Origin of the sequence: Phormidium sp. CCY1219 (assembly GCF_035615515.1) — a bacterium.
In the GTDB taxonomy this organism is placed as follows: domain Bacteria; phylum Cyanobacteriota; class Cyanobacteriia; order Cyanobacteriales; family Laspinemataceae; genus CCY1219.
On the sequence record NZ_JAJENT010000407.1, the window covers coordinates 1 to 57,671 of the forward strand.

At 48.4% G+C, this 57,671-nt stretch carries 40 protein-coding genes (1 of these 40 running past the window's edge); 20 read left to right on the top strand and 20 right to left on the bottom strand.

Annotation, left to right across the window (positions count from 1 at the left end):
* Positions 1-493: 493 nt before the first annotated feature.
* Positions 494-2,062 (top strand): CHAT domain-containing protein, encoded by a 1,569-nt coding sequence (locus LKK83_RS08745; protein WP_324630691.1) that lies wholly within the window; start codon positions 494-496, stop codon positions 2,060-2,062.
* A 501-nt stretch (positions 2,063-2,563) separates the two neighbouring features.
* Positions 2,564-3,505 (top strand): response regulator, encoded by a 942-nt coding sequence (locus tag LKK83_RS08750; protein ID WP_324630692.1) that lies wholly within the window; start codon positions 2,564-2,566, stop codon positions 3,503-3,505.
* Positions 3,506-3,898: 393 nt separating this feature from the next.
* Here LKK83_RS08750 and LKK83_RS08755 read toward each other — a convergent pair whose 3' ends face one another.
* Complete coding sequence (locus tag LKK83_RS08755; protein ID WP_324630694.1) at positions 3,899-9,676, bottom strand: tetratricopeptide repeat protein; 5,778 nt, start codon at positions 9,674-9,676, stop codon at positions 3,899-3,901.
* An 11-nt stretch (positions 9,677-9,687) separates the two neighbouring features.
* Here LKK83_RS08755 and LKK83_RS08760 point away from each other — a divergent pair, with 11 nt between their 5' ends.
* Both LKK83_RS08760 and LKK83_RS08765 read left to right on the top strand, forming a co-directional pair.
* Positions 9,688-10,182 carry a hypothetical protein gene (locus tag LKK83_RS08760; protein ID WP_324630695.1) on the top strand — a complete coding sequence of 165 codons (495 nt, stop codon included), beginning with the start codon at positions 9,688-9,690 and terminating at the stop codon, positions 10,180-10,182.
* Between the two features lie 202 nt (positions 10,183-10,384).
* Positions 10,385-11,887 (top strand): hypothetical protein, encoded by a 1,503-nt coding sequence (locus tag LKK83_RS08765; protein WP_324630696.1) that lies wholly within the window; start codon positions 10,385-10,387, stop codon positions 11,885-11,887.
* A 224-nt stretch (positions 11,888-12,111) separates the two neighbouring features.
* Here the strand turns inward: LKK83_RS08765 and recA are convergent, their stop codons facing one another.
* The 13 genes from recA to LKK83_RS08830 all read right to left on the bottom strand — a co-directional run bounded on the left by recA (position 12,112) and on the right by LKK83_RS08830 (position 22,176).
* On the bottom strand, positions 12,112-13,170 hold the full coding sequence (gene recA, locus LKK83_RS08770) for a recombinase RecA (protein ID WP_324630697.1): 1,059 nt from the start codon (positions 13,168-13,170) through the stop codon (positions 12,112-12,114).
* A gap of 243 nt (positions 13,171-13,413) precedes the next feature.
* Positions 13,414-13,590 (bottom strand): hypothetical protein, encoded by a 177-nt coding sequence (locus LKK83_RS08775; protein ID WP_324630698.1) that lies wholly within the window; start codon positions 13,588-13,590, stop codon positions 13,414-13,416.
* 275 nt (positions 13,591-13,865) lie between these two features.
* Positions 13,866-14,324, bottom strand: a complete 459-nt coding sequence (locus LKK83_RS08780; RefSeq protein WP_324630699.1) for an SH3 domain-containing protein — start codon at positions 14,322-14,324, stop codon at positions 13,866-13,868.
* Positions 14,325-14,334: 10 nt separating this feature from the next.
* Entirely contained in the window at positions 14,335-15,861 is a 1,527-nt protein-coding gene (locus tag LKK83_RS08785) for an AAA family ATPase (protein ID WP_324630700.1), read from the bottom strand.
* Between the two features lie 75 nt (positions 15,862-15,936).
* Positions 15,937-16,452 (bottom strand): YceD family protein, encoded by a 516-nt coding sequence (locus LKK83_RS08790; RefSeq protein WP_324630742.1) that lies wholly within the window; start codon positions 16,450-16,452, stop codon positions 15,937-15,939.
* 139 nt (positions 16,453-16,591) lie between these two features.
* Positions 16,592-17,074, bottom strand: a complete 483-nt coding sequence (locus tag LKK83_RS08795; protein WP_324630701.1) for a Jag family protein — start codon at positions 17,072-17,074, stop codon at positions 16,592-16,594.
* The gene (yidC, locus tag LKK83_RS08800) at positions 17,074-18,228 is read right to left on the bottom strand and encodes a membrane protein insertase YidC (protein WP_324630702.1); all 1,155 of its coding nucleotides are present in this window, start codon (positions 18,226-18,228) and stop codon (positions 17,074-17,076) included. The genes LKK83_RS08795 and yidC overlap by 1 nt, the downstream gene beginning before the upstream one ends.
* A gap of 162 nt (positions 18,229-18,390) precedes the next feature.
* Positions 18,391-18,786 (bottom strand): PH domain-containing protein, encoded by a 396-nt coding sequence (locus tag LKK83_RS08805; protein WP_324630703.1) that lies wholly within the window; start codon positions 18,784-18,786, stop codon positions 18,391-18,393.
* Positions 18,758-19,186: a ribonuclease P protein component gene (gene rnpA, locus LKK83_RS08810; protein ID WP_324630704.1), complete on the bottom strand. Its 429-nt coding sequence runs from the start codon at positions 19,184-19,186 to the stop codon at positions 18,758-18,760. The genes LKK83_RS08805 and rnpA overlap by 29 nt, the downstream gene beginning before the upstream one ends.
* Positions 19,187-19,340: 154 nt before the next feature.
* On the bottom strand, positions 19,341-19,478 hold the full coding sequence (gene rpmH / locus LKK83_RS08815; protein WP_324630705.1) for a 50S ribosomal protein L34: 138 nt from the start codon (positions 19,476-19,478) through the stop codon (positions 19,341-19,343).
* Between the two features lie 183 nt (positions 19,479-19,661).
* The gene (locus tag LKK83_RS08820; protein WP_324630706.1) at positions 19,662-20,192 is read right to left on the bottom strand and encodes a DUF2808 domain-containing protein; all 531 of its coding nucleotides are present in this window, start codon (positions 20,190-20,192) and stop codon (positions 19,662-19,664) included.
* A 515-nt stretch (positions 20,193-20,707) separates the two neighbouring features.
* On the bottom strand, positions 20,708-21,748 hold the full coding sequence (locus LKK83_RS08825) for an isochorismatase (protein WP_324630707.1): 1,041 nt from the start codon (positions 21,746-21,748) through the stop codon (positions 20,708-20,710).
* Positions 21,749-21,969: 221 nt separating this feature from the next.
* Entirely contained in the window at positions 21,970-22,176 is a 207-nt protein-coding gene (locus LKK83_RS08830; RefSeq protein WP_324630708.1) for a hypothetical protein, read from the bottom strand.
* A 329-nt stretch (positions 22,177-22,505) separates the two neighbouring features.
* Here LKK83_RS08830 and LKK83_RS08835 point away from each other — a divergent pair, with 329 nt between their 5' ends.
* The gene (locus LKK83_RS08835) at positions 22,506-23,030 is read left to right on the top strand and encodes a pentapeptide repeat-containing protein (protein ID WP_324630709.1); all 525 of its coding nucleotides are present in this window, start codon (positions 22,506-22,508) and stop codon (positions 23,028-23,030) included.
* A gap of 239 nt (positions 23,031-23,269) precedes the next feature.
* Entirely contained in the window at positions 23,270-23,716 is a 447-nt protein-coding gene (locus LKK83_RS08840; protein WP_324630710.1) for an IS630 family transposase, read from the top strand.
* A gap of 132 nt (positions 23,717-23,848) precedes the next feature.
* On the opposite strand, the gene LKK83_RS08845 is transcribed toward LKK83_RS08840, so the two are convergent.
* The 3 genes from LKK83_RS08845 to trpS form a co-directional block, all read right to left on the bottom strand.
* The gene (locus tag LKK83_RS08845) at positions 23,849-24,076 is read right to left on the bottom strand and encodes a hypothetical protein (RefSeq protein ID WP_324630711.1); all 228 of its coding nucleotides are present in this window, start codon (positions 24,074-24,076) and stop codon (positions 23,849-23,851) included.
* A 343-nt stretch (positions 24,077-24,419) separates the two neighbouring features.
* Positions 24,420-25,352 (bottom strand): methylenetetrahydrofolate reductase, encoded by a 933-nt coding sequence (locus LKK83_RS08850; RefSeq protein ID WP_324630712.1) that lies wholly within the window; start codon positions 25,350-25,352, stop codon positions 24,420-24,422.
* Between the two features lie 171 nt (positions 25,353-25,523).
* The gene (gene trpS / locus LKK83_RS08855; protein WP_324630713.1) at positions 25,524-26,534 is read right to left on the bottom strand and encodes a tryptophan--tRNA ligase; all 1,011 of its coding nucleotides are present in this window, start codon (positions 26,532-26,534) and stop codon (positions 25,524-25,526) included.
* A 380-nt stretch (positions 26,535-26,914) separates the two neighbouring features.
* Here trpS and LKK83_RS08860 point away from each other — a divergent pair, with 380 nt between their 5' ends.
* Complete coding sequence (locus LKK83_RS08860) at positions 26,915-27,499, top strand: DUF6141 family protein (protein ID WP_324630714.1); 585 nt, start codon at positions 26,915-26,917, stop codon at positions 27,497-27,499.
* Between the two features lie 89 nt (positions 27,500-27,588).
* Positions 27,589-28,392, top strand: coding sequence for a DUF429 domain-containing protein (locus LKK83_RS08865; protein WP_324630715.1), 804 nt, complete (start codon positions 27,589-27,591; stop codon positions 28,390-28,392).
* A gap of 60 nt (positions 28,393-28,452) precedes the next feature.
* On the opposite strand, the gene glgP is transcribed toward LKK83_RS08865, so the two are convergent.
* Positions 28,453-31,059, bottom strand: a complete 2,607-nt coding sequence (gene glgP / locus LKK83_RS08870; protein ID WP_324630716.1) for an alpha-glucan family phosphorylase — start codon at positions 31,057-31,059, stop codon at positions 28,453-28,455.
* Positions 31,060-32,015: 956 nt separating this feature from the next.
* Here glgP and LKK83_RS08875 point away from each other — a divergent pair.
* Positions 32,016-32,825 (top strand): SH3 domain-containing protein, encoded by an 810-nt coding sequence (locus LKK83_RS08875; RefSeq protein ID WP_324630717.1) that lies wholly within the window; start codon positions 32,016-32,018, stop codon positions 32,823-32,825.
* 620 nt (positions 32,826-33,445) lie between these two features.
* Positions 33,446-35,353 carry a hybrid sensor histidine kinase/response regulator gene (locus tag LKK83_RS08880; protein ID WP_324630718.1) on the top strand — a complete coding sequence of 636 codons (1,908 nt, stop codon included), beginning with the start codon at positions 33,446-33,448 and terminating at the stop codon, positions 35,351-35,353.
* Positions 35,354-35,421: 68 nt separating this feature from the next.
* Here LKK83_RS08880 and LKK83_RS08885 read toward each other — a convergent pair whose 3' ends face one another.
* Positions 35,422-35,811 (bottom strand): GFA family protein, encoded by a 390-nt coding sequence (locus LKK83_RS08885; RefSeq protein ID WP_324630719.1) that lies wholly within the window; start codon positions 35,809-35,811, stop codon positions 35,422-35,424.
* A gap of 637 nt (positions 35,812-36,448) precedes the next feature.
* On the opposite strand from LKK83_RS08885, the gene LKK83_RS08890 reads away from it, so the two are divergent.
* From LKK83_RS08890 to LKK83_RS08900, 3 genes are all read left to right on the top strand, one after another.
* Entirely contained in the window at positions 36,449-36,640 is a 192-nt protein-coding gene (locus LKK83_RS08890) for a hypothetical protein (protein WP_324630720.1), read from the top strand.
* A gap of 38 nt (positions 36,641-36,678) precedes the next feature.
* Positions 36,679-41,841: a hypothetical protein gene (locus LKK83_RS08895; RefSeq protein WP_324630721.1), complete on the top strand. Its 5,163-nt coding sequence runs from the start codon at positions 36,679-36,681 to the stop codon at positions 41,839-41,841.
* 615 nt (positions 41,842-42,456) lie between these two features.
* Entirely contained in the window at positions 42,457-49,011 is a 6,555-nt protein-coding gene (locus LKK83_RS08900) for a Calx-beta domain-containing protein (protein ID WP_324630722.1), read from the top strand.
* A 275-nt stretch (positions 49,012-49,286) separates the two neighbouring features.
* Here the strand turns inward: LKK83_RS08900 and gloB are convergent, their stop codons facing one another.
* Positions 49,287-50,060 (bottom strand): hydroxyacylglutathione hydrolase, encoded by a 774-nt coding sequence (gene gloB / locus LKK83_RS08905; RefSeq protein WP_324630723.1) that lies wholly within the window; start codon positions 50,058-50,060, stop codon positions 49,287-49,289.
* Between the two features lie 199 nt (positions 50,061-50,259).
* On the opposite strand from gloB, the gene LKK83_RS08910 reads away from it, so the two are divergent.
* The 7 genes from LKK83_RS08910 to LKK83_RS08940 all read left to right on the top strand — a co-directional run.
* The gene (locus LKK83_RS08910) at positions 50,260-50,463 is read left to right on the top strand and encodes a hypothetical protein (protein ID WP_324630724.1); all 204 of its coding nucleotides are present in this window, start codon (positions 50,260-50,262) and stop codon (positions 50,461-50,463) included.
* A 104-nt stretch (positions 50,464-50,567) separates the two neighbouring features.
* Positions 50,568-51,572 carry a UDP-glucose 4-epimerase GalE gene (gene galE, locus LKK83_RS08915; RefSeq protein ID WP_324630725.1) on the top strand — a complete coding sequence of 335 codons (1,005 nt, stop codon included), beginning with the start codon at positions 50,568-50,570 and terminating at the stop codon, positions 51,570-51,572.
* 245 nt (positions 51,573-51,817) lie between these two features.
* Positions 51,818-52,687, top strand: a complete 870-nt coding sequence (locus tag LKK83_RS08920) for a hypothetical protein (RefSeq protein WP_324630726.1) — start codon at positions 51,818-51,820, stop codon at positions 52,685-52,687.
* A 5-nt stretch (positions 52,688-52,692) separates the two neighbouring features.
* Positions 52,693-53,709 carry a hypothetical protein gene (locus LKK83_RS08925; protein WP_324630727.1) on the top strand — a complete coding sequence of 339 codons (1,017 nt, stop codon included), beginning with the start codon at positions 52,693-52,695 and terminating at the stop codon, positions 53,707-53,709.
* Positions 53,710-53,955: 246 nt separating this feature from the next.
* Positions 53,956-55,143, top strand: a complete 1,188-nt coding sequence (locus tag LKK83_RS08930) for a glycosyltransferase family 4 protein (RefSeq protein WP_324630728.1) — start codon at positions 53,956-53,958, stop codon at positions 55,141-55,143.
* Positions 55,143-56,390 carry a glycosyltransferase family 4 protein gene (locus tag LKK83_RS08935; protein ID WP_324630729.1) on the top strand — a complete coding sequence of 416 codons (1,248 nt, stop codon included), beginning with the start codon at positions 55,143-55,145 and terminating at the stop codon, positions 56,388-56,390. Before LKK83_RS08930 ends, LKK83_RS08935 begins: the two co-directional genes overlap by 1 nt.
* 276 nt (positions 56,391-56,666) lie before the next feature.
* Positions 56,667-57,671, top strand: the beginning of a protein-coding gene (locus LKK83_RS08940; protein ID WP_324630730.1) for an ATP-binding cassette domain-containing protein. Its footprint extends 1,026 nt past the window's final position; only the first 1,005 of its 2,031 coding nucleotides appear in the window; it begins with the start codon at positions 56,667-56,669; its stop codon lies beyond the right edge, outside the window.

A 57,671-nucleotide genomic window follows, 5' to 3' on the forward strand; every position in this document is an offset into this window, starting at 1 on the left:
CTCGTAGGGCTTAGGCTGGTCAGCTACCTAAAGTCAGGGGCTAGAAGCCCCGTCTCTTTAGAGCGGGGTGCTGACTATGCCTTGCATGTCTTTCTTCCATTGTGACAGAAAACATTAAAAAATTGTGATTTTTTTTCAGGAAAATGTGATTTAGAACACATTCATAATGTCACCGACTGATGACATTATGAATTTTTGTTAATGCGAGGGCCTGTATTTGCTCCTATATATTTTCCGAAAGCGATAAATGACCGACTCCTGGAAGAGCCTGGATAGGGTCTTGCCAGATAACAATCCACAATTTGCAATGAATAATTGTCAAGATTGTTTTAAAAAAGTTAGTAATTAATTATAGTCAATCGCCAACTTGCAAAAAGTGACGTGGCGATAAAATAATAACAATAAAGCAATCAATCCGGCGATTGCCTTGAGAACCGCTATAGTGAAAAGGATCGGGGACAACAATTAAATTGCGAAGGGAGAACCAAGCCAAATGAAATTAATATCGAAAGGAACATTATTTTTCTCTAAAAAACTATTCATTTTTCCGTTAGTCTTATTTGGGTTAAGTGCGATCGCCTCCGGATCCTCGATTGCGGCTAAGGAAACCAATGGCAATTTTTCTCAGATGCCAAACACCCCAACAAGACTAGAAAATGGCGTAGAAATAGAAGCAAAAGAGCCTATGGAGCTGAGTAATATTTCTCAGGGGATAACTGCCCCGAATCCCGTTGGGAAAAATTACTTAGTCCCGCCCGGGGGAAAACGCCCTTCACCAGGTATCGCGATCGGGCACAAACAAGACGTCAGAGAACATATAGAGCTGGGAAATTTTTCCGAGGCGATTACTCAACTCGAACGCGATTGGGAAAAAAACTACGAAAATTACTTTGACAGAAATTTGTCTGAAGTCACCACATTAGGAGATGAAATTGGCGATGCGCTAGCGCTGATGGGGCGAAAAACCGGGAAAAACCCGGCGCTAATTTATATGATTCCGCAATCCGATCGCCTGGAAGTGGTATTGGTGACGCCAGATGGGGAATTTATGCACCATAGCGTACCCGATGCCAACCGGGCGGCGCTGGTGGATTTAATCGCAGAATTGCGCGGGGAAATCACCAATCCCATCAAGCGAAATAGCACCTCTTATTTAAGTGCGGCGCAGGGACTCTATAACTGGGCGATCGCACCGTTAGAATCGAAATTAAAAGAACAGAATATTGCCACCTTGATATTTTGCGTGGGGGGTGGATTGCGATCGCTGCCCTTTGCTGCATTGCATGATGGGGACAAGTTTCTCGTGGAAAACTATAGCATTGGATTGATTCCAGCTTTTAATATGATCGATGTGGAAACGAACCCCTTGACTAGTTCTGATGTATTGGCAATGGGGGCGTCAATTTTCCAAGAGTTAAATCCCTTGCCCGCCGTGCCCGTGGAATTAAATACCATTGCCAATCAGTTATTCAACGGAGAAATATTTCTCAATCGCGCTTTTACTTTAGACAACCTGCGATCGCAACTTCAGCAAGGACAATATGCCATCGTCCACCTGGCAACTCATGCGGATTTCTTACCGGGAAAACCGCACAATTCCTACATTCAGTTTTGGGATGAAAAACTGTTTTTAGATGCGATGAACCAGATCCGCTTCGAGGATAGTTCGGTGGGTCTGTTGGTGCTGAGTGCTTGCAATACGGCGTTGGGAAATGTAGAAGCAGAAATGGGGTTTGCGGGTTTGGCGATTCACAGTGGCGTGCCCTCAGCCCTCGCGAGTTTGTGGTATGTTAGCGATGCGGGCACCTTGGCGCTGATGAGTGAATTTTACGCCACCTTAAGAACTTCAGTGGAAAGCGATCGCTCGATAATTAAAGCCGAAGCCCTGCGACAAGCTCAGCTTGCTTTAATTCAGGGCAAAGTCAGGTTAAAAGAAGGCGAACTCCTCACCGAAAGAGGGGAGGAAGTCCCTTTGCCCCCAGAACTGCATGAAGCAGAGAGCGACAATCTTTCTCATCCCTATTATTGGGCGGGATTTACGATGATTGGCGTGCCCTGGTAAGGGCGATTTGGCAACGGCGATCGCCAGCTACTATCGCGGAAAATTTTCTTTCCACTGGTTAGAATAAAATCAGCCATCGAAATTATTATGAAGTTGTTAAAGAGGCTGCTACTGGAAAAAATAGCCAAACAAATTGTCAATTTTGGGGCTTTTTTACGCCTTGCGTAACGTTCAGGATGGCAAAAATCTCACAACAGGTCGTTCGGCGTTTTTTATACCTATAAATAGTCCGGTAAATCAGCAAGAGGTACTGCTGAGGTTGTGACAAGGCGGCGAGGATTTGACAAAGAATGGTTGGAAAGCCGTTGAGGCGGTACCTTCACGGGATGCGGTTCTGATGGCTCTTCTGGAAATACTGCAAATGCAGGGGGTGAGAGTTACCCGCGAATCTCCGCCCGCCCAATTTTTACCCCAATGCAATCCAAAAGGTAGATGGAACTGGGTAGTGGAATATGAGAAAGTAAAACCAGCGTTAGAACTTTAACTGAAAGAGAGTGAAGTATGATGGCTGATGATAAATCGGTTACGCCTTTAATTTTGGTGGTAAATGATGACGATGAACTGCGATCGCTCCTGCGTCTTGCTTTGCAGGAACAAGGCTATCAATTGGTAGAGGCGAAAAATGGCGAAGGGGGGGTGGCTGAATTCCTCCGGATGCGTCCCGATATGGTATTGTTAGATGGGGTGATGCCGGGGATGGATGGCTTCACCTGCTGTAGTCGGTTGCGGAGTCTCCCCCAGGGAAAAGATATCCCGGTGCTGATGATTACCGTCCTCGACGATCGCGAAGCGGTCGATCGCGCCTTTGAAGCCGGTGCTACCGATTATATCACCAAACCGATTCACTGGGCGGTGTTGCGTCAGCGCGTCAGTCGCCTGCTGGAAACCCATCGACAACAGCACAAAGTTACCTACATGGCGCGCGCCTTTCGCCAACAAACCGCCCGAGAGCTGCTGTTGCGCGGCATGTTGCGCCGATTGAGCGGCGAGGAGTTGCTCGAGGATGTGCTTGGTAGCTCGATGCCAGACATCGCCCAGTGTTTGGGGGTAGAGTTTGTGGCATTATACCATAAAAGTGGCAGTTTGACCCTTGTGGGCCGCCAAACTGAGGAAAATTTTTGCGTGCAATTCTGTCTGGATGACTTAGAGCCTTGTTTGGGGTGGTTTGCAGAGTATAAAAGGGAGTTTCAGGCGGGGAAAATTATCGCGATCGCCGATACTGCAGATCCACAGGTGCCCGAGAAGGCGCGCAAATTCAGCGAAAAACACCAGATCAAAGCGGCGATCGTGGCTCCGATTTTCACTCGTCGCCACAAGACCCCGCAGTTGTGGGGGGCGATGGAAGTTCATCACCCCCAGGCGAGAGAGTGGGAACCGACAGAATTGGATTTAATGGCAGATTTGGTGAATTTAATCGCGATCGGGATTCAAGTGAAACAGTAAGGATAAGTGAGTAGGCGGGGCTATAGCCCTACCTACGTCATCAGTTTTTCACCGCCCCCGATTGACGCAGTGAATCCTCTGTGGTGAGCGGTGGTGGGGGATTGAAATCGTGCCTCCGCTTCTGATTGTTTGCCTACTCGAAACTCATTGTTGTTCCTGCTATGGTTTTACGTTGAATATAAAACGGCTGTTTTTACCCCGTAGGAACAACAAGGCAATGCTTTGCCCTGCCCTCAATGGGATTTTTCTCACAAGCGCGATCGCAGTTCTCCAGTCAAAAGCGCGATCGCATTTATTCTCCAGCTAATAATTTTTTTGCAGGTTCCTGGTTTTCTTGTCAGTGGATGTCAATATCCTCTGATTCACTCAAAAAACCCCTTTTCTTCGCGAGCATCAGTCAACTCGTTGACGCTTTACACTCAAACAGCTTTCCAGTTTTTTCATTCGCGATAATACGCGATCGAGTTGTTTTACATCATTAACTTCAATACATAAGGGAATGAGAGCCGTAGCCTTACCCGAGTCCGATCTCCTGTCTAAAGCCCGCAAATTTTGGATATTAATATTGTCTTCCGCTAAAATATTTGCGATCTTGTTAAGTTCTCCCGGTCGATCTATCACTTCAACTTCAATCCAAGTAGTGTATTTCTGGTTGTGTTCTTTATTCCATTCCACAGGCATCACTTGTTCCTTTGACACATTTTTAGCTCGAGCGCATGCTTGAGTGTGGATCGCAATAGCTCTATCCCCACCACGAGTAACAATGCCAATAATGGGTTGACCTGGAACCGGGTTGCAACAACCTGCAAGACGATAGGGCATTCCTTCTATTCCCACAATGGCTGATGAGTCTAAAGTATTTCGCCTCCCGGATGTTCCAGAATGAGGGAATTGAGGGTCAGAAGTTTCTGCCCCGTTTGGTTGAGTTGGTTGAATTTGTGTCGCTTCTCGGATGCGATTAACCACAGAGTTAAGAGATAGATCTCCATATCCTAAGGCAGCAAGTAGATCGTCAACGCTGTGATAATTACATTGCTTCGCTACTGTTTGCATTTCCTCAGACTCGAGCAGGGATGTGAACCCATTTTTACCCAGCTCTTTTTGTAGCTTTTCTCGACCTGTGGCAATATTTTCTTGCCGATGGACTCGCCTATACCATCGCCGAATCCGACTTTTGGCTGTAGGTGTAATCACAAACTTCAGCCAGTCTAAACTCGGATGGCCATTTTTATCAGTGATGATTTCCACAATATCGCCATTCTGAAGCGGCGTGTGGAGTTTAACCATTTTTCCATTAACTTTCGCACCAGTACAGTGGTTGCCCACCTCCTCGTGTATCTTATACGCAAAATCAACTGCTGTTGTTTTTTTCAATTCCTCTGCTGTTGTTTTTTTCAATTCCTCGGCTTTCAATATTTTTTTCACATCTCCTTTTGGTGTGAATACATAAATGTAGTTCTCCTCTTGACTGGATTTTTCCGTAAGGTTTTGGATGATTTTCTGTTTTTCGGCCAACGGTATATTGCTGGTTCGCTTTTGTCCTTGGAAATTCAATATTTTTACTTTAACTTCGCCATTGATTTGAGTTAAGCGATCGACCAGTTTACGGGTCGCTGCTTCTATTTCACCCGGTTGATATGCAGAAGAGTTTTGTCTTTTTCCAACCATTTCCAACAGCAAAATAATTCGCCGATTTTCTGCTCGATCGACGCCGACTACCCGATCTAGTTTTAATTGTCCCTTTTGAAGTAAATTGCCAATTTTTTCAACACAGTCGGCTTCGCATTCTACTGATAGATGTACTCGTTTTCGCTGCGCTTGTTCGTAGTCGTGCTGCGATGACAGTCGGGCATAATGTGCTGGTTCTTTGTAATGACGATGAGCGGAGCTATCTAATCCCAATACACTGATACCATATTCTGCTGCCCAGTGCATTGTTTGCGTTCTGATTTGAAATTCTACAATTTGTGGTTCGGGTTCTCCGTATTGAATGTTAACATGAATCGATTGATATCCAGTAGCTTTTTTGGGGTTTTTAATATAATCGCGTAGGCTTTCCGTCAGAATGCCTTCACCTTGGAAAAACGATCCCATCTTCTGAACTACCGCCAGCGCTTGGTAACATTCACTTTCGGTTTTAGTAATAATCCGCACTCCCACAATGTCCAAAATTTGTTCTAAAGAAACTTGACGAGCCTTCATTTTTTTATAGATGCTGTAATTGCTTTTAATTCTAGCCTGAAGTTCCGCATCTATTGTAGCTTCTTCTAGTTCGTCTTTAAGTTCTTCAGTCAATTTTTCTAGGAAGCAGTCCTGGTTAGAAAATCGGCTTTTTATCCTGCGCTCAATCTCCTCATAATCGTCGGGTTCCAAAAAGGCAAAAGCCAATTCTTCCAACTCTTCTCGCAACTGGTTAAATCCAAATCGCACCGCCAATGGACAAAGAACGTCCCGAGCGTACTCTGCTAGTTTATGGACAATAAAATTAGACCAGGAGGATAGAGGGCAGCTAGAAATCAAATATTTAACATTAAGCAATTCAAGACGAAGAATATCTGGAGCCAATTCTTCTTTTTTTAACAGACCATAAGCATCCTCTGGATGAATGGGTTTTTGACAGAAGTATTTTACAGCTAGCTGCCATAGTATTTTGTCGTTCTTTAATCTAGCAATATCTAAAAATTGCTGTTCCGAACACCTGGCTTTAGCCTCATCAAAATACTGTAAAATTGGATGAATTACCTTTTCGGTTTCTTCGATGCTTTGGTCTAAGGTTGGCAACAGCTTATGTTGTGCTAACAATGCTTGCGTTTCAAGACAAACGGCGAGAAGTGAATTAGAGTTTATTCTGCTAGCAATTTCCCGTGCTTCCCGATCGCAAGCGTCTGCTCGGTCGGAATCTTCCCAAACCTCGCATCTTGCCAAATAGGTAAGGGCAAGTGCCTGATGGTACTCCATCTTGTATGTTTTGAAATTCTCCAGAGATTGTTGAAGATATTCTTTTGCACCTGTCATATTTGCCATAGCCAGATAGGTACGGCCTCTACTCCATACCACCCGGGAATAGCTGTTATGAACTTCTGGATGCGGCGAGGTGAAACAAGTAGCCGCTTCTTCATAAGATTCTAACGAACGCTTATATTGACCTCGACTATATTCAAGATCTCCTTGAATCATTAATCTCGCTCCGTTGAGGCCAATTGCTCCATTGACGCTATACTCTTGGTTATGTTTTTCGATTCGTTTCGCTGATTCTTGAATAAAATGTTCCGCTTTGTCTAGACGACCTTTCGATAAATTCAATCTGGCCAAATTGTTACAAGTTTTAATTTGTCCGTATAAGTCAGGGTCGCTCTTATTATTATCTCCTTCCTTTATCTTCAAGGACTCGATGTAAAGGCTTTCCGCTTCTGAAAAGTTACCTAGTATGGTATATATGTCTGCTAAATAATCCCGATCGCGAGCCAAGCCGTGGCGATCGCGAATCGCTTCCTTAAGCTTGATTGCCCGTTCTAGACTGACAATCGCTTCTTCAAATTTGCCCTGGAATTTTTGGCAAATCCCCAAACGAGACAAGGATTTCGACTGCCTATAGACATCTTTCAACTCCTCGAAGCTCTCCGCACTCTTTCCAAATAATTTCTCGGCTTTTGAGTAATTGCTTTGATGTCGCTCAATACTCCCTTTGCGATATAAGAGCCAAGCTAAACCCAAGCGATCGTCAATCCGATCCGCTAACTTTTCAGCAACGGTTGCAGCCTCTTCAGCTTCACGACGGTTCCCAATATCGTTATAGCAGCCAATCATTTTGCCTAACGTCCTGATTTGCATCGGAATATCGTCTCTCTGGACTGCCATGTCCAAAACAAAGTGCAAAGCTTGCAAAGCCGCTTCCGGATCTTCCCTCAGCGCGCGCATTTTTCCTACATAAAACAAGGCAACAGAAGCGCCGAGTGGATTAGGATTCTCTCCCTTAAATTCATCGGAAGCTTGCTGAAAAAGCTTTTCAGCGTCTTGATGACGAAACTGTTTCTCTAGCTTGCGGCCTTTTTCTAGCAACAGCCAGGGTTTACCCTTAACAACATTATCTGGAAGACTAAGAAGCCATGATGTTAATCCGAGTAATCGTTCTGAAGGAAGCCTTTCTTTTTCGTGGATGCGACTCACTAGCTCGTTGACCACTTGCGCTGCCTTTTCCTCATCTCGACTTTCCCGCCAGTGGTGATAGGATTCGAGATAAATAAAACGATCTAAGCTTTCTAACTGACCTTGAATTGCCAAATTCCAGTAATAAAGAGCAGCTTGTTTGTGCCTCCAGGTCAGCATTTCATCGGAAGACGGTTCTTGACGCCAAAACTCGGCAATTAAGGGATGCATCTGAAACCGATCTCCCTCCATTCGGGCTAGCAAGCGGTTGTGCAATAGGGAGTCTCCCACAGGCTCTGAAATATCCAAATACGACCACGCTGAACGTTGAACCGGAGTCCGAAACACCGATAGACGCATCAAAGCTTGTTGTTCCTCTTCATTCAGATGGACTTTAACATTTTCTAAGAGTCTTTTACTTAGCTCTTTTCCATACCGTTGGTCATACTCTACAAGACGATCCAGCACCGTTTTCATTGGTACCCCCAGTAAACGGCGATACTGGATAATCAGATTGATAGCTAACGGATGCCCTGATGTCTTTTCAAAAATTGCATCGATATCCGATGGCGAGCAGTAGCCTGTTTCTTGGCATTCTCGATCGATATATTCAACTGCTTCTGAGCGTTGAAATCCCTTAACTGGGAATTGTTTCACTTGCCCAGCCAGTAAGGGGCCTAACGATCTTTCTGGAGCATGGTCAATTAATATGATTTTATGGCAAGATTTTGTGGTGGTAAATCTACTAATTAGAGGAAGAAATTCTTGATGCTTAGCTCGCTGAAATCCATCTAGGAAAAAAGCATAGGGGCTTTCCCGTTGGGAGAGAAATTCCACTAATCTGTTGCTCTTGTCGATATTTTTAATTTTATCTTCCGCATAAGTGTTGTCAAAGCCATACTCCCGATTGTTCTTGAAAAAGTCGTTGACCTGTAAGAGTAGTTCATCCAAGGAAAAGCCTTCCTCTTTATCTTCTAGCCAACACACTTTGTACCTTCCATTGAATTGCTTTGCAAGTTGCGCTGCTAAATAAGTTTTTCCCACTCCCGATTCGCCCCACATTACTAGAACGCGGGATGCCTGAACTAAAGTTTCAAGCTGCTCCAATTCGCCCTGCCTTCCATAGAAGTCTTGATAATCTCGTGGATTGTAGGATGATGATATCGGTGGATCGGGGTTTTCCCTTGTTTTCGTGAGAGTAATTAACCCGCCCCAGTTTTTACACACTGGGCACTGACCCTGCTGTGCCGATTGCCGTTGGCTCTCGATATAACTCTCGATGTCATGCGCTAAACTATAATTCGTCACCAAACCATCCGCTTTCTGGGTCGGGTCAAGTGCCTGCAACAGCGCCCCACTCAGCACCCCATGTTCTCCGCTCCATTCTGGATGTGCTGGCTCGTCCGAGCGGGATGCGGTAATAAAAAAGCGATCGCGCGTTTCCCCGTTAATGCCCAGCTCTGCTTCTGCAAAATGGAACAATTCCCCGCCAAAACAGCAATCCAACCACACGATCTGCTGTCTCACCGGACTGTTTTCTAACAATTCCCGCAACCACTGCAGGGAAATCCCCAACCGTCCTTTTTCCTCAACTACATCACTGGTTGCCAAAAAAACCTCACTCCCGGATTCCCGTTTTCGCAACCCATGACCGGCAAAAAACAGCAGCGCCGTTTGCGGTGAATCTTCTTTTGGCGGATGAAACAACTGGGTAATGGCATTTTGTAAATGCTCTACAGTCCAGTTTTGGCGTGGATACCGTAGGCGCGGCTGTGGATCCACTTGCCACGCCCCCTCGCTCCATTTTTTCGGAAACCGTTCCACGTGGAAGTCTCCATGTTTTTCCAGCAGTCGTGCGATCGCTTCCGCATCCCCTGCCGGTGTGGTGAGATGCTTGGTCAGTTTCCTCTGCCTATCCTTCAAAAAAGGATAGCGATTAATCCCGATCGCTAACGCTTCTCGCTGCATGGCTATCATGCCCCCAACGCAGTACAATAAAATATTGATTTTCCCACTATAAACCACCTCTGTGTCCTATGACCACCTCTCTTAACAATAGTTTACTTTCCCTGTTACTGGCGCTGAATCGTCTGGAGGTGCCCCTCACTGAAGACGAAAGTACCGCTTTGGTCGATATCGGCGAACAACTGATGTACTCCCCCGACACTTGGGAGGATATCATCGAACCGGATCTAATGGCAATTCTGGAGGGCAATCCGGACTTGCGGTCATTATATCAAGAATTCCTCACAGACATTCAGGAGCGCAATGGCAACTTTCCGCCCAACCTGCTGCCAACTCAGGCGGAGTTAGGGCGCGAAATACCGAACTCTATCCATGAACCGACAGATTTTAGTCACTTTATCGATTTGGCAACGGAAGATAACCCCGAACTCGAACCGGATGTTAACAGTCAAGAAATTCTCAACGCGGCAATTCAGGTTTTATCTACTCCCAATCCCGTTCAAACTTCTAAAAAAATTAGCGGAATTCAGCGGGTTTGGCAATTTTTACAACAGCGGTTTTTTTGATGATATTACTGGCAATTAAAACCCGGTAATTATCGGGGGAGGGAGAGGCACACTAAGGCCAAAACTCTGGTTGTGCGTTCCCAACTCATGCTGCTAACGATAAACTAATTCCGAGGTCGCGGCACATGGAGGCAGAACCTCTGGTTATAGGTTTACAGGCATCTCCTAAGAACGAGAAACTCAAATTAACACCCAGCATCAAATGAATCAAATCGTTTACCCAACCCTGGATTTGTATTTGTACGACTTGCGCGATGGTTTAGGGCAAAACCAACAGGCGATCGCGCAAAATCAAGCCTATTTTAAAGCCAAACTACCCAACGACTTACACGCCCATCTGTTCAAACAAGACAGGGATTTTGAAGCCGAGTACGTTCCCTTACTCAAAAAAAAAGGTATCGCGCGATTTGTCGATAATTCACAAGAGTTAGAAGGATGTTACTATCCCGTGCGCCTCGGGGATACTTACGGGCTGTTGGTCAACACTTCAGTAAAAAATACCAGCCAACCTCATCCTCTCTTTTGCGTGAAAAAGCTGCAACGCTATCTCGCCGAAAAAATTCATCATCTTCCTCCCTCTCTCGGGCAAACCTGGATGATTTCTGCGGAATTGCCCCCGTCAGCGAAAAAAAGCCCGCAAGAAATTGCCAAAGCCTGTTATAATAACTTAATGCCCGATGGAAATTGGCAGCAGGACTGGTGCGGGGAAGGACGATTTCAGGGCGGCTATATCGTTGAACTGTGGCGTTACCAATTGCGACTGCAAGAGTTGGGGAAAAACTCGGAATCCGAATCACCGCCGAAGATTGAAGAAATTCAAGACAATCATCACGTGATTATCGCCATTTATCCCAATGCTGGAGCGGCAAAAGAAGCGGCGAGATATAATTTCCAAGAGTGGATGCGCTTGTTTAGCTATCGGGCAAAAATCATGTGGGCGTATGGTCAAAGTCGGTATTTAAAAGCCCAACTGCAACAAGATTTTGTCGCGATTCAAGGGCGTTTGGAAGAAATAGAAGCGGCGAGCAAAACAAGACCGAAGCTCTATCAAATTCAGGAGATGCTAGAAAAAGCTCAGGGGGTTCAATCGCGGTATGGCATTCATCTAAGCAATTTTTTGTATCAAATCCAGACACTGGAAGTGAATCTAGAAAATTACCAAAAGCGGCTGATTTCTCTGCGGGAAAAAGCGGAAGGGAACAAAGGCTTAGTTCTGTTACCCACTCGGTTGACTTCCCTGAAGGCGGCGAACGAGTTAGGATTTTTAGAAGGATTTCGGGAGAGGGTGGCACAAAAATACCTGCGACAACTGAAAAAGGATTATGAAAGTTTCGCGCCGGGGATGGAATTACTGGATGGGTTAATGAATGCGATCGCCTCGTTACGGGTGCTCGTAGAAACTGTGCAAGTACAGGGCGATCGCCACTTCCAAAACAAAGTTGCCATTTGGGGCATTGGACTGGCGGCGGGTTCAATTGCTGCCTCGATTTCCAGCCAATTTCCCATCGTAGTGGTGCCCACCGTAGCGGCGAATCAAGAAAACGATCCCAACGAGCATTTTTTAACTCCGTACTTGTTGGAACTCGGGGTAACAGAGCCTTGGTTAACCCCGACAATTGCCACGGGAATGACAATTTTGGCCGCAGTTATATTTGCGGTTCTGACTGCGATTATTATTCGGTTGTGCCAGGGGCGATCGCGCTAAACCAAAACCGGAAGTCCGCACAAAAAAAAGGTGGACAGTACCCACCTTTTTCCGATAATATCCTGGTTGCGGCGAGGGAAAATATAGCACTTTGGGTATGGGCGAGATGAACTGCCCCAATCCGGGGTGCTGCTTATTTTGCCGATTCACTGGAGGGAGGCGGGGCCTCGGGAGCGGCGTTCCCAGGCGGAGCCTAGGAACGAGTTAGTTAGAACGAGTTCGATTTATTTGGATGCCTTCTTCTTGCGCGCGCCTCCTACGGAATTGGCGTCAACGGCGACCCCGAGTTCCAGTTTTTCGCGCACTTCGGCGTCGATTTTTTGGCTCACTTCCGGATTATCGGACAGATATTGTACCACATTATCGCGGCCTTGTCCGATTTTATCGCCACGATAACTATACCAAGAGCCTTTACGCTGGATAACTTCGGTTTGTTCGGCGATATCTAACAAACAGCCCAGTTGAGAAATGCCTTTTCCGAACAAAATATCAAATTCAGCAATTCTAAATGGCGGGGCGACTTTATTCTTTGCCACCTTCCCTTTGACGCGGATGCCATATTGTTCCGTGCCTTTTTTCAGGGTTTGAATGCGGCGGATGTCCAGACGAACCGAAGCGTAGAACTTGAGGGCTTGTCCGCCGGAGGTGGTTTCCGGGGAACCGTAGACGACGCCAATTTTTTGCCGCAGTTGGTTGAGGAAAATGACGCTGCAGTTGGATTTGCCGATATTGCCGGTAATCTTGCGCAAGGCGTGGCTCATTAACCGCGCTTGCAAGCCGATGGTGGGGTTTCCCATCTGTCCTTCGATTTCCGCGCGAGGCACCAGTGCGGCTACGGAGTCGATGACGACTAAATCCACGGCGGAGGAACGAACCAGGCGATCGCAAATTTCTAGGGCAATTTCTCCCATATCCGGTTGAGAAACGAGCAAATTCTCGATATCCACCCCCAATTTCGCGGCATAGGTGGGGTCGAGGGCATGTTCGGCATCGATAAATGCGGCAATTCCGCCGGCTTTTTGCACTTCAGCGATCGCGTGGAGGGCGACAGTGGTTTTCCCGGAACTCTCAGGGCCGTAAATTTCCATCACCCGCCCCTTCGGGAAACCGCCACCGAGGGCTAAGTCTAACGTCAGTGCCCCGGTGGGTATGGTTTCAACTGTGGTGTTCGGGGAATCTCCGAGGCGCACGATCGCCCCTTTACCAAAATTTCGCTCGATTTGGTTTAGCGCTACGTTCAGCGCTTTTTGCTTTTGCTCGTTTTGCGCGATCGCGATAGCCATTTTTACCTCAAAGAGCTACGTCAGGGTCAGCAAGGATAGCTTATTCTAGTCTAACCCTTCCCCTCGATTCAACCTCCCTGTCGGTCTGCTAGCTCCTGCTGCGTAGCAACATTATCGAGCCAACGCGGGTTTCTCAGTTCCCGGGCAACCCCCCGGAATGGGGAACCACAGACCCAGAGAGGCGGTGGGCTTAACCGAAGGCGATCGCTTTTGCCCACCCACCCAAGTGCCAGAAATTGTGGATTAAATTAAACCCGCGCGATCGATTAATAACGCCACCACTACGGCAAAACCGGTAATGCCCAAGGCAACCAACGGATGCTGACCTTGACTGACGGCAAAAGAGGTGACAACACCGGCACCCAAAGCGGCAGTAACGGCGGCTGTTGCTAAATCGGTATTTGAATTTTTGTCGTACATATTTGCAATTGGGAATGAATTTTTTGAGTTGATATGTTACGGTAGCATGTTTATTTTTCTAGTCAAACCCAATTGCCCGATTTTGCAATTTTTATTTGAATTTTGTTAAATTTCTTAACATAAAATGCCTAAAAAGGCCCCAAGAGAAAAAAGCCCGCAGGTTGCAAGACTGGGGCTATGCGGTGTGTGGTGGGTTCCGCCCTACAGGCTACTTGTGGTGGATTCCACCCTACTGCGCTTGCGCGGGGGCGCTTCCCGAGGGAGTGGCCAAGGATTTAATTGATGCGCTCGGTATTACCGCCTTTGACCCAACCTTGTTGATTGCTGCCTTCCACGCGCACCTTTTCCCATTCCTTATCGGAGCTTTCTTCCAGGACGACCACTTCGCCCCGGAATTCGATCCCGCCGATAGAATTGGCATCATAGCTGGGGCGATCGCGCAGGATCAAGCCATCGGGCCAGGTGACGCGCGCGCGATAGGCTCCCGGTTCGAGCTTGTTTTCGCTAGACTGATTCCCTCCCGGGTTGCTCGCATTAGAGCCTTGGGATTGGCTGTCCTTATCCGCCGAAGTGGTTGCCGTTACCGGGGGTTTATCGTTAGAAAACGTGGGTCTGGCTGGCAGTGCCGTTAACTTGGTAACAAAATACAAGGTAGCGGCGACCCCGCCCCCTGCCAGGATCGCCAGTGCCAAGATAAAACCGAGCAGGAACTTAAATATACCCGCAATACTCATAGCTACTTGTTTAAGATTCAGGCTGTTGCAGTTGACGTTGCATCCGACTACTTAATGTACTGTATCGCGAAGCCAGACGAGCTTTCCCGGCGGCTGCCCAATCTTTCAACAACTGAATTTGTTCTTGGGCGGTACGAGCCAGGGGAACGATTTGACTGGCTGCCTCTAAAATATCATCAGTGGTGAAATCGCGATTTTGACTAAACCCAATATGCATCGCTTCGATCAGCGCTTGTTCGATTTCCGCCCCTGAGAAATCGGGGGTTTCATAAGCGAGGCGATCGATATCATAGTTTTTCAAATTGTGAGGACGCAATCGGGAGAGATGGACGGTAAAGATGGCCGAGCGTTCTTTTTGGTTGGGCAATCCGACGAAGAAGATTTCATCAAATCGACCTTTGCGTAACATTTCCGGGGGCAAAGCTTGGATGTTGTTAGCGGTGGCGACGACAAACACGGGGGAGGTTTTTTCTGCCAACCAAGTGATAAAGGTGCCGAAGACGCGGCTGGTGGTACCTCCGTCGCCTTTGCTATCGAAGCCGGAAAATGCCTTATCGATTTCGTCGATCCAGAGGACGCAGGGGGCTAAAGCTTCTGCCACCTGAATCATCTGACGAGTGCGAGATTCCGATTCTCCCACCAAGCCCCCAAACAGGCGTCCCACATCGAGACGCAGGAGGGGGAGGTGCCAGTGGTGGGAAATGGCTTTAGCGGTTAAGGATTTGCCGGTGCCTTGGATGCCGACTAACAGCAGTCCGCGCGGATGGGGCAAGCCGTATTGGCGGGCGCGTTCGGAGAAAGACCCGCCTCGGCGCAGGAGCCAATCTTTGAGGTTGTCTAAGCCGCCGATATCGGAAATTTTTTCGTGAGTGGGGTAGAAGTCGAGGATTTGGGTTTGGCGGATGATGGTGCGTTTTTCTTCCAGGATGAGTTCCACATCATCGGGTTCGAGTTGTCCGTGAGTGGCGATCGCTTTGGCGAGGACTTTGCGAATCCGTTCCAGGGAAAGTCCTTGGCAAGAGCGGACGATTTCATCGAGGAATTTGTTGTCTGGGGTTTGCCCGATTGCCGAGAGGAGGCGTTCGACTTCGGCTTTAATTTCTGCCCCATTGGGTAAGGGAAATTCCAATACGCTCAGCACTTCGGTGAGGTCCTCTGGAATCGCCAGTTGAGGGGAAATGATGACTAGATTTTTGGGTTGGGATTTGAGCGTACGCGCCAGATTGCGAAGTTTGCGCGATACGGAAATATCCTCGAGGAAGCGATGAAAGTCGCGCAGGATGAAGATAGCGGGGGCGCTGGCGGGTAATTTTTCCACCAGTTCCAAGGCTTGTAGGGGATTGCGACGGGCGAACCCGGCGTCATTGGGGTTGCCTTGGTAGCCATCGACAAAATCCCAGATATAGACCCCTCGGTTGCCCAAATCCCTGGCAAGATGCGCGATCGCAGTTTCGAGGCGCTCTTCTTCTCGGGTGGAAACGTAGATGATGGGATAGCGCGCTCGCACGAGCAGTTCGAAATCTTCTCGGAAAGTCATAGGGCTTTAGGTGTGGTCCGATATTTTGATGATTTTGGATTAATTTAACCGCTCAATTCCCCCATCCAAAATCTGCTAGCTAGACAGTTGGTTTTTCAGTTGTTCGAGTGCAGCCCAACGGCGGTCGATGGCAGGTTGAGACCCCCCGGCATTGTCAGGGGTTGGCTCGATCCCCGAACAGGCGCGATCGCACAACTGCCGAGACGGAATTTCCAGACATAGCTGTTGGTAAAGCCATTCTTGCGGGTCGAAATAGCCGTAAGGGGAAAGGCTTTCCACTAACTCTTCCAAGGGGGTTTCTCGTTCCAACGGGCCGTCATCGGGGCGATCGGCTTCCTCGTCAAGCCAAATAATTTCCGACGCTTTGATTTTGAGCCGGTGATTGTACTGTTGCAGGCACCGATAGCAGGTCAAGGTGATGATGGTTTCCGCTTCGGCTGAGACTTCCAGATAGTTACCGCGATGGGCGACGCTCAGACGACCTCGAACCGGAGTCAGGGTGTCTAGCTCCGGGATCGTCTGTTGAAAGGCGATCGTTTCGGTTCGTTCCGGTGCCTTGGTTAATTGAGGGATGTAAATTTCCTCGAGCATAGTTCTAAAGCCTCCTGGTTTCAAGCACTCAGCACACAGCACCCCAGCCTTGCGATCGGCGGGTTCGAGCGCTACCCCCTGCTGCGGGTTGTCTGGATCCGGTGGTTCCCTAGCCTGCATCCGATGCCCCGGGCTGGATTCACCGACGACGCACGACGAGACGTCGATTTGGTTCTTGTCCCCGACTGTAGGTTTCTAAATCCTCATATTCCTTCAAGAAGGTATGAACCTGACGGCGCTCTGCAGAGGAGAGCGATTTCATTTCAAACTCTTCCCCGCTTTCGCGCACCGATCGCACCGCTTCTTCTGCCATTGCTTTCAATTGGGCTTCTCGGCGCACCCGGTACCCATCTAATTCGATGGTGTACGCCGCTTGAGAATCGCTCGGCTGGCGGAGGTTGAGTATGGCGTTGGCTAGATACTGAATCGCATCGAGCGCTGAACCGGAAGGTCCGATGAGGATTTCGAGTTGTTCGGGTCTCAGGTTGTCCGGCTCAATGGTCAACCAATAGCAGTCCGTTTGTTTTTCGGCGCTGACCGATCCGGAAATGCGAGCTAAATGCAGCAGTTCTTCGACCCACTGCTGCCCTCGCTCCATTAAATTCTCATGTGGCAATCCCATTAGACTTTTTTCTTACTCCGTCCGGGTTCAAAGGGAAGTGCATCCCGTCCTTTCCCACTGCTTTTTGCGGCTTCTTTTTCCTGCGCTTCTACCACTTTCTGGAGATTTTCCGGTAAGGGTTCGCGGGAGAGAATGAAGGTCTGCAAGGTCTGAAACACGTTGGCAATCACCATGTACATCAGTACCCCTGCCGGCAGTGGAAAGAACAAAAACATCCCTGAAAATAGCACTGGGGTCAGTTTGTTGATGGTGGACTGCTGCGGGTTATCGCTGGCACTCGGCCCACTTTGACCGGAGAGCAGTTGGTTGACGTACAAGCTGATGCCAAAGAACAGTACCATGCCTACAATATCCCAATGGATATTTCCTTCGGGATCTACGGCACCCACTCGTCCCAGGGCTTCAATAAACAAAAATCCTTTATTGGCTGCCAGTCCCGGAATTTTCCCTTCAATGGTCACTTGACCGGGTTGCAGGGCTTCTAGGGTTCCGTCTTCATTCACCCTCACCCGATCTTCCCCTTTGGTGACTTCCCACTGGGGCACTACCTCGGTATTGTCATAGTCGGAGATCAGTTGGGATAAGGGTTTGCCTTCCACGGTCTGAAATTCTACTTTGGTTTTTTCGCCGACGCTCAGTTTATTCCCGCCGGGAAGCAGGGCAACTAAGGGAACGTGAACTCCATCGGTGATGTAAATATTCTTCGGTTCGGTGGCAAAGGCTTGCGGGACGATCCGTTCCATCTGTTCTTGCGGAAAGATGTCCAGGTTAATGCTGTAGCTGATGTCGGCAAACGGCGATCCCCGCAAGGTGGCGAATAAGGCAAACAGTACCGGCATCTGTACCAATATGGGCAAGCACCCGGATAGGGGATTGCCAAATTCTTTGTAAACCTTGCTCATTTCTTCCTGCTGTTTGGCAGGATCGTCTTTATAGCGTTCTTGTACTTCTTTGACCCGCTTTTGCATCACGGGTTGGGCGACTTTCATTCGTCGCATACTGCGAATTGAGCCTGCACTCAGGGGATAGAGGGCAAAGCGAATTACTAACGTCAGCGCTACGATCGCTAAACCGTAACTCGGCACGATCCCGTAGAAAAAATCCAGGATCGGCAGCATAACGTTGTTGGAAAGAAATCCGACTCCAAAGTCCATTCGTTTTATGTCAACCTGTGCGTGCTGAGATGTTGTGTTTACGTAGTTAAATACTAACTATCTTTCCCAATGTTGTGTCCGCCTCCCAACTGTGGGGGCACCATCGGGTTGGGTTTGCATGTTGTGGTCTGGCGCTTCGCGCGGCAACGCGCTTGTCACCCCCTAACGAGTGCCGATTGTCCCGCTGGCTTGTTTGGCTCTCGATGACAATTTGTCCTCGATATAGGCATAAAGGTCGCGAAATTTCGGCAAGGCTCGCATTTCTAGTCGCGACCCGTTTTTTAGGGTGACGACCATATCTCCCCACAGTCCCAAACCTCGCGGTACGCTGGTTATTTTGCTGATTTCGGAGTACACGATGTCGGTGCGATCGCGCCCCATCCATCCGCCAATTACTGTAATTCGCCGATTGGTGATCCGGTAGCGCAACCACAGCGCCCGCACGATCGCTCCCACGGTTAGGGGAATGCAAATCACCGTGAATCCTAACAAAATATTTACGATTAAGTCCCCGATGTGGGGTCCGCCTTCATAATAAATCTCTTCTCGAATCGCCATTGAGAACCTCTGCTTTTGCCAACAACTGCTCTAATTCTTGCAGAAGTTGGCGATAATTGCACTCCACTGCGGCGGGACGCACGATAAATACTAAGTCCCACCCGGCTTCGATTCGGGGCAGCAGCTCTCTCAATCCGGCCCGGATCCGCCGCTTGATTCGATTGCGGATTACCGCTCTCTTGCTGACTTTCTGAGCGATCGCGATCCCAATGCGAGTGGGTTGATAAAATTCCTTCCCTTCTGCCTCCGCTTGCGATCGCTCCCCCGATTTCGCTACTTGCGAATTTTCTTCGCGCCGTCTCCCTCTCAAAATTAAATGACTGGTTTTTCTGGTGATTCCAGTCCGGTAGACGACTTTAAACTCTTTCGGGTGCTTTAAGCGATTTTTTTGGGGCAACACGGTGCTTTTTTCGGCAACTCTATCAACCCAGTCCCACTGGTTTGGCTCGCAATTTCTCGTCTCATCGCTGCATCAGAACTCCCCGCTGCGATCGCTTTGGCTTCCCGCTGGCGGTTCGTTCTTTTTGGGCCACTGACGGGCGATCGCCGCGCTACTAGACGGCTAACCGATGGCGTCCCTTGCTGCGGCGCGCTTTAATCACTCTCCGGCCATTTTTCGTTCTCATGCGTTTCCTAAAACCGGATACTCTCTTTCTTTTGCGGCTGGTGCCATGCAGGGTGCGCTGTGTCATAGCAATTACTCCTGACTTGCTACTCTAATGTCTAAAAAAAAGTCACAAATTCTGATTGTATCATTCAATGTTAAAAAATTCCAGTTCGGATGCAACCATCCAAACTGGAACCTCTGCTCCCCTTTGACTCCTCCCCCGGGGCCACGCTCATCCGGGGCGCTGGGTTTCACCCCTCACTGACCTCTAGTCGATATTGAGAACCCAGGTCCCTAGGTAAAGGGGTAGGGGCGGACCTCCACGGGTGACGACTTTGCAGTTAAAGTAAAACATTCCCCCTCGCCGAGGATTCTCTACGTCGTCTAAGACGATTTCAATCTCGTTATCCGCCGCAATCGGTTCGACGGGATAAATCGATATGAAGCGATTTTCTCGATCCCAGAAGACTTCTTGCACGGCGATCGTCTCGTCGTTGACTTTCACTTCGATCTGCTCTTCATCAAATTCCCCTCGATAGTTCTCCGGATACTCGATTTTCAGTTCGAGAATCGCTACATCCACTTTATCTTTGGGGATTTTCAACCAATAGGTATCTCTTCTATTTTCTCGCCCATTGTCCAAACAGTATTTCAGCTCATTGTCGCGCCCGGGTCCTCCAAAAATCGTTAACCCGGAACACTGTAGCGCCTCGCTTGGTTGGGGCATCCCCGTCAGGAGCAACCCCGTAACCGCTAAAGCAGAAAACATCCGTCGCAAAGCACAACCCGCAGACATCATAAAACTCAATCCCTCATTTACCAGCTAATTTTGGCCGAGCGGTAGATTTTTTGGCCGCCGCCGCTATTATTGGCCGCCGCCTCCCCTGTGTGAACGCCTGAGACCAGCGAAAACAGGATATTAGGTTAATATACCCGATTTCTCGCTCGTCTGCATGCCAATTCTGCTAGACCCTTTCTGCTTTTCTCCGGTTCCATCCGGGGCACTCCTGGTCCCCCATCTGTGGCAATTGCTTTCTCCCCCGCGATCGCTCCCCACCCGCTCGGGGTTATTTTTTCTCAATCCTAAATTGACAACTAGAGATATTTGTGGGATGGCAAAGGCTCCATCCCCTTTCACCCGCGCCTGGGCAAGCAAGCCGAGGGCAATTGGGAGATTGCATTATGTATAGCGCTCTATATGCAGTAGCGACAATGTGCGAGCTATCATTCAGTGCGCGAGAGAATTTATACATAAACCCTTGTAGCGACGCGATAAATCGCGTCGCTACAAGGAACTTGTGCCAAATAGTGAGGCTACAAAGAAATTCCCGGCCAAGCGGCGATCGCCTCGGTGGATTGCACGATATTCATTCCCGCATCAGCAAAACGCTGAAACGCCGCATCCGCTGCCTCGGTGAAGTCTACCACATCGGGAACCACCACGGGAGAGGTACAATCGGACAACAAATAGATTTTCCGGGCTAAACTTGGGTCTCGTTCCTGAATATCCGTCAGCAAATCCTCGATTGTCCAAGCGACGCAGTGACTCTTCGCTTGACCGGCAATAATCACCGCATCAAACGCCAACAACTGGTCAATTAAGGGGGTATTTTTTTGCGCGATCGCCCGACCTTCATGGTCTTCCAACACTTCCGGACGCAACACCGAATAATTTTCCGTCAGGGGATTACCGCCTTTGACTTCAAACTGGGTTTGACTGTGACGAACGTGGTTGTGGAAAAACATCGCCTCTTCCAGTGCAGAAACCAGGGCGTGACTAATACCCCCGAGAATTGCATGATAGGGCCACACCGTGAGCGGATACTTACTATCGAGATTCAAAGTTTTAACGTAGTGGTGGGCGTATTTTTGCAGCCAGACCTCGTTCCCGCCCGCAATGCTGTGCGCCACCGCTGGATTGACTTTCCACTTACCTTGTTCCACATCTTCGATAGAAATTTGCGTCAGGGGCGGCGGATTGTTTCCTTCCTTATCGATCCAAAAAAACGGATGAAAGATTTGCATGGCGGTGTGGGTATCCATCGTAGGCGCGATCGCGGTAATCCTCCCTAAATTCCGATAAATAAACTCGCACAACCGCAGGTTATCATCCACTGCACCGGTGCCACTGCGTCCCGCGACAAATAATTCAAAATCCGGAATGCAGAAGGTATTCTGCACGTCAATTGCCAATAAGCAAATGCGGGTTTTGTCCGTAGCTGCGGGGGCAATATCGTGCTGTTTTGCCCACTTTTTCGCCCCTGCAGCACGCTCTAAATAGGGTACGCGCCAAACTTCTCCCACCTTTTTGGCATCGAAGTGTTCGGGAATTGGCAGTTGGGTTGCTTGGGTCATTCTTGTTCTCCTTTAATGAATTTGGTCATCGAGAATTGACGGGGGATTGATATTCGCCCACTCATCGGTAATGTTGATTTGAAGCCCGAGAATTTCTGGGGGTTAGCCAATCCACCCACTTGGCAAATCATGGACAGTGGGCATCCCTTACCGATTCGGTGTCGGGAAAGTCTGTGATGTTTTCTATTTTGCCATTTTGTTGCTGAATTGACAGGATGCCTTTATTCCCAGGTTGCGGGATGTGAGAGATACCCAGAGTGGGGAAAGCGCCAGAAGCGGCGATCGCGGTCTTGGTTGGCGAAAGCTAATCTGGGGGAATGGTTTGGGGGGTGAGGGGATAAAATTGCAGAAGCGATTGGCAAACTGGTGGGGGAAAATGCCGCCCTTGGCGATCGCAGGTTAACGTTTGCGGCGCGCAACCGTGGCACTGGGACTCTCGGAGGGACTAGGGGGAAATTATACTTTCTCGATAGAAAAGAATCAATGGGAGGCTTTCGAGACGAGGGTCTATTTTCCCATGAGTTTATGCTGAGTCGCGATCGCCGATGGTGTATGACATATTGTCAATTCTTTTTTTGAGAAAAGAAGCGATCGCGAACCAGAAGCCTGCTTCTGGTTCCCGCTCGATCGATTTTTCTCAACTTTTGCTATTTTAGCAATAAGGGGTTACACCCCCTTTGACAAACGTGCATCTGTATGTATTGGAAGCCGGAGCGGAGAAATCCGGTGACTTGCTGGCACGAAAAGGAAAACGAATGTGAACGTAAAAATCCTCGCGATCTCGGCACTGCTGCTCACCTTCTGTTCTGGTTGTTGGGCAAATCAAGGACACGTTAGACGGTTGCTGGAAACGAAACAATGTCAGGGGTGCAATTTAGTGGGTGCGAATCTGAGGGAGCAAGTTTTAGGGGGTGCCAACCTCAGAGGATCCAATCTCGATCGAGTGGATCTAACCCTGTCTAATCTGTTTTATGCGGATCTCAACGCCGCCTCCTTGGTGAAAGCTCGTATCAGAGGAGCGGATTTGAGAGCGGCGAATTTAAAAGGTGCAAAGCTCAACAATGCGGATCTCAGCAGTGCCGATCTCAGTAGTGCAGATTTAAGGAATGCCGATCTCAGAGGTGCTTCTCTGGAAAATGCGGATTTATCCAATGCAAATTTATTGAATGCCCAGTTAGATGGTGCGTTTCTCAAGGGTGCGAATCTGGCAAACGCTCAAATCGAAGGTGCAGTGGGATTGGTGGTGGAAAACTTGCCCCCCGATCGCCAACCGCAGCAGTGAGCAGTCTCGAATCCATCGGCATTGTAAATCAGTAGGGGTAGGGTGGGCGGTGCCCACCCTATCTCCTGTAGAGAGGCAGATTTATCGCCTCTGGGACTTTTGGGGAGGCGATCGCTGGCTTATCCCTTGCCAGAGCGTCAACAACCCCTGGGCAAGGAGCGATAGTGGCGCTAACCGCCCAGTCAGTTTACATCTAAATATCATAATATGAAAAAGATATAGTTCTCATCCCCCTGCTCATGCCTGCCAAAAATTTTCTGACCCCTACTCAAAAAAAACGGCTGCAAAAAGCCATTCGACAGAGCGAGTGCCCGCGATTTCGCGAACATGCCTTAATTTTGTTATTACAGAACGACGGCAAGACCTACGAAGAAATCGCCGATTTTCTCGGATGTTCCTACAGAACCGTTGCCTATTGGTGCGTACATGGCGACCCCGACAATCTAGACAGCCTCAAAGATCGAAGAGAACGGGGGAACTATCGCAAAGCCTCAGATGCCTATATTAAATTATTGCTCGAAGTGGTCAAACAACCGCCGAGGCAACTGGGATATGACTTTGACCTGTGGACCAGTCAGCGATTAGCCGAACATATGACGCAAGAAACCGGGATTCACCTGAGTGGGACGCAACTGATTCGGATTTTGAGAAAGCACAAAGTCCGCTTACCGATGAGCCGGGTATAAGTTAGCGCTGAAATAATCCTGGATGGAAAGAAAAAAGCGATAACCGCTCAAACGCTCAGGCGGATTCTCCCATGACGGGAAATCGAGCTTCGCGAATCTGCCCCCAATTCCGTCTCAGGTACAACCTGCAAGTTAGATGTATTTATAACCTGGAAAAACAATTTGCCGCTTCGGGAAATCTTCACCGATCGCATCGGTGAGACGATCGCGCCCGGTTGTTATCTGTGACGCCACTGCCTCGCGGCGTTCGGATGTCACTGCACTGCCGGAACACCCTGCGACAAATGGCTTAGGGAAAATTAAGCCATTTGGCTGATGCCGAGAAGCGATCGCGCCACTGATAATGAAAGTAACGATCACCCTGAATTTGTTCGACACCCTGAGTGTTGCACCGCCCCCCCAGCCCTAGGGGGGTTTTTCATTTCTGGGTTCTCCCGCCCGCTCTAACCCTTCAAAAAAAGAGCCTCCAGCCTTCGGCTGGAGGATCTTTTTTCTTGCATCTACTCGTGCTAATGTCAAATTTTGACCGTTCTGTGAGTAGAAAATACACCCTGATGGCAGGGATGAAGGGTGACAGAGGTTTTCCCCTTGCATCCATCCACTTTTATTAGAGATACATCATCTGGCGAAATTTGACAAGATGAACCTTCCCCCCTAGGGGTCTCACCCCCATATCGGCGGGGGTGATGGAGGCGATCGCAAATTACACCGATAGGGCAGGTGCAGAATTGACTGGGGCAACATCGGCCAAATCCAAGATTTCCGGAATCAGGTCTTCCCGACGAACTGCCATCATGTGGACGCCATCACAGAGCGATCGCGCCATTTTTACCTGTTCTGCGGCGATCGCCACCCCTTCGCGCAAGGGATCTTTTGCCTTGGCCAAACGCTCGATAATATACTCCGGAATATCCACTCCCGGCACGCAGCGATTGATAAATTGAGCATTTTTTGCAGATTTGAGCAGAAAAATCCCCGCTAAAACTGGCTTATTACACCCTACAGCCACTTGACTCATAAACTTGTCGAGTTTATCAAAATCGCAAATAAGCTGACTTTGGAAAAATTGAGCGCCTGCTTCGAGTTTTTTCTCAAACCGACGCTGTAAGCCGGACCAACTCTTAAGCTGGGGATCCACAGCAGCGCCTACAAACAAATTCGTGGCGCGATCGGGTAGGGGTTTATCGTTGGCATCAATCCCCCGATTGAGCTTGTCAATCAGCTTGAGCAAACGAACCGATTCTAATTCAAAAACGGATTTGCAATGAGGGTGATCGCCGGCTTTCACCGGGTCGCCGGTTAAGGCGAGGATATTCTGAATTCCCAGGGCATGTGCGCCCATCAAGTCCGCTTGCAGACCGATGCCGTTGCGATCGCGACAAGCCACTTGGCAAATCGGTTCGATGCCGCGTTGCAGCAATATCGTGGACGCGGCGAGGGAAGACATCCGCACCACCGCCCGGGATCCATCGGTGACGTTCACCGCATGAACGCGATTTTTTAGACCCTCGGCCATCTTTATCATGTGGGTCGGATCGCTTCCCTTGGGAGGCATCACCTCGGCGGTAATCAAAAATTCACCCGCTTTGGCAGCACTTCGGAAGCGAGAGTATGTCTGGGGCTGTTGTGCAATCATAAAATCCGATTTGTTGTTAACGCTTTACTGGGGACTGGGAAAGGGAAAGACGATAAACTACGAACGGTTTCGCAAAAATTAAGCGAAAATTTTCCTTAATTCACTGACTGAATCGTTCGGCGATCGCCCTGGGTTTTCCATTGTCCCGGGTTTGCTTTTTCCGGTCGTCGGTTAAACGGGCATGGAATAACCCAGGGCAGTTTTCACCCGATGCAAGGTTTGATTGGCAATTTCTTCTGCCTTTTCTCTGCCCGATCGCAAAACCGATTCTAAATAAGCTCTATCCTCCATTACCGATTTGTATTTTTCCTGAATCGGTTTGAGGGCTTCGATGGTGGTTTCAGTCAGTAAGGGTTTAAATTGACCCCAACCCATATTTTCACATTCATTGGCCACCTCTTGTTTGGTTTTACCCGAGAGCAACATGTAAAGGGTTAGTAAATTATGGCACTCGGGTCGTTCTGGATCGTCAAAGGTCAATCCGCGAATCGGATCGGTTTTCGATCGCTTGATTTTTTTGGCGATCGTATCTGGCGGATCGAGCAAATTAATCCGACTCAGTTCTGATGGATCCGATTTGGACATTTTCTTGGTGCCATCGCTCAAACTCATCACCCGCGCTCCTTCTTTGCGAATCATGGGTTCGGGCAATTTCAGCACCGGATTCTCTTCTTTGCCAAATTGGTGATTGATCCGAACCGCAATATCGCGGGTTAATTCTAAATGCTGCTTTTGGTCCTCGCCCACCGGCACCTTATCGGCATCGTAAAGTAAAATATCCGCCGCCATCAACACCGGATAATCGAGCAACCCCACGTTGACGTTTTCCCCTTGGCGCACCGCTTTTTCTTTAAACTGGATCATGTCTTCAAGCCAGTTGAGCGGCGTGATGCAGTTGAGCAACCAGGTGAGTTCCGAATGCGCCGAAATGTGGGACTGCACGAAAATCGTCGCATGTTGCAGGTCGATTCCACAGGCTAAATAAAGGGCCGCAATGGTGTAGGTGTCTTGCGCCAGAGTTGCTGGGTTATGCGGGACGGTAATCGCATGTAAGTCTACCACACAGAAGAAATTTTCATACTGACTCTGCGCTTCTACCCAGTTGCGAATCGCACCCAGATAGTTTCCCAAGTGCAGATTCCCCGTGGGTTGAACGCCGGATAAAATTCGCTGCTTGCTCATCGCTTGCTCTACTAATCCCCCTGCTAAAACAATGGAAGGCGCGGTTTGAGGTAGTCCTTCCTTTATGAATATTGTTGAATTTTTTTGACAAAATTTCAAATTATCTTAACAAATCTGGGGACGGTTGTTAATTATTCTGGGATGATTATTCCGGTTCGCCTACACCCGAACCGCCCGTCGCCCCTGCATGTCAGCACCCCTGTACCCCGTCACCCCTGCACCCGGTCACCCCCTTTTTTTTTCCGGGGCTGTCGGAATAAATTACCCGGGTGGGAATACTTTAGTGTATCAGGTAGGGGGTCTGAATTGGCGGGCATTTCCTGGCGCTGACCCAGGAGCGATGCGATCGCCCCTCCCCAGTAGACCCCCCCCTTAACCCAATGTCTCCCCAGGGGAGCATACTGGAGGTGGTTGTGGAAAAACTCTCGCGGGTGCCGAATACGGCAGAAGTTGACATGCACGATGTCATTGACACCACGCTTTTATTTCGCGAGGTGCAGCAATTTCGTCAGCTTTGGATTTGGGGGGTGCTTGCCTGTAGTTCCCTCAGTGCCCTCTATGCAGCGCTGATGCCCTTTTTTTTAAAAGACTCTTGGTCAGAAAATGTGGTTGTTAATATCATTTTAATCGGATTTGGCCTGATTTTTGGCATCTTTTTTCCGATTCTGTTCTATACGACAAAATTAGTCACCGAAGTGCGGAGCGATGGCTTGTATTTGAGCTTTTATCCCCTGTTGTTTCATCGGATAAAAATTCCCTTTGAAACTGTGGTCAACTGTGAAGTGACCACCTATCACCCCCTGCGCGATTACGGCGGTTGGGGCATTCGCTATGGTTCCAATGCAAAAGCTTTCAATGTTAGCGGCGATCGCGGCGTGCTTTTAGAACTGACCAATGGCGATCGCATTTTAATCGGTTCCCATCAACCCGAACAACTCGCCAGTCTCCTCAAATTAGCCCGATAATGGGGGTTGTCATTGACCAATGACCAATGACCAATGACCAATGACTATTGACCAATGACCAATGACCAATGACCAATGACTATTGACCAATGACCAATGACCAACAAATGAAATTTATCGGCATTGATTTGGGGTGGAGTTCGGGGGCGAGTGGGTTGTGTTGTTTGGAATGGGAAAGGGAGGGATTGAGACTCTTAGATTTAGGTAGAGAAACGGAGATGGAGGAGATATTAAAATGGGTGGATAGAATGGTGCCCGAAGGGGAAGCGGGGATGGTGGCGGTAGATGCGCCGACGATTATTCCGAATGCCACGGGAATGAGAGTAGCGGATAAGCTAACCCATAAATACTTTGGGCGATATCATGCGGGGTGTTATCCGGCATCTTTGCAGAGTAAATTTGCCCAGAGGACGGTAGGGTTAGGGAAGAGTTTAGAGGCGAGGGGGTTTGCCCATGGGGCAGAAATGGTGCCGAAAAAGCGCGATCGCTATCAAATCGAAGTATTTCCTCACCCGGCGACGATTAACTTATTCAAGTTAGAGCGAATTTTAAAATATAAAAAAGGAAAGTTAGCCCAGCGGCGCTTAGAGTTGATGAAACTGCGGCAATATATGGTAGAGATATTGCCCGGGTTGTCACCGAGTTTGGGTTTAAGTGAAGGGTTTTGGATTTGCGGTGACTCGTCAGAGGTATTTAACGGCAAAGTGAAGGGGTATTCGGGGAAAGAGTTAAAAGCGGTAGAAGACCAGTTAGATGCGCTGCTGTGTGCCTATATTGGGGCGTACTGGTGGTATTGGGGGAGCGATCGCAACCAAGTATTGGGCGATCGCTCCATCGGTTATATCGTCATTCCCATCGCGCAGATGGAGACAGGGCAGAATGGTAACGGTTAAGGATGACAGTGGGAACCCAACCGAGTCCCACTAGATTCCCCACCATTGCCCAAGCGGTTTCTATTCATTCGCCCAGAGGATCTGGAGACCCGGTTGGAAAGGACTGCTCAGATAGGGGTGTTTTGGCAATACCCGCAGAGACAGACCTTGCAAACCGGAAGAAGTATAGGTGATGTTGGCGGTGTAGATGCTGTCGTTATTGGCATCCATCCCTTGGAGATCCATCACCACCGGGACGCCATTGATAATATTGCCATCGGCATCCATCGGTCCTTGATAGAGTTGGACTTCGAGATCTGAGGGTTGCAAGCCGGCGAGGTGAATGCGAGCTTTTACCGCAATATTTTCATTCACCTTGACATCATCTGCCTTAGAGATATCCACATCGAGAATCTTGATATCGTACCAATGTTCGTACAAGTATTCTTTCCAGTGGGCTAATTCCTTGGCCGGTTTGTAGTTATCGGCATGCATGGCATAGAAGCGATCGCTCGCCGGGAAATAGGCGCGCGTGGCATATTCGCTGACCATCCGCGCCGTATTAAAGCGGGGACAATTTAGGCGGATCGCGTCTTTTGTTTTCGCCACCCACTTGTGCGGAATCCCTTCCTCGTCGCGATCGTAGAACAGCGGGATCACTTCTTTTTCCAGCAAATCGTACAAGGCATTGGCTTCCACATCATCTTGATAGTTCGGGTCGTCGTAGAATTCGCCATGCCCGATGGGCCAACCGGTGCGAACGTAATCCGCTTCATCCCACCATCCATCGAGAATGCTCAAATTCAGCAATCCGTTCATTGCCGCTTTCATGCCACTGGTACCGGAGGCTTCCCGGGGACGACGGGGAGTATTCAGCCACACATCGCAACCGGAGACCATCATCCGCGCCACATTAATATCGTAGTCGGGAATGAACACCACATGTTTTTCGCACCCTTGTTCGCGAATGAAATGGGTGATGTGACGGATCATTTCTTTTCCGGGAATGTCGTGGGGGTGGGCTTTGCCGGCGATGACAAACTGCACCATCGGTTTAGTGCCCCCCAATTTAGCACCGGGAATGCGACTGTTATCGAGACCCTGTAAAATCCGCTTGATGCGTTCGATGTCGCGCAGGAACAAGGTTGCCCGTTTGTAGGTTGCAAAGCGACGGGCAAAGCCGATGGTCAGCACGGTGGGATCGAGGACTTCCTGAGCAGCGGCGAGTTCGCTCAAAGAGGCGGCCCGTTCGCGCAGGTATTTTTGCAGGCGTTCTCGCACGAAAACCACTAATTCGGAACGGCAAATTTCCTGATTGCGCCAGAGTTCGTGATCGGGAATCGCATAAACCCGCTCCCACAAGGGATTGTCCTCGGGACTGGTGGACCATTTCGGGCCGAGATAGCGATCGTAGAGTTCTTGGGTAAATTTTGCCACGCAACTGCGAGCGTGGACGCCGTTGGTAATCGAGGTAATCGGCACTTCCGAGGGGGGTAAGGCGGGCCAGAGGTTTTTGAACAGGACCCGGGAGACTTCCCCATGCAGCTTGGCGACGCCATTGACGAAACTGGCCATTTTGATGGCTAGGGTGGCCATGCTAAAGGGGGATTCGAGATCCCCGGTGTTTTCCCGACCCAGGGCGAGAAATTCTTCTCGACTCAAGCCGAAAATTTCGGCATAGTGCCCGAGATAGTACATCACCTTGTCGTAGGGGAATAAGTCGAAGCCGGCGGCAACCGGGGTGTGGGTGGTGAAAACGTTGCTGGCGGCGACCACTTCTTTGGCTTCTAGGAAGCTCAGACCCCGGTCTTGAATTAATTCCCGCATGCGTTCTAGGGCGAGGAAGGCGGAGTGCCCTTCGTTCATGTGGTAAGCGGTGGGTTCGTAGCCGAGGGCTTTGAGCATCCGCATCCCGCCAACCCCGAGCATGATTTCTTGGTGAATCCGCATGTCGATGTCGCCGCCATAGAGTTTGTCGGTGATATCGTGGTCGTAGGGATTGTTGGGTTCGATGTTGGTGTCGAGCATGTACAGGGGGATGGTGCCCACCTGGACGCGCCAGACGCGAGCGTACACTTGACGACCGGGATAGTCTACGGCGATTCGCAGTTCGTTGCCGTTTTCGTCGCGCTCTAGATGCAGGGGCATGTTGTAGAAGTCGTTAATCGGATAACGCTCCTGTTGCCATCCATCGGCGTTGAGATATTGGCTGAAGTAGCCTTCTTGGTAAAGTAAGCCGACCCCGACAAGGGGCAAGCCGCGATCGCTGGCGGATTTTAGGTGATCCCCGGCGAGGACTCCCAAACCTCCGGAGTAAATCGGCAAACAATCGGTTAAGCCAAATTCTGCGGAAAAGTAGGCGTAGCAGTCTTTCTGGGCGTTCTTTTCCCGATGTTTGCGGTACCAGGTTCGTTCGTTTAGGTAGTCTTCGAGTTCGCGCGCCGCACGATCGATTTGGGCGAGAAATCCTTCGTCTTCGGCTACTTCTTGGAGCCTTTCTTGGGAAATGGTTCCCAACATCAATACTGGATTGTGGCGACTGGATTCCCACAAGTCGCGATCGAGTCGCCGAAATAGGTCTTTGGTCTCTAGGTTCCAATCCCAATGAAGGTTATAGGCAAGTTTGCGTAAGGGTTCGAGTTGGGAAGGTAAGGACGGAGAGACGTTAAAGGTGCGAATTGGTTGCATAGGCTACAGTCAATTTTGGGATTGTACGCTCGATAGTAGACAGTGACAAATAAAATTTTTGCCTTCTGCTTTTTTCTATAGCTTATTTTCGAGCCGATCGACCGGGACGTTAAGTTCTCTTAATACTTTTCCCCGATTGAGGTCGAAATTGACTTCGGTTATGGGATCGGTTTTGGGGTTGATTCACCGACCCGCTGGCCGGGAATGAATCCACTGGCTTTGGCTCGGGCATCTTTATTTTGGCAAGATACCACGGCTAGGGATTAATTCTCGGCTGATTGTCTCGGTTTTTTAATGTTTGATGACTTGCGTCTTTCCAAAGTGGGTGGTTTTATGCTAAAGCGGGTTATGGGTTTGTGAATCTCGGCATGGGTTTTCTCTATCATACTCAATTGTCAAAGTCAATCTACCTGCGGATAGAGTCGCATCTCGGGTTAAATTTCGCTCGGCGTCCCACCCGGGCGATCGCACTTTGACTCGGGACTTACCCTCTGCCTGTTTCTCAACCCTTTGCTGCTTTCGCACAGCCTCATGCATCTGCCTACAAATTCGCCCTCGTCACTCCCCTGACTATACATCAAACCCGGAGTTGAAATGCAACCCGCTTTGGCCGGTTGTATCCCTTTTCTCTCAAAACCGATGCTTTTCTTTCCCCTTGTCTGGGGTCGCAAGCTGTTATCGCTCGCTTCTATTCCCTGTCTACCACCCTCTGAGTCTATTCTCTCTATTTAACTGGGAAAAATTGGCGAGTTTTTAGCTAAAAAATATCCAATTTGCCAACAAGGAAAAGGTTAACTGAAACTCGTTATATTTGCAGGGTTTGTCTACCCTAAATGATGGGAAATCCACCGAGGTAAATTAGCGGTTATAAAAGAAAGCCAAATGAAAAGAAGGTGAAGGTAAATTGGTAGGATAAAATATGACGATCGACAACGATTCAAGATAGGGGGAATAAAATGATGAAGCAAAGACTACCCTGGCTGATTCTCGGCGCGGTGGCGATTGGATTGGCGATCGGTGCGTCTGTGGCGGCGACGATCCGCAGTGTTTCCCAAAATAAAGTGCAAAGATTGCCCGGGAAAGCTACGATTCCCCGGGAGATTACTCTCACGGATCTCAATAGAGAACTGGATCTAGAAGATGAAGCAGAACCGGGAAGCGAGTTTTACGAGTTTCGGGAACAATTGCGGCAGGCAGTTGAGGAACGGAATGCGGGATTTGTGGCTTCGGTTTTGCCAGACGAGGGACTGAGAATTGGGTTTTCTGTGCCCCGATCGCCCGAGGCACTACAGGTGGAGGATCCGGAGGCGCGAATTTGGTCTTTGTTGGAAAAAGCGATCGCTACGGGTTGCGCGATCGCCGAAAATCCGCCCCCTTACAATACAGACCCCGCAACGGCAATTTGGGTCTGTCCGAATGTGACGCAAGCTCTCAAGCGTCAAATGCCCCCATCTGATGCGGAATCGGGTCTTTCTTGGGAAGTTAATTCGGTGGTGATTGTGGGGGAAAATGTTAACGTGCGATCGCAGCCCAACTTGTCCGGGGCGGCGATCGCTTCCCTTTCCAATCAAGTGGTGAAGCGCGATCCCGCCCGCGAGTCCGAGTCAAATCTCAATCCGATCGCTGGCTGGACGCCTATACTCTTGTCGGATGACAGGCAAGGTTACGTTTATAATCGTTATGTGTATTCCCCATTAGATTACCGCCTATTTATCGGTCAGGTGGAGTCCAACTGGCAATTACTGGGTATGCCAGGGGGGGACTAACGCTCAGGGGTTTGGGCGATGGAAGGAGGCACACCTGGAGGGAGGGAACTTTTCGCATCTCTCCTTCGTCTTCAGGTTTTTATCGCTTCTCAGGACAAGTCCTTGACCCGCAAGCCTCTCAACTCCTTCTCCCGCTTGGGTTGGCGCGGGCGATCGCCGCGCTATTCCCCGGGGGACGAGTGTGTGGCGAGAGAAGGGCAAAATGTAATCTAAGTCACTGACACGGGTTGTCCATTTCATGTATTCTAGAAATATCAAACTCAACGGTTTCAATGATTAATTTATGAAACATTCTCTGGATAAGACTTTCACGAAATCTTTATATTAGAGATGGCCCGAATCGAGAGGATCGATAGAGTTTTCCCTATCTTTACTGTGATTGACACTCAATAAGAAACCGTTCCCTCCGCCTTGAAGGTGAAGCGTCACCGATGGGAGTTGTTCCTGTGGTGCTGCGCGCCAGACAAGGAGGAAGGGGAAAAACTAGCGAGGAGCCTAGCTAGGCAGACTGAAACCCACTGGCAATCGTCATCTTAACTGAAATGTTGGCCAACCCGGTGGGTAGGACAATACAACTGGCTCTGTGAAACCCATCTCCGCGTCGGACAAGGAGAACACAAGTGAATATACCACTTCGCGTATTAATTGTCGAGGATTCAGAAGATGACACCCTGTTGCTACTGCGTGCCTTGCGGCATGGGGGCTATAACCCGCAGTATGAAAGGGTGGAGACCGAAAAAGCGATGAAAGCCGCTCTCGACAGACAGGGGTGGGATGTGGTGATTGCAGATTATTCCTTACCGAGTTTTAGCGGAATTAAGGCGCTGGAGGTGATGAAACGGCGCGAACCGGATGTACCGTTTATTATCGTGTCGGGGGCGATCGGGGAAGATTTGGCAGTGGGGGCGATGAAAGCAGGTGCCCAAGATTATTTGATGAAAGATAACCTGACGCGACTGGCCCCGGCGATCGGGCGGGAATTGGCGGAGGCAGAAATGCGGCGATCGCGAGAGAAAGCACAAGAGCAAATTCGCCAACAAGCTGCTTTGCTCGATATCGCACAAGATGCGATAATCGTGCAAGACTTGGAGGGGCGGATTTGCTTTTGGAACAAAAGTGCGGAACGCTTGTATGGCTGGAGTGCAGAAGAAGCTATCGAGCGCTTAGCCGAAGAACTGCTGTTTGGCAAAACTGCGCCACAGATGGATGGTGCAAGGCAGATGCTAGCCACGCAAGGGGAATGGTGCGGCGAGTTACAACAAATCGCGAAGTCGGGCCATGAAGTGACGGTAGAAAGTCGCTGGAAGTTAATTCGCGATGAGAAAGGTCATCCGCGATCGATTTTTGTGGTGAATACAGATATTACCGAGAAGAAAAAATTAGAAGCACAATTTCTGCGATCGCAACGCCTGGAAAGTATCGGCACTCTCGCCAGTGGCATCGCTCACGATCTAAATAATGTTCTCACCCCCGTGTTGTTAGCCTTGCCAATCCTGGAACAAAAGTTATCCGACGACTCGGGCAAGCGGATTTTAGACATGGTAGAAACCAGCGTCAGGCGCGGCGCAGATATCGTCAAACAAGTGCTGGCGTTTGGACGGGGACTCGAAGGCAAGCACGTCCAACTTCAACCGCGATATCTGATTAAAGAAATCAAAAAAATGATTCAGGAAACGTTTCCCAAATCAATCGAGATTGTTACCGAATTTCATAAGAATCTGTGGACGATTTCTGGGGATGCCACTCAACTCGAACAGGTGTTGCTCAATCTGTGCGTCAACGCCCGCGATGCCATGCCCAATGGCGGGTTGTTAAAAATTTCCGCAGAAAATGTGGTACTCGATGAAAATTACGTTCGCATGAATATCGATGCGAAAGTGGGGTCTTATGTGATGATTACGGTGTCGGATACCGGCACTGGTATTCCGGAAGGGATTCTCAATAAAATTTTCGACCCGTTTTTTACTACAAAAGAAGTGGGAAAAGGAACCGGGTTGGGTCTTTCTACGGCGATTGCGATCGTGAAAAGCTACGGCGGTTTTGTGAATGTGTATAGCGAGGTGGGAGAGGGAACTTGCTTTAAAATCTATTTCCCGGCGATCGTGAAACCCGAACCGAAGAAAAAAGCCACGAAACTCCCTAAATTGCCCACTGGAAATGGCGAATTAATTCTCGTGGTCGATGATGAAGTGTCTATCCGCGAGATTACTCAGGAAACCCTGGAAAGCTTCGGCTACCGCGTTTTGGGGGCGCAGGATGGCACGGAAGCAGTGGCACTTTACGCGCAAAATATCCAGGAGGTGCAAGTGGTTTTGACGGATATGAGAATGCCCTATATGGATGGGGTGGCCACAATTCGCGCTCTGCGAAAAATTAATCCGAAACTGAAGATTATTACTACTAGCGGATTGACCGCCAGCCGCAAAATTGCCAAAGCTAGTGGGGTAAACGTACAAGCGTTTTTACCCAAACCTTACACCGCCGAAAGATTACTCCGACTGTTGCACAAGGTTTTGAAATTGAAGTAACAAAGTGTATGGGTGAGAGAAGAAAGGGCAACTCCTAGGGAAAATTTATGGCGGGTGATTCGCCACTCTTAGCGAATTTTTTGCACGTTGTCCTCCCAATGTTGTCCATCAAAAGGAATAACCCGAAATCGAGACAAGATATCGCCATCGAGACAGCGCAGGTTGATGTCGAAGCAGTCGGGATGCGATCGCGGTCGGTAAAAGGAATGAATCCCACAGCGTTTGCAAAACAGATGCTTGGCAATTTCGGTATTGAAGGTGTACAGTTGCAGCATCTCTTCTCCCTGCAATAGGGTAAATTGATGTTCGGGCACGATTAGATGTAGAAATCCTTTTTTGCTGCAAATCGAGCAATTACAATCCACAGCTTCGTGCTTGTCCACCGTCACGCGAAATCGCACCGCGCCACAATGACAGCCGCCTTCGTAAGTGATGGGTTGTTCTGGGTTGTGGGTCATGTAGAGGGAGGGGTAAAGGTGGAAGATGAACGCTGATTTAAAACCTATTTTATGACGATTGGGTTAAATTTGACAAGTGGCTGCGATCGCCCTTGGTGGACGCTTCAGCAGCAGCCCGAGGATTGCCTGTCTGGAACAAGATACCCATGTCCAGGATGCTTTTCCCTACTCCAGTAGATTAGATAACACTACCCCACGATGTGGATGCCGTTTTTATATTGAAAATAGCTTTTTTCCCTGTGGGATAAAAAGGGTACTTGGGGGCAGATTTTCTGTCCCTTTTTTCAATTTTTTTTGGCAGGGCGATCGCAGTCATGCGAACGCTTTTTTATGGGAAAAGTGGTAGTCAATGTGGCTTGTCAAAAAACCAATCCAAAGAGCGCGCAAAATAGTCGGCAGTATCGTTTTCCCAAAAATGAACCATCCGCCCTAACGGCGGAACAAGGCACTGTCACGTGCTTACCGCCGATGTATGGCGCGAGACATGAGGGTGAAAATCGGTAACGGGAAATGCGATCGCACCTTCCGATAGGTAGAGAGAGCCTCCAGTGATTTCTAACTGACGAGAGAAAAATAACCACTTGGTTTAGGCTAAAGTGGAATCGTCACAAAAAAACCAGCTCCATTTGCCAGCGCAATGGAAGTAATAGCACATCCCAGTGGTTTGGGAGAGTTGCCCCAGGGGACTACCCCCGCCAGCATCACCGCCATTTTCTGCCAGAGCAATGCTTCCAGCAAGTGTACCAACGGAGAAGATGTAGGGATGGCAGCTTCACCGGGTAGTGACTGTCTTTTTGACAGCATTGCCTTCCATGACTTTCAGCGCTGAAGAGAAGCGAAATCACAGTAGACAATTGAGGAATAGTGATGACAGATAATCCAGTTAAAACAACAAACGGCATTTTCCTAGAGGAACTGCCGGCAGATCCGGCGTTGCGACCAGCGCTGCAAGTCGTTCGGGAGAGATTGCAAGCCTTCGCCGGCGACCCCAATTTCGGGGGATGGATGCAACTTGCCTTTGGGCAAGGTATTGAGATTGCGGATTTGCAAGATACTTGGGCGAGTGGCAAATTGGACAGTTTGCCTGAGATAGAAGTGCGTCCCGCTGCTGAAATTAATGGCGCACATGGCGCGTTTGCTGCGGCGACGAATACGATTTATCTGACGCAGGAGTTGCTAAATGAGAGTGTTGCGCAGGTGGCGCAGGTATTTCTGGAGGAATACGGTCACTATCTGGACTCGGTGCTGACTCCTGGGGATGCGCCTGGAGATGAGGGAAAGTTATTTTCAAAACTTGCTTTAGGTCAGGAAGTTAGCAAAAGTGAGCTAACGAGGCTCAAAGAAGTTGATGATACAATAATTAGTAAGGTTAATGGAAAAACTCTAGCGTTAGAGACTTTCTTGCATGACACGGTTGATGACGCAGTTGATGATGCCGTGGATACCGGCACTGACATAGTTGATGATGCCGTGGATACCGGTACTGACATAGTTGATGATGCCGTCGATACTGGCACTGACGCGGTTGATGATGCCGTGGATATCGGCGGTGACATAGTTGATGATGCCGTGGATACCGGAGGCGATATAGTTGACGATACCATAGATACCGGCAGCGACATAGTTAACGATACTATCAACACCGGAAGTAGCATAGTTGATGATGCGATCGATACCGGCGGTGACATAGTTGATGATGCGATCGATACCGGCAGTGACATAATTGGTGGTGGTGTCGATATCGGCAGTGACATAATTGGTGGTGCTTTCGATCTGCTGGAAAGCTTAAGCGATCCAGTTAAGGATGCTTTAAATGGACTTGCCACAGCAATTAGCGACGCAGAGACACTAATTTCAAATCTAGATATTCCAGACTTCTTCTTTGGTAATGAAGTTGGTGTTGGCGGAACCGCAGCTTTCTTCTCAGTCGGCGGGAATATTAAAACAATCAATGATACAGATATAAGGGGAGTATTGGATATATTCCCAGACATTTTAGCAGAAGGTTCGCTGAGTATAGGTGTAAGTGTGCCGCTTGACTTTAGCGCATCCATTGAAGGCAAGAAAGTAGCAGGCAATGGAACTGTAGAAGAAGCTCTTCTTGCTGACGATGGTGACGGTGGTTTCATGCGCGATGGTTTGAGTATCCCCAGCGGAGTCAGTCTTTCAGGCTCTGTAAAGGCTCTTGGTGAGGTTTCACTTAATGCTAGTGGGACAACAACACCTTCAGTAGGCGCGGGTGCTGGTATAGGAACAGGAGCAACATTTCCAACAGGGATAGGTCCTGAAGGTAGCATCTTTTCTAAAGCACTGAGTAAAACTGTGGATACAGGATTCAAGGCTATTACTATTCCAGTTAGTTCCACTTTACCTATTTCTGCTCCTTATATTCCTGTACCCGAATCATTGCTCGACGATGCCCTTGATTTCGCAGAAGGCAGTTATACCGCCATCACGAGTTCGCTTTCCGATCTAGAAGACACTTTAACAGAATTAGGCTCTGAGGGTATCCAAGCAATTACTGGTGCAATTGAATTCGGCACGGATGTTTTTTCCAACCTGGATAATATTGCAGACGATGTTTTTGCAAATCCCAATCAAGTTATCGCACAAATAGCTGAAGAAGTTCCTGACATCGATGATTTTTCTTTCAATCCTGAAGATTTTCTTTCATCAGCTCAAGAAGCAACCAAAGATTTAGGAGAAGCTCTACTGCCGGATGTTGACTTTTCTCTTAGCGATATTGAAGATTTCACACTCCCAGATGAGCTGAATAATGGACTTTCAGGTGAGCTTATCGAGGAAGTAGCGAGTCTGGCGGATTCTGAGACAAGTGAAAATGCTATTGAGACAATTGAAGATTCTATTTCATTGTTACAAAACGGCGTAGACAATATAGCAGATTCTTTGAACTTAAGCGCAGCAGATATTAATAATCTTAATCTTGGCACCCTGGTTCCAGAGCCGATCCAAGAGTTAGTCGATGGGTTTATTCAAGAATTGCCAGATGGTATTTTAGCCGATGGGGATTTTTCATTCTCTGACCTGCTTAACAATCCTGAAGAATTTACGGATTTGATTCCCGAAGAGCTTCCGGATAGTTTTCAGGATTTTGCAGAGGAATTAGCCCCAGACCCACTTTTAACCTCCTTTAATGAGGCGTTTGAAGAATTTTTCAACCCTACTGTATCAGTTAGTGCCATTAACGCAGTCAAAGAAGAAGGAGATAGCGGGACAACTCCCTTCACCTTTGAAGTTACCCGCACTGGGAATACCACCGAAGAACTGACGGTAGATTATACAGTTTCCGGTGCCATATTGACCGCAGTTGTTGATGGGAGACTCTCGGCTAATGCGGATGACTTTGGTGGAATGTTCCCCAGTGGAACAGTAACCTTTGCACCAGGAGAAAGCAGCAAAAACGTTACCGTCAATGTAACCGGAGATCGAACGCCGGAAATTGAACAGCACGGACCAACTCAAAACCGGGATATTTTTCAATTTAGACTCTCAAATCCCTCCGATAATGCAACAATTGAACAGCGCTTTGCCACTGGAGAAATCCTCAACGACGATAATCAATCTTCCTCAACTAGCGTAGTAGAGGCAGTTGCTCAGCTAGATAACAGTACGGATGAAAATACAATCCAGCTTGGGGAGCTTCAACAGGCCATTGATTTGTGGTCTAATGGCGAACCTGTTCCTGGTACTAATAAGACCATTGGACTGGATAAACTACAAGAAATGGTCCGATTATGGAAGAACGCTCAACCGGTTACGGATGCAGATGGCTTCATCGCCAATGGCACAGTCTTTTTAGATGCAAATCAAGACCGCACCCTGAATCAGAATGAAATCTCCACCACCACTGGTTCTGATGGCAGCTTTTCCTTTCCCAGCAGCGAAATTCAATCCTTTGATAGCAACGGAAATGGCGAACTTGATCCCAGTGAGGGAACCCTAGTGTTAGACAGTGGCGCAGAAACTACCGCCCTTGCCACCGGGCTACCTTTTCAACTCTCACTGACTGCCCCTGCTAGCGCCACAGTTATTACCCCCCTCACCACATTAGTCAGCTCCCTCATGGAGCGAGGGCAGAACTTGAGTGAGGCAGAAAACACGGTCAAAACCACCTTTGGACTTGATGAAGAAATCGACCTCCTCAACTTCGCTCCCATCCGAGAAGCCAATCAGGGAAATTCCCTTGCTTCTGCTGTGTTTGCTAGTGGGGAAAGTGTCCAAAATGCCGTCACACAAATTGCTGACTTCTTACAAAGTGCGTCCTCCGCATCACTAGCCGAATTAGGAAATGCCGTCTTTGACGCAATGTCGCAGCAGTTGAACAATTCTGACTTTGACCTTTCCGCACAATCAAGCCTAGAAACGCTGATTAACCAGGCGGCTGCTTCTGCGGGTATCTCCCTGAGTAGCGAGCAAAGTAATGTAGTTGATGACGTCGCCTCCATTATTGCTGCTCTACAAGAACAAATCGACGATTTAGAACCCAGCAACCCCCAAACCTTCCTCACACAAGTCACAAAAATTCAAAAGGTTTCTCAAAGTAACGTTGCCGATAGGTTGCAAAGCTTGGGTGAGAATCCCGGCACAGCAGAGACAGTGGTCAACAATAACACAGATGAAAACCTGGCTACTCAAATCGCTAACGCCGAACTGGAAAATCTATTCCCGCCCAACGTGGAAAGTATTTCCTTGAGTGCCGATCGCAATCTGGCTGAAGGTGATGCGATCGCAACGGTTCCTGCCAGCGATGCCGATGGCGATTCTCTCACTTTCTCCATTTTCTCTGGCAACCCCGACGTAGATGGTGATGGAACCCCAGGAATTGCCATCGATAACACCGGAGAACTGACAGTTGCCGACAGGGACGACATTAACGGCGCGAATGTCCGACTGGGTGTTCTCGCCACAGATTCGGTACTCGAAGACATTGCGCCGGTCAGCATTAACTTTGGTGAGGAAGCGATCGCGTCCCCCAGCCAGCTTTTCATCCCTCCACTCGATGCAGCTACAGACACTACCGATACCGAATCCACCGACAGCGAATCCACCCTCCCCACACTTACTGACCCTGACATTCCCGAACTCACTGTCCCCGTCACGAGGGCGGCATCAGAGGAACTTCCGCCAGAAAATCTCCCCTTCCCCAACCCGCATTCCGTCGCTCGCACGATGAATGGCACACAGGAGAGCGATCGCCTTTTGGGAACCCCTGTAGCCGAAGCCATCAACGGTTTTGCCGGCAGCGATATGCTGTTAGGCAGCGGTGAGAATGACCACCTCATCGGCAATGTAGGCAATGACGTCTTACATGGCAACTCCGGTCACGACTTCCTCGATGGCGGCATTGGAGACGATACCCTCCATGCCGGTCAGGATAATGATGCCGTAGTTGGAGCCGAAGGGCGCGATCGCATTTTCGGGAACAAAGCGCGCGACATCGCCTTCGGTGGACCTGGTAACGACTTCCTCAACGGCAATCAAGGCGACGATACCGTGGAAGGCGGCGACGGCGATGATGTCATACATGGCGGCAAAGACCGCGACCTGCTCAACGGCAACCTCGGCGCGGATGAGGTCAGCGGCGACGATGGGGATGATAATATCTTTGGCGAGCAAGGCAACGATTTCGTTAACGGCAATCGCGGCAGCGACATCCTCAATGGCGGCGAAGGAGATGATGTGATTCGCGGTGGCAAAGCCGATGACTTCTTGTTCGGCACCGCTGGCGAAGACTGGCTATTTGGCGAAATGGGTGACGATTTGCTTGCCGGTGGCGCAGATCGCGATCGCTTTGTCTTACAAGAAGATATGGGCACCGATGTGATTACCGACTTTGCAGATGGTGTGGATTTAATTGGTTTGGCCGAGGGTCTGACCTTTGACCAACTGGCCATCCATCGCACAAGCGGATCGACCACGGTCATCAGCATGGGAGATGAAGTGCTAGCCACCCTCAACGGTGTGGATGCCAGTCTTATCGCACAGGATGATTTCTTCACTGTGGGATAGGAACGGTACTTTGGGGGCAGATTTTCTGTCCCTATTTTTTGGCAGGGCGATCGCAGTCATGCGATCGCTTTTTCATGGCAAAAGTGGTAGTCACCGTGGCTTGTCAAAAAAGCAATTCAAAGAGCGCGCAAAATAGTCGGCTGTATCGTTTTCCCAAAAATGAACCATCCGCCCTAACGGCGGAAAAAGGCACTGTCAGGTACTTACCGCCGATGTAGGGCGCGAGACATGAGGGTGAAAATCGGTAACGGGAAATGCGATCGCACCTTCCGATAGATAGAGAAAGAGGTGGGGTGTTTCTAACCAGCGATAGAGCGAGAACAGAGCGAAGCGAGAGTAAGGTGGAATCATAAAAGAAGAACAAGCGTCATGTGTAGGTGCAATGCAAGCAATGGCGCATCCCAGTAGTTAGGGAGAGTTCCCCAGGCGCATATCCCCGCCAGCATCACCGCCATCTTCCTTCTGGCAGAGCAATGCTTCCAGCAAGTGTGCCCACGCAGAAGATGCACGGATGGCAGAGTCATCGGGTAGTGACAGTGAAAAACACAGCATTGCTTCCCATGATTTCCAGCGCCAGCGATCGGCGAAATCACAGTAGACAACCGAGGAATAGTGATGACGGATAACCGAATTGAAGCAACCAACGGCCTTTTCTTCAAGGAACTGTCGGCAGATCCGGCGCTGCAACCGGCGTTGCAAGTGGTTCGGGAGAGATTGCAAACCTTCGCAGGCGACCCGAATTTCACGGGATGGATGCAACTTGCGTTTGGCGAAGGGATTGAGATTGCGGATTTACAGGATGTTTGGGCAGGAGGCAGTTTGGGGGCTTTGCCGGAGATAGAGGTGCGCCCTGCTGCTGAGATTAATGGCGCGAGAGGCGCGTTTGCTACTGCAACGAATACGATTTATCTGGCGCAGGAGTTGCTGAGTGAGTCTGTTGAACAGGTGGCGCGGGTATTTCTCGAAGAATATGGTCATTATGTGGATTCGTTGCTGACTCCTGGGGATGCGCCTGGGGATGAAGGGGCGATTTTTGCTGAAGTTGTGCGAGGGAATGAGTTGGGTTCGTCAGATGTGGCGCAGTTGAAGGCTGAGGATGATACGGCGACGGTTTTGTTGGATGGGAAAGAAGTTGCGATCGAGCAGGTTGAGACTATAGATCAAGTTCTAGGCTTTACTGCATCTGATATTGTTCCATTATTTGATGCCAAAGAATATAGACCAGATTTCGCCATAGCCGATTTTAACGAATCTGGCAACTTTGTAGGTAAAGTTCCTGTTACAGGTACGCAATATGCAGAATTTGATTGGGTGTTTGATGGTTCGTTTGGGCTAGTGCCTTTTATAAATTTAGGAGGTCTTGGAAGGGTAGAAGAGTTACTTTACCCAACTGATATTTCTGTAGAACTACCGACCGAAATTACTCCTAGTAGTAACTTTTCGATTAATACATTATCTAATTTTAGAGTTAATCCATCAGCTAATATTAAAGGAACGGGATTGGATCTGCCAGAAATAGGCATCGATTTAGTTGTTGAATTGAGAGAGTATGGTATCAAAAATGCTTCATTCGATAATCCTGCTCCTTTCAGTGGTGGACCAGTTGAGATTGGCGACGTAGTTTTTAATTCAAATAAACTTACAATACCTTTGGGTAGTGCCAGCCCTAGCAGAGGAATTAGTTTTACAATTCAAGACATACTTAATAATAGCGGTGGCTCTGGTAGTGGCTCTAATAGTGGCTCTGGTAGTGGCTCTGGTAGTGGCTCTAATAGTGGCTCTGGTAGTGGCTCTGGTAGTGGTAATAATCAAGGAAATCTTACAGATAGACTCGATCTCAGTTTCCTCGAAATGGGTGTTGCCTTACCGCAAAGTGTAGGTGAAGGAAATAATTCTTTAAATGGGTTTGGGAATGTTGGTATATTCCCATCATTAAGTGCTAGTGCAGAAAGTTCTCCAATTCTTGATATATTCGCAGACTTGGCAACATTAGCATCAACAGCGATCCCTCAGCTACCACCTGTGAGTGGTGAATTGCCCTTGCCTTCACCTGTTAGTAATTTCTTGACTGCTGAATGGACGGCTTTAAGTGCTGGCCCCCGCTTTACTCTTCCTATTAAGCAAGAGTTTGAGTTTAATCCTGAAGATATAGAAGTTACAATGTCCTTAAATGATGGGCCATCAATAACTCAATCTTTAGGAGAATCGTTTAACTTTACCGCTCCTTCAGAACAATCGGATGTTCTTGAAATTGATGCGGAGTATAAACTCGAGGGTGAAATCAATATAGTTTCTGGACTTTCCCCTAATCTCCAATTTGATGTTAATGCTCTTGGATTTACCTTCAGTATCCCCGAAATAGTATCACAAGATGTTGGCCCTTTCATTTCTAAAACATTTCCTGAAGGTGGGGCAGAACTAGCCTTCATAGAGTTATTCGATCGACCCATTGATCTGGCAGATACAGACAATGGTAATCCCACGATAGAATTAAATTATCAAATTCCTTATGGTGATGGACCAGAAACAATCAAAGAAACTGACCTAACCCAAAATGGAAACCAAATCGGTGTCGCTTCACTAGAGCTTCCCACCTACACTACCGATGGCGAAGTTGACTACACCGTTACTCTTTCCTCGGCGGGGCAAGATGTGCTGGGTCAATTTAACTTTGCCTACATCATTGATACATCAGGAAGTGTATCCGGTACCGCCTTAGATAATGCTCAAGATGCCTTTACCAATTTAACCAACTTCCTCATTAATGAAGGTATTGCTGCTAATAGTACCTTTACAGTCATTCCTTTCTCAGATGATGCAACCCTCACAGATCCATTAAGTCCAAATGATGCCATTAATGAAATTCAAAGCCTGAGTGCTTTTGGTTCAACTAACTACAATGCTGCTCTGAATAAAGCCAATGAATTCTTTTCTGGCTTATCCACTGGCGCAGAGAACATTGCTTATTTCCTCTCCGATGGAGCACCTAATGTCGGTGGGAACTTCCGACCCGAAGCAGATGCACTGCAAGATGTAGCAGAAGTTCGTGCCTTTGGAATTGGCGGAGCAGACTTAAATCTTCTCAATGAAATTGACTCAGGAGATGACCCAGTTGAAAGAACAACATCAGCAGACCTAGCAGACGAATTTGCCCAATCTGGCTTTTCTGTAAGTAACATTTCCGAGGTAAATATTCTCTTAGATGGCACAGTTGTTGAAACCATTCTCCCCAGTGACTTTCAAGATGCTGCCCTCGGACAGACTTTTAGTGGCACTTTGAGTGGTTTAGATACCTCTGATAGTACAGAAAATCAAGTAACTGCCGAAGTCATCTTATCTAGTGGTCAAACAAGCACCATTGACTTCACAGTTACCAGTGGTCAAGGCACAGGAACAGCCACCAGTGGCGACGATCGTATTACTTTAGGTGCATTAGATACGGATGTCGATGCTGGAGATGGTAACGATACTATCATTGGGAACTATCTAAACAACACTATTCGTGGTGGGTTAGGCAATGACCGAATCTCAGCCAGTGGTGGAAATGATACCATTCATCCCGATGACAGTCCAGGTGACGATCGCGTTGATGGAGGGGAAGGAACAGATACAGTCGTTTATCCTTTCGCTCGATCTGAGGCTTCCATTCAAAAGCCTGGGGATGTTATCCTCGTTAACAGCAGCACGGGGAAAGATACTCTAACTAACGTTGAATATATTCAGTTCAGTGACCAACGGATTAGCACTCAGACTCTAGACTCTGTACCTTTCCTCAGTGTTTCAGATATTACGGTGACTGAAGGGGATGCAGGAACAAGTCTGGCTCAGTTTTCCCTCAATTTATCCAGTGCAGCAAATAGCGATGTGGTTGTCTCTTATGCCACAGAAGATGACAGAGCCACTGCTGGCTCTGACTATAATTCCGCTTCAGGGCAGATTACCATTCCAAGCGGTGAGACTAGCGCAACTATCGAAGTTGAAATTATTGGAGATACAACCTTTGAACCGAATCAAGAATTTTCTTTAGAACTCTCTAATCTATCTGGGGCAACCTTTAACGATAATGAAGAAACAAAAACTGTTTCCGCACTGATTGAAGACAATGACAATCCCGCTTTCTTGTCCATTGAAGCAACCGATAGTTTCTTACAAGAAGGTGATAGCGGTACAACACCTTTCACATTTACTGTCACTCGTAGTGACAATACAACTGGTGAAGTTGAAGTTAGCTATGAAGTAGTTGGAAATGGCAACAATCCTGCTGACGCAAATGATTTTGGGGGAACGCTACCCAGTGGAACGGTTACTTTTGCAGATGGAGAAACTGAAAAGCAAATTACCATCAATGTCAGTGGTGATAATGAAATAGAGGGAAATGAACGGTTTGGAGTTAATCTTAGTAATCCTTCTGCTGGCGCAGTTGTAACCGGATTCGTTCCCACTGCAACGATTGGCGGGGATGATAACACGATACCGACTCTAGAAAATCCCATTCCCAATCAAGTTGCTCCTAAAGGGGAATCCTTTAACTTCCCGTTTCCTGCCAATACCTTTGTCGATCCCGATCCAGGCGATCGCCTGACTTATACCGCAAGTTTGGCAAATGGCGATCCTCTACCTGATTGGTTAAACTTCGACCCCGCTACCCGCACCTTTAGCGGGACTCCCACTGAGGATAATCGAGGCACAATCGCCATTGAAATTACTGCAACCGATTCTTTTAACATTGGGACTGTCGAGAGTTTCGAGCTAACCGTTCCACCGACTACGGTTCGCATCGAATCTCTCGATAACCCCAGTGAAAGCGGCCCCACTGCAGGACAATTCCAACTCAATCTCACAGAACCAGCCCCCACTGGCGGAGTTACGGTCAACTACAGCGTCGCCGGAACTGCCACCGAAGGGGAAGATTACGAGGCACTCTCTGGTAGCATCTTTGTAGAAGGCGGTGAAACCTCCGCCACCATCGACGTGGTTCCCTTTGACGATGCGATCGCCGAGGGGGATGAAACGGTAGAACTCACCCTACAGACAGGAGAAAATTACCAACTCGGTGACTCCACCACTACCACCCTCACCATCATCGACAACGATACCGCCGGAGTCACCGTCTCCCCCACCAGTGGCGACACCAACGAAAACGGCACCACTGCTACCTTCGATTTCGTTCTCGACACTCAACCCACTGCCGATGTCACCGTCGAACTCACCAACACCGAACCCAGCGAAGGTACCCTCTCTACCAATTCCCTCACCTTCACCCCAGACAACTGGAACCAACCCCAAACCGTCACCGTAACTGGCATTGACGATGCCGTTGCTGACGGCAATACCGAATATCAAATCGAAACCCTTGTCAGCAGCGCCGACTCCAACTACGATGGACTCGACCCTAGCGATGTCACGATTGTCAATGTGGACAAAGACAGTCCCAACGTCCTCATCGACCAAAGTGAGGGCAACACCTTCGTCACCGAAGGCGGCGAACCGGATACCTACGAAGTGGAACTCACCACTCGTCCCACCGCCGATGTCACCATTGACATCGAAACTGATGAGCAAATTCAAGCCACTGACTCCCTCACATTCACCCCAGACAACTGGGATACTCCCCAAACCGTCACCGTTAACGCCGTTGACGATGAGGCAGTCGAAGACAAGCTCACTAGCACCATCAGTCACACCGTAACCAGCGACGACACCGACTACAACGAAATCGGCGTAGGCGATATCCGCGCCACCGTTGCAGACAATGACTTAACCGCCGTCAGCATCGAGTCGGTGACAGATGCTACCGAGAAAAATTCCACCACGGGAACGTTTGAACTCACGTTAAGCAACCCGGCACCTGTGGGAGGTCTGACGGTGAATTACAGTGTGGGTGGCAGTGCCACTGAAGGGGAAGATTACAATCCCCTAAAAAGTGAGATTTTTATTGCCGCCGGACAAACCAGCGTCAATCTGAATGTGGTGCCGATTGACGATCGCATTGTCGATGCGGACGAAACAGTAGAAGTTACTCTGGAAAGCGGATCTGGCTACGAACTGGGAACCTCTACCACTGCGTCTCTCACTATTGTGGATAACGACACCGAACCCGCCATACCTGCAACAGAACCAGAGGGCATTTCCTCCCTGCCCCCACTTCCGGACACCGATGAAGTGGAGACGGAAGCTGAGGTAACTGACACCACCGATACCGAATCTACGGCGTTCGACTTCACCACCACCGCAGAGGTCGAACCCACTGAACCTCCCGCGAGTCCCCTGCTGCCAGAGGAAGTCAGCGAGAGCGATATTCCCTTCCCGAACCCAAACGCAGTAACTCGCACTTTTACTGGGACTCTCGAGAGCGATCGCCTCATCGGAACCTTTGTTGCCGAAGCGCTGCACGGCTTTGCAGGCAATGACTTTATTAAAGGTATGAGTGCCGAGGATAACTTATTCGGCGGCACAGGGTTCGATATCTTACATGGCAACCAAGGCAATGACTTCCTCGATGGCGGGACCGGAGACGATACCCTTCATGCGGGCAAACAAAACGACGCCCTACTCGGACGCAAAGGCAATGACCTTCTGTTCGGCAACCGCGCCCGGGATATTGTGCTTGGTGGCACTGGCAACGACTTCCTCAACGGCAATCAAGGCGACGATACCGTAAAGGGTGGTGCTGGCGATGATACTATACATGGCGGCCAAGATGACGATCTGCTTAACGGCAATCTGGGCGCGGATTTAGTTCGCGGCGACAATGGCGATGACAATATCTTTGGTGAGCAAGGGAATGATTTCCTCAACGGCAACCAAGGCAATGATACCCTCAATGGCGGTGAAGGGGATGATGTGATTCGCGGTGGCAAAGACGATGACTTCTTGTTCGGTACTGCTGGCGAGGATTGGCTATTTGGCGACTTCGGGGCCGATATCCTCTCCGGTGGCGCAGATCGCGATCGCTTTGTCTTACAAGCAGATATGGGCACCGATGTCATTACTGACTTTGCAGATGGCGTGGATTTAATTGGTTTAGGCGAGGGTATGACCTTTGACCAACTGGCAATCGCACAAAGCGATAACGCCACGGTTCTCAGCATGGGAGACAAAGTGCTAGCCGCTCTCAATGGTGTAGATGCCACTCTCATCACTCAAGATGATTTCTTCACTGTGGGATAGCGATCGCACCACTTTTCCCCCCACTCCGGGGGGATAACTCTTTCGCGCTCGGCAATCGAGAATTTATCCGCTCTGATTTCATGCAGTTAGCAATTTGCCACCACAAGTTAATTTTTTTACCACAAAAACTGTAAATTGTCAAGGTTAGCGAAATAATCGCAGATTGCCAACTGGATGCGAAGGAAAAAAAGCGATCGCTGCGATTTCTCCTTGGCGAGAAAACCGCAGCGATGCCTGGGTGATTGCCCCTAGGGAGGGGGTTCGGTGAGGGAGGCTTAAAAATTATCCTTGCGACTTCGCACCCGGGCGAACGTTTCCACCGGATCCTGACTCTTCACCGCCTTCTGGAGGGCCGGAACCTCCCAGCGCAAAAACGGATTGGTGCGTTTTTCCACACCGAGTGTAGAAGGCACCGTTGCCTCGTTTCGTTCCCGCGCCGCCAACACCTGCTCAAAGCGTTGTTGCAAATCGAGGTTTTCCCCATCCACCGTCAAGGCAAACTTGAGATTTTTCAGGGTGTACTCGTGGGCGCACCAGATGCGGGTATTATCCGGTAACTTGCGAAACTTCGTTAGAGAGGATACCATTTGAGCCGGCGTGCCTTCAAACAACCGACCGCACCCCCCGGCGAATAAAGTGTCGCCACAGAACAAATCGCCCATCTCTTCACCTTCGGCGGGGGGGAAATAATACGCGATATGGGCGCGGGTATGCCCGGGAACGAAGAACACCTCTCCGGCGCGATCGGCGAACTCCACGCGATCGCCCTCCCGCAAAAAAATCTGCTGACCCGGGATCCGCCCGCGATCGTCCTCGCCGCCGTAGACGATCGCATCCGGGAAGCGCTCTATCAGCTTGCGGTTGCCCCCCACATGGTCCATATGATGGTGGGTGTTGAAAATCACCGTCAACTGAGCGCCGAGGGCGTCCAATTGCCGCAGCACCGGATCCGCCTCAGCCGGATCCACCACTGCCGCCACATTTTGCTCTGGGTCGTGCAGTAAAAAGATATAGTTGTCAGAAAGGGCGGGTAAACGATAAACCTGCATTAAAAACCTCCTGTAGTAGTAAAATACCTGCGATGGCTGAGTGGGACTTGGCTTTGCCAGCCGAACACCCTGGCCAAAAATTTATTAACTCTTTATAATATTTTTAGCAAAAATTTACTTAATTGCCATTGAACTAAGGATAGAATTAAAGCCAAGCCCATCTGGATAGAATTGAAAAGGAGACCAAACATGAAACTTTATGGCTCGCGCAACCTCAAATAAACCCACCTTTACCATTCATCAACTCATCGAGCGGATATTGGAAAACCGCGAAATTAGCCGGAAGGAGCATATCCAGCTTGCCACTGCCATGCTCTCCGGGAAGCAGATTACCGATGAAGACCGACGTCACATGAACCGAATTTTTGACTCGATCCAAGCAGGGCGGGTTAAGATAGTCTAGAATAAAACCTTCGAGGTGGGAAAAGAGCCATTTAAAGGCGAACTCCCCAGGGCAGCGAACAGTTAGAACCAAAGAAAAAAGTTAAGAAACGGAAGGATAAAACGGTGAGCGAGGGAAAACCAACGATTTTAGTGACGGGGGGAGCAGGATATATTGGCTCCCATGCAGTGCTGGCACTGAAACGCGCCGGGTACCAGGTGGTTATTTTAGATAATTTAGTGTATGGCCATCGAGATATTGTAGAAGAGGTTTTAAAGGTAGAGCTGATAGAAGGAGATATTAGCGATCGCGAACTCTTGAAAAACCTTTTTGCCACCCACGACATTGCCGCCGTCATGCACTTTTCGGCTTATGCTTATGTGGGAGAATCCGTCACCAATCCGGCGAAATACTATCGCAACAACGTCAGCGGCACCCTGAGTTTATTAGAAGCAATGGTAGAGGCTTCGGTGAACAAATTGGTCTTTTCTTCCACCTGCGCCACCTATGGAATGCCGGAAAAAATTCCCTTAACTGAAGAACATCCGCAAAATCCGATTAATCCCTATGGCGCGACCAAATTAATGGTGGAACGGATGCTGGCAGACTTCGATACCGCCTATGGGTTAAAATCCGTGAGCTTCCGCTATTTTAACGCAGCCGGTGCCGACCCCAGTGGAATGCTCGGAGAAGACCACGATCCAGAGACCCATTTGATTCCCCTAGTGCTGCATACGGCATTAGGAAAACGGGATACGATTTACATATTCGGCACCGATTATCCCACCCCAGACGGTTCTTGCGTTCGCGACTACATCCACGTGAACGATTTAGCCTCAGCGCATATTTTGGGTCTAGAATATTTGTTGGAGGGTGGGAAAACGGAGTTTTTGAATTTAGGTAACGGCAGCGGATTTTCCGTGAAAGAGGTGATAGCAACTGCCGAAAAGGTGGTGGGGCAGGAGATTAACAAAGAAGTGAGCGATCGGCGTCCTGGAGACCCACCAATGTTAGTGGGAAGTAGCGAAAAAGCCCGCAAAATATTGGGGTGGAATCCAGAATATTCTGAGTTAAAAGATATCATCTCTCATGCTTGGCAGTGGCACCAAAAGCGTCATGGAAAAAACTGAGCCAAATCGATCTTAACCCCTGCAGTGCCAACCCAAACCGAAGGAGTCAGTGATGTTAGCTCAGAACCAAGCAGAATCCGCAAATATCCGGTGATTGGCAGGAACCTAGAGCAGTGTAAAATGATAGAAGAGAAGGGGCAAAAGAGGGAAGAACGCTGCAATGAAACGGAGGGATAAAAGCTCTTGAGGAGCCGACCAGATTCCAGAAGGGAATTGCGTTGAGGAGCATAGAAATGATAGATTGATTGAAGAAAAACTCGTTTTTACCATCAAAAATTGGCAGGGAAAAACTGAAAAAGGAGGCTCGCAGAATGCCAGGAGTTGCCGGGTTTACAAAAAATGAATATTTATCTGAAGCAGGGCAGATACTTAAAAGGATGCAAGAACTACTCACTCATCAAAATTTTTGGAAACAAGAGGAATTGTTTGTTGATGAGAATGTCGCCGGAACGAGGGTTCATATTAATGTTTTACAAAAAGATTTACAACCTCATCGGAAAGATGGGATATACATTTGGCTAGAAGGGGAATTTTACAATCAAACAGAAATCAGAAAAAAAGCCGAGAATAAACCGAGCAGCGATCTAGAAATTTTGCGAGCGCTCTATAGTGAAAGTGACAACTTTTCATTCCTCAAAAAGATAGAGGGGATTTATGCAGCAGTGATTTACGACTCCAAAGGCCAAAAAATGCACTTGATCTCGGATAGATACGGATGGAGGCACCTGTACTGGACGATTTACAAAGGCTGCCTAGTATGGAGTTCTGAGCTAAAGGTGATGTTAGCTCTACCCGACTTTACCCCAAAGATCGATCGGTTGGCTCTAGAGGAGTTTCTTGCTATTCGCTATTTCATCGGCGATCGTACCTGGTTTGAAGGAGTAGAACTGCTGCCTGCTGCCACAGTCTTGACGTGGGATATTCGGGAAAAATCAATCTCCAAGCAGCGATACTGGTGGTGGGATGAAATAGAACCCGTGACCGGCAAAATTGATGAACGAGAAATAGCAGCAGAATTAGGGCGCTTGTTTATAGACTCTGTGGAGCGTCGCAGTGCTGAAGCTGAGTCAGTGGGATTAACCTTGAGTGGGGGTCTAGCTCCCGAGCGATTTTAGCAGCAATGCCAGCGGGATTCAACCCCATTCATGCGGTAAGTTTTGGCAAAAAAGGTTGCGATGACCTTAGAATTGCTCAGCGAGTTGCAAAAGTTAAAGGTGCGAAATTTCATCCCATTGAAATTAATGCACAGAATTGGTTGACTGACTGCACCAAGGGGATATGGTGGACCGATGGAGAGTGTAGTGTCAGACAGCTACAATTTATCAGCGTTTTTCAAACGATTCAAGAAAATCAATGGTTTGATTTTAACTTGCATGGCATGGGAGCAGGGGGTGTAATTGGCGGAGACCTGTTATTTAAACCAGAGGATTTTGTCAAAAAATATCTAGAAAAAAGACTGGGAATAAACTACTTTATTATTGGCGAGAGTAACAAGGCGCTTATCGAACGCTACTGTGAATATTTTAATAGTATCGATAAAAATCCGCATATTTTATGCTTAGATAATCGCAATCGAAGTTTTGGAATAAGAGCAGCTAAGCTGAATCAATTTCTAGGAATAGAAAATCGGTTTCCATTTGTAGCAAATTCTATTCAAGAATTGATTTATGCCGTTCCCAATGAGACGAAACAGAACAATCGACTGTATGAAATAATGCTGCTGGAATTTTTCCCAGGGTTTTACAAAAAAATACCTTGGCAAACCACCGGCGTTCCCATCGGTCCACCTGACCTCGGAAGAAAAATAGCAGAGGCTTCAAAACGGTTTCAGAATAAATTGAATAACAAACTAAAGCGGTTGGGAATGAACATCGAATCAAAATCTTTGTCAAAAGGGGGCTATACCGCAAACGATTATGCAGATCATCAAAACTGGCTCCGCCAAGAGCCTTCCCTATCTTTATTTGAGGAAGTGCTGAACAATCCATCAGCTCTATACGCGGAATATGTATCGAAACCAGAGATTGTAAAGCTTTGGAAGCACCATTTACAAGGAGAGGATATGTCGGACAAACTGTGCCGAATATTCACCGTGGAAATTTGGTTGCAACAAGTGCTTGAAGGAAATTATAGATGAGGAGCGTTGGAGAAAAAGAATGGTATGGTAAAATATCGGAATCAACTCATCAGGCTATTAAAAGTAGGAAAAATGCGAACAAAACCCCCTCAGATAGCTAGTCTAACTCCTGCCCGGAAAAAGAGCATCTGATTCCCGCTTTAGGGTAAAGAGGATCTGGTTGGCATGACCGGAGAGAGTGGCTACCATGAGTTACATCCAAAGAGTTCACTATAGTAAATAAGGAAATTGTAGGTATATTGAACTATGAAAATATCGGTGGTAATTCCCGATCTATCCTGCGCTTATGGCAACTGCATGAGCCGAGGCTATTTATTTGCCAAAATCTTGCAAAGAAGATATGAAGTAGAAATGGTGGGGCCGCTACTAGGGGAAGGAATTTGGACGCCAGTAGCGAGCGATTCACATATGAACTATAAAGGGGTGGATTGTAGAGGGATAACGCTCAAAGAAGGGGTTAAACTTTCGCAAAAATTAAAACAAGTAGCCGAAAAAATAGAAGGGGATGTGGTGTATGCAAGCAAACCCCTGTTAACCAGTTTTGGTATTGGTTTATGGGTGAGAGCAGTTGAGAAAAAACCAGTGATTTTGGATATCGATGATTGGCAAATGGGGTTTCGGAAAGAAGCCTATCGAAAAAAGACATTGGGGCAAAAAATTGACGATTTAAAAAAATCAGCGCGTCAGCCGCATACCACCACTTCTTATTGGAATAACTGGATAGGCGAACAGCTAACGGGATGGGCGAATGACATCACCTTGTCCAATCGGTTTTTACAACAAAAGTTTGGCGGGGAAGTGGTGCGCCATGCGGAAGATACGGATTTATTCGATCCGGAGAAAATAGATAAAAAGCAAGCTAGGGAAAATTTGGGAATTGAAGAAGGTAAAAAAATCGTCATGTTTTGTGGGAGTCCGAGAAAGCATAAAGGAGTAGAAGATTTAGTTGAAGCAATCAGTTTGGTGAAGAATACCGATGTGGTATTGGCGATAGTGGGAAACGACGCGGAATGGTACTCTATCAATTTTGTCAAGAGAGCGAAAGAAAAACTTGGCGATCGCTTTCAGGCATTTGGCTTACAACCGTTCGATCGCGTGCCTGAATTTTTAGCCACCGCCGACCTCACGGTAATTCCGCAACAGAAAAATTTCGCTACAATGGGACAAATGCCGATTAAGGTCTTTGATGCGATGGCAATGGCCAAACCGATTATTGCCTCAAACGTCTCGGATTTGCCCGAAGTTTTGGAAGGATGTGGCTGGATCGTAGAACCCGATAATCCGCAAGCGATCGCCACCGCCATTGAATATGTCTTAGACCATCCACAAGAAGCCGAAGAAGCCGGACATAAAGCCCGCCTCAAGTGCGTCGAAAACTATAGCTGGAACGCCATTGAAAAGGTGTTAGGCAGCCTATTTCAAAAGTATGAATAATGCAGGGCGATCGCGAAAACACAGTGGAAAAAATTGTGAACGATAAACGGTTAACTTCTCCCACAAAAATTTCAATCATTGTCAGCGATCTATCCACAGGAGGAGTCGGGCGATGGGGCGGCGGTGCCGTGCGGCCCTTCTTGTTGAGTCAGGTTCTCAAACGGCTAAACTGTGACGTAGAAATCCTTGGATTTAACGTTCAAAAAGACACTGCCGAGCTATCCTATTTTGACGATATTCCCATTCAGACGATACCAGGAAGCAACTATCCCGGATTTATCAAAGCTGCCAATCAACTCCGCGATCGCATCAACGGAGATATTATTTATGCCTACAAACTGAGACCCAGCAGTTTTGGGCTGGGACTTCTCGAAAAGTTTAGAACCCAGCGCCCTTTGCTGCTCGATATCGATGATTGGGAATTGAGCTGGCATGGCGGCGATCGCTGGCGATATCGTCCGCCAAACCCGAAACAATTCGCACGGGATATTTTGAAAAAAAACGGGCAATTGAGATATCCCGATCATCCCCTTTATTTGAAGTGGATTGAAAAATGGGTATCGAAAGCCGATGTGGTGACGCTTCATAATAAATTTTTGCAAAATCGATTTGGCGGCGTTTATTTGCCCAATGGAAAAGATACGTCCCTGTTCGATCCGAGTGCCTACGATCCCGACGCAAGTCGAAAGCGCTACGGACTGTCCGACTATCGAGTTTTAATGTTTCCTGGTGCCCCGAGACCCTACAAAGGAGTAGAAGACATTTTAATCGCACTCGATCGCCTCAACGAACCAGACTTAAGACTGGTGATTATTGGCGGGAGTCCCTATGATGACTACGACAATCAACTGCTCGATCGCTGGGGGCGTTGGATAATTAAACTGCCCGCCATGCCCATTCAATTGATGCCAGAAGTGGTCAGTGCCGCTCATATCGTCGTCGTGCCCCAGCGAGATGAACCCGCCGCCGTGGCTCAATTTCCCCTCAAACTCACCGATGGCATGGCAATGGCCAAACCGATTTTAGCGACCCGAGTCGGAGACATTCCAGAAATTTTAGGAGACAGGGGCTATCTCGTCGAACCGAGTAGTCCCGAGCAAATCGCCCAGAAAATTCAGTGGATTTTCCAACATTGGAACTCGGCAATAGAGCAAGGAAAAAAAGCCAGGGAAAAATGCGTACAATATTATAGCTTTGAGAAAATGACAGAGATTATGTCCGAGATTCTTTCGCAGGTATTAAAATAACAAATCACACTTGATTCCATCGGCAATGCTAGTGACAGCTAAAGAAAGATAACCCAAAATCGCCAATGGTTAAAGTAACAACACCTCAGGTGTTCTCCTTAAGGTAAAATCGAGCCACTCAGTAAAAGTAAACCGGATGCGCCAGCAAGCCCGGCGATCGGCGTGGCACAGCCAGCCACACCAGTTTTCTGGTAAACTATTACGGATGAAGCAATCTAGCAACCGTCCGCGATCGCTTCTATATCATCCGCAACCTAACCTGGTAGGAACTCTTCCATGTCTCCCACTCAGTTTCTCCTTGAATACGCCAAACAACGCCCATTTTGGATCGTACTGACAATCGGACTCGGTTGGTCAGGGGCATTGTTCAATGGGGTCGGCATGACCCTGCTGGTACCCATTTTATTGGGCTTTCTCGGACAAGAAGTCGAATTTGAGGGAGGACCCCCGATAATTCGTCAAGCACTCTCAATTTTTGACGGAGTAAATCCAGAGTATCGTCTGTGGTTGATGATGGGATTAGTGCTCCTGGCAATTATTTTAAAGAATGCGGCAACAGTAGCTAGCTCTTTAGCCTCCGGTCATCTGGCGCGGTTGCTCGTGAAAGACATTCGCAGCACCGCCATCGACTTACTGTTAAAAATAGATATAGATTTTTACACGAAAACCAAAGTCGGAGACATCATAAACTGCGTCAACCAAGAAGTGAATCGTTGCGCGGGAGCCATTCGCCTTGGCGGTCAGATCGTGACCCAGGCGATCACCGTTTTAATATTTGTGGGGATTCTGCTACTCATCTCTTGGGAGCTGACTTTAGTCTCAACCGTTTTGTTATTAATCGTGCCCTTCGTGTCTCAGTTTATCATTCGACGCTCTAAAAAATACGGACAGCTCCTTTCCGAGAAATCCCGGGAATATTCCAGTTCTTTAATCGAAATGTTAAACGGGATTCGGCTGGTTAAATCAAACAGTCAAGAAAACCAGGAATACCAAAAAATTTACAGACTGATTGAAGGGCGAGAACAAGCGCAGATGAAATCGCAAATTAACTATTCCATCATCAGTCCTGTCAACGAATTAAGCGGAATCGCCGTCATATTGGCGATAATTTTTTTCGGCAGGCTAGTTTTTGCCGATCGCCTCGAATCTTTATCCACCGTTCTGTTAACTTATTTGTTTGTCCTTTCCAGAGTCGTGCCGATTCTCGGGCAGCTCAATAATAGTCGCAGTCAGTTTGCGAATGCAATTCCGAGTACCACGATTGTCAGCGAATTTTTACGG

Bases quoted from the DNA above. Each gene is read 5' to 3' on its own strand.
- LKK83_RS08745 (WP_324630691.1), top strand. From the start codon at position 494: ATGAAATTAATATCGAAAGGAACATTATTTTTCTCTAAAAAACTATTC.
- LKK83_RS08750 (WP_324630692.1), top strand. From the start codon at position 2,564: ATGATGGCTGATGATAAATCGGTTACGCCTTTAATTTTGGTGGTAAAT.
- LKK83_RS08760 (WP_324630695.1), top strand. From the start codon at position 9,688: ATGACCACCTCTCTTAACAATAGTTTACTTTCCCTGTTACTGGCGCTG.
- LKK83_RS08765 (WP_324630696.1), top strand. From the start codon at position 10,385: ATGAATCAAATCGTTTACCCAACCCTGGATTTGTATTTGTACGACTTG.
- recA (WP_324630697.1), bottom strand. From the start codon at position 13,170: ATGGCTATCGCGATCGCGCAAAACGAGCAAAAGCAAAAAGCGCTGAAC.
- LKK83_RS08775 (WP_324630698.1), bottom strand. From the start codon at position 13,590: ATGTACGACAAAAATTCAAATACCGATTTAGCAACAGCCGCCGTTACT.
- LKK83_RS08780 (WP_324630699.1), bottom strand. From the start codon at position 14,324: ATGAGTATTGCGGGTATATTTAAGTTCCTGCTCGGTTTTATCTTGGCA.
- LKK83_RS08785 (WP_324630700.1), bottom strand. From the start codon at position 15,861: ATGACTTTCCGAGAAGATTTCGAACTGCTCGTGCGAGCGCGCTATCCC.
- LKK83_RS08790 (WP_324630742.1), bottom strand. From the start codon at position 16,452: ATGCTCGAGGAAATTTACATCCCTCAATTAACCAAGGCACCGGAACGA.
- LKK83_RS08795 (WP_324630701.1), bottom strand. From the start codon at position 17,074: ATGGGATTGCCACATGAGAATTTAATGGAGCGAGGGCAGCAGTGGGTC.
- yidC (WP_324630702.1), bottom strand. From the start codon at position 18,228: ATGGACTTTGGAGTCGGATTTCTTTCCAACAACGTTATGCTGCCGATC.
- LKK83_RS08805 (WP_324630703.1), bottom strand. From the start codon at position 18,786: ATGGCGATTCGAGAAGAGATTTATTATGAAGGCGGACCCCACATCGGG.
- rpmH (WP_324630705.1), bottom strand. From the start codon at position 19,478: ATGACACAGCGCACCCTGCATGGCACCAGCCGCAAAAGAAAGAGAGTA.
- LKK83_RS08820 (WP_324630706.1), bottom strand. From the start codon at position 20,192: ATGATGTCTGCGGGTTGTGCTTTGCGACGGATGTTTTCTGCTTTAGCG.
- LKK83_RS08825 (WP_324630707.1), bottom strand. From the start codon at position 21,748: ATGACCCAAGCAACCCAACTGCCAATTCCCGAACACTTCGATGCCAAA.
- LKK83_RS08840 (WP_324630710.1), top strand. From the start codon at position 23,270: ATGCCTGCCAAAAATTTTCTGACCCCTACTCAAAAAAAACGGCTGCAA.
- LKK83_RS08850 (WP_324630712.1), bottom strand. From the start codon at position 25,352: ATGATTGCACAACAGCCCCAGACATACTCTCGCTTCCGAAGTGCTGCC.
- trpS (WP_324630713.1), bottom strand. From the start codon at position 26,534: ATGAGCAAGCAGCGAATTTTATCCGGCGTTCAACCCACGGGGAATCTG.
- LKK83_RS08860 (WP_324630714.1), top strand. From the start codon at position 26,915: ATGTCTCCCCAGGGGAGCATACTGGAGGTGGTTGTGGAAAAACTCTCG.
- LKK83_RS08865 (WP_324630715.1), top strand. From the start codon at position 27,589: ATGACCAATGACCAACAAATGAAATTTATCGGCATTGATTTGGGGTGG.
- glgP (WP_324630716.1), bottom strand. From the start codon at position 31,059: ATGCAACCAATTCGCACCTTTAACGTCTCTCCGTCCTTACCTTCCCAA.
- LKK83_RS08875 (WP_324630717.1), top strand. From the start codon at position 32,016: ATGATGAAGCAAAGACTACCCTGGCTGATTCTCGGCGCGGTGGCGATT.
- LKK83_RS08885 (WP_324630719.1), bottom strand. From the start codon at position 35,811: ATGACCCACAACCCAGAACAACCCATCACTTACGAAGGCGGCTGTCAT.
- LKK83_RS08890 (WP_324630720.1), top strand. From the start codon at position 36,449: ATGGAAGTAATAGCACATCCCAGTGGTTTGGGAGAGTTGCCCCAGGGG.
- LKK83_RS08895 (WP_324630721.1), top strand. From the start codon at position 36,679: ATGACAGATAATCCAGTTAAAACAACAAACGGCATTTTCCTAGAGGAA.
- LKK83_RS08900 (WP_324630722.1), top strand. From the start codon at position 42,457: ATGACGGATAACCGAATTGAAGCAACCAACGGCCTTTTCTTCAAGGAA.
- gloB (WP_324630723.1), bottom strand. From the start codon at position 50,060: ATGCAGGTTTATCGTTTACCCGCCCTTTCTGACAACTATATCTTTTTA.
- LKK83_RS08910 (WP_324630724.1), top strand. From the start codon at position 50,260: ATGGCTCGCGCAACCTCAAATAAACCCACCTTTACCATTCATCAACTC.
- LKK83_RS08925 (WP_324630727.1), top strand. From the start codon at position 52,693: ATGCCAGCGGGATTCAACCCCATTCATGCGGTAAGTTTTGGCAAAAAA.
- LKK83_RS08930 (WP_324630728.1), top strand. From the start codon at position 53,956: ATGAAAATATCGGTGGTAATTCCCGATCTATCCTGCGCTTATGGCAAC.
- LKK83_RS08935 (WP_324630729.1), top strand. From the start codon at position 55,143: ATGCAGGGCGATCGCGAAAACACAGTGGAAAAAATTGTGAACGATAAA.